This window comes from Nonomuraea sp. NPDC003201 (assembly GCF_053590415.1).
In genome coordinates, this window is the sequence record NZ_JBSFTC010000041.1 from 1 (window position 1) to 56,639 (window position 56,639).

At 70.5% G+C, this 56,639-nt stretch carries 51 protein-coding genes and 1 pseudogene (1 of these 52 running past the window's edge); 24 read left to right on the top strand and 28 right to left on the bottom strand.

All coding sequences use genetic code 11. The features are described from left to right. Window positions 1–285: 285 nt before the first annotated feature. Complete coding sequence (locus tag ACWDX9_RS17770) at window positions 286–3,387, bottom strand: S41 family peptidase (protein ID WP_449954834.1); 3,102 nt, start codon at window positions 3,385–3,387, stop codon at window positions 286–288. A gap of 165 nt (window positions 3,388–3,552) precedes the next feature. Between ACWDX9_RS17770 and ACWDX9_RS17775 the strand changes: the two genes are divergently transcribed. Both ACWDX9_RS17775 and ACWDX9_RS17780 read left to right on the top strand, forming a co-directional pair. Further along, window positions 3,553–3,975, top strand: a complete 423-nt coding sequence (locus ACWDX9_RS17775; RefSeq protein ID WP_397364915.1) for a hypothetical protein — start codon at window positions 3,553–3,555, stop codon at window positions 3,973–3,975. Window positions 3,976–4,004: 29 nt separating this feature from the next. After that, window positions 4,005–4,973 carry a TIGR03557 family F420-dependent LLM class oxidoreductase gene (locus tag ACWDX9_RS17780; RefSeq protein ID WP_449954837.1) on the top strand — a complete coding sequence of 323 codons (969 nt, stop codon included), beginning with the start codon at window positions 4,005–4,007 and terminating at the stop codon, window positions 4,971–4,973. 1 nt (window position 4,974) lies between these two features. Here ACWDX9_RS17780 and leuS read toward each other — a convergent pair whose 3' ends face one another. Together leuS and ACWDX9_RS17790 are read right to left on the bottom strand one after the other, a co-directional pair. After that, window positions 4,975–7,425, bottom strand: a complete 2,451-nt coding sequence (gene leuS / locus ACWDX9_RS17785; protein ID WP_449954840.1) for a leucine--tRNA ligase — start codon at window positions 7,423–7,425, stop codon at window positions 4,975–4,977. 591 nt (window positions 7,426–8,016) lie between these two features. Then, window positions 8,017–8,361 carry a hypothetical protein gene (locus ACWDX9_RS17790; RefSeq protein WP_449954842.1) on the bottom strand — a complete coding sequence of 115 codons (345 nt, stop codon included), beginning with the start codon at window positions 8,359–8,361 and terminating at the stop codon, window positions 8,017–8,019. A gap of 181 nt (window positions 8,362–8,542) precedes the next feature. Here ACWDX9_RS17790 and ACWDX9_RS17795 point away from each other — a divergent pair, with 181 nt between their 5' ends. Beyond that, complete coding sequence (locus tag ACWDX9_RS17795) at window positions 8,543–9,787, top strand: hypothetical protein (RefSeq protein ID WP_449954845.1); 1,245 nt, start codon at window positions 8,543–8,545, stop codon at window positions 9,785–9,787. Here ACWDX9_RS17795 and ACWDX9_RS17800 read toward each other — a convergent pair whose 3' ends face one another. Continuing rightward, entirely contained in the window at window positions 9,788–11,029 is a 1,242-nt protein-coding gene (locus tag ACWDX9_RS17800) for a cytochrome P450 (protein WP_449954848.1), read from the bottom strand. It abuts the gene before it with no gap. A 205-nt stretch (window positions 11,030–11,234) separates the two neighbouring features. Here ACWDX9_RS17800 and ACWDX9_RS17805 point away from each other — a divergent pair, with 205 nt between their 5' ends. Further along, a complete protein-coding gene (locus tag ACWDX9_RS17805; protein WP_449954850.1) occupies window positions 11,235–12,281 on the top strand; it encodes a methyltransferase domain-containing protein in 1,047 nt (348 codons plus the stop codon). Here the strand turns inward: ACWDX9_RS17805 and ACWDX9_RS17810 are convergent. Then, the gene (locus tag ACWDX9_RS17810) at window positions 12,271–13,152 is read right to left on the bottom strand and encodes an alpha/beta fold hydrolase (RefSeq protein WP_449954851.1); all 882 of its coding nucleotides are present in this window, start codon (window positions 13,150–13,152) and stop codon (window positions 12,271–12,273) included. The two genes, ACWDX9_RS17805 and ACWDX9_RS17810, sit on opposite strands and share 11 nt — an antisense overlap. Before the next feature lie 75 nt (window positions 13,153–13,227). On the opposite strand from ACWDX9_RS17810, the gene ACWDX9_RS17815 reads away from it, so the two are divergent. Continuing rightward, entirely contained in the window at window positions 13,228–14,520 is a 1,293-nt protein-coding gene (locus tag ACWDX9_RS17815) for an MFS transporter (protein ID WP_449954854.1), read from the top strand. On the opposite strand, the gene ACWDX9_RS17820 is transcribed toward ACWDX9_RS17815, so the two are convergent. Both ACWDX9_RS17820 and ACWDX9_RS17825 read right to left on the bottom strand, forming a co-directional pair. After that, window positions 14,508–15,761, bottom strand: a complete 1,254-nt coding sequence (locus ACWDX9_RS17820; protein ID WP_449954857.1) for a cytochrome P450 — start codon at window positions 15,759–15,761, stop codon at window positions 14,508–14,510. The two genes, ACWDX9_RS17815 and ACWDX9_RS17820, sit on opposite strands and share 13 nt — an antisense overlap. 44 nt (window positions 15,762–15,805) lie before the next feature. After that, window positions 15,806–17,350, bottom strand: coding sequence for a GMC family oxidoreductase (locus ACWDX9_RS17825; RefSeq protein WP_449954859.1), 1,545 nt, complete (start codon window positions 17,348–17,350; stop codon window positions 15,806–15,808). Window positions 17,351–17,491: 141 nt separating this feature from the next. Between ACWDX9_RS17825 and ACWDX9_RS17830 the strand changes: the two genes are divergently transcribed. Together ACWDX9_RS17830 and ACWDX9_RS17835 are read left to right on the top strand one after the other, a co-directional pair. Further along, entirely contained in the window at window positions 17,492–19,027 is a 1,536-nt protein-coding gene (locus ACWDX9_RS17830) for a long-chain-fatty-acid--CoA ligase (RefSeq protein ID WP_449954862.1), read from the top strand. A gap of 64 nt (window positions 19,028–19,091) precedes the next feature. Then, window positions 19,092–19,640, top strand: coding sequence for an AAA family ATPase (locus tag ACWDX9_RS17835; protein WP_449954865.1), 549 nt, complete (start codon window positions 19,092–19,094; stop codon window positions 19,638–19,640). Here ACWDX9_RS17835 and ACWDX9_RS17840 read toward each other — a convergent pair. Next, complete coding sequence (locus ACWDX9_RS17840) at window positions 19,606–20,034, bottom strand: SgcJ/EcaC family oxidoreductase (protein ID WP_449954868.1); 429 nt, start codon at window positions 20,032–20,034, stop codon at window positions 19,606–19,608. The genes ACWDX9_RS17835 and ACWDX9_RS17840 overlap by 35 nt on opposite strands. An 80-nt stretch (window positions 20,035–20,114) precedes the next feature. Here ACWDX9_RS17840 and ACWDX9_RS17845 point away from each other — a divergent pair, with 80 nt between their 5' ends. From ACWDX9_RS17845 to ACWDX9_RS17875, 7 genes and pseudogenes are all read left to right on the top strand, one after another. After that, window positions 20,115–20,561 carry a MarR family winged helix-turn-helix transcriptional regulator gene (locus ACWDX9_RS17845; RefSeq protein WP_449954872.1) on the top strand — a complete coding sequence of 149 codons (447 nt, stop codon included), beginning with the start codon at window positions 20,115–20,117 and terminating at the stop codon, window positions 20,559–20,561. Beyond that, window positions 20,558–21,205, top strand: coding sequence for an HAD family hydrolase (locus tag ACWDX9_RS17850; RefSeq protein WP_449954875.1), 648 nt, complete (start codon window positions 20,558–20,560; stop codon window positions 21,203–21,205). The genes ACWDX9_RS17845 and ACWDX9_RS17850 overlap by 4 nt, the downstream gene beginning before the upstream one ends. Window positions 21,206–21,231: 26 nt before the next feature. Then, window positions 21,232–22,164, top strand: coding sequence for a phosphotransferase (locus ACWDX9_RS17855; RefSeq protein WP_449954878.1), 933 nt, complete (start codon window positions 21,232–21,234; stop codon window positions 22,162–22,164). 783 nt (window positions 22,165–22,947) lie between these two features. After that, window positions 22,948–23,544: a MarR family transcriptional regulator gene (locus ACWDX9_RS17860; protein ID WP_449954881.1), complete on the top strand. Its 597-nt coding sequence runs from the start codon at window positions 22,948–22,950 to the stop codon at window positions 23,542–23,544. Next, on the top strand, window positions 23,541–24,005 hold the full coding sequence (locus ACWDX9_RS17865) for a hypothetical protein (protein WP_449954884.1): 465 nt from the start codon (window positions 23,541–23,543) through the stop codon (window positions 24,003–24,005). The genes ACWDX9_RS17860 and ACWDX9_RS17865 overlap by 4 nt, the downstream gene beginning before the upstream one ends. 74 nt (window positions 24,006–24,079) lie before the next feature. Further along, window positions 24,080–24,253, top strand: a pseudogene (locus ACWDX9_RS17870) (YceI family protein); the annotation flags it as partial. Between the two features lie 11 nt (window positions 24,254–24,264). Continuing rightward, the gene (locus ACWDX9_RS17875) at window positions 24,265–24,414 is read left to right on the top strand and encodes a hypothetical protein (protein ID WP_449954886.1); all 150 of its coding nucleotides are present in this window, start codon (window positions 24,265–24,267) and stop codon (window positions 24,412–24,414) included. Window positions 24,415–24,470: 56 nt separating this feature from the next. Here the strand turns inward: ACWDX9_RS17875 and ACWDX9_RS17880 are convergent, their stop codons facing one another. The 8 genes from ACWDX9_RS17880 to ACWDX9_RS17915 form a co-directional block, all read right to left on the bottom strand. Next, window positions 24,471–24,848 carry a hypothetical protein gene (locus tag ACWDX9_RS17880; protein WP_449954888.1) on the bottom strand — a complete coding sequence of 126 codons (378 nt, stop codon included), beginning with the start codon at window positions 24,846–24,848 and terminating at the stop codon, window positions 24,471–24,473. Then, window positions 24,845–26,095: a hypothetical protein gene (locus ACWDX9_RS17885; protein ID WP_449954891.1), complete on the bottom strand. Its 1,251-nt coding sequence runs from the start codon at window positions 26,093–26,095 to the stop codon at window positions 24,845–24,847. Before ACWDX9_RS17885 ends, ACWDX9_RS17880 begins: the two co-directional genes overlap by 4 nt. Then, window positions 26,088–26,594: a SigE family RNA polymerase sigma factor gene (locus ACWDX9_RS17890; protein ID WP_364258630.1), complete on the bottom strand. Its 507-nt coding sequence runs from the start codon at window positions 26,592–26,594 to the stop codon at window positions 26,088–26,090. Before ACWDX9_RS17890 ends, ACWDX9_RS17885 begins: the two co-directional genes overlap by 8 nt. Before the next feature lie 125 nt (window positions 26,595–26,719). Beyond that, on the bottom strand, window positions 26,720–27,196 hold the full coding sequence (locus tag ACWDX9_RS17895) for an SRPBCC family protein (protein WP_449954894.1): 477 nt from the start codon (window positions 27,194–27,196) through the stop codon (window positions 26,720–26,722). Window positions 27,197–27,804: 608 nt separating this feature from the next. Then, window positions 27,805–29,064, bottom strand: a complete 1,260-nt coding sequence (locus ACWDX9_RS17900) for a class I SAM-dependent methyltransferase (RefSeq protein WP_449954897.1) — start codon at window positions 29,062–29,064, stop codon at window positions 27,805–27,807. 3 nt (window positions 29,065–29,067) lie between these two features. Continuing rightward, a complete protein-coding gene (locus ACWDX9_RS17905) occupies window positions 29,068–30,417 on the bottom strand; it encodes an FAD-binding oxidoreductase (RefSeq protein ID WP_449954956.1) in 1,350 nt (449 codons plus the stop codon). Between the two features lie 131 nt (window positions 30,418–30,548). After that, window positions 30,549–31,532, bottom strand: a complete 984-nt coding sequence (locus ACWDX9_RS17910) for an NAD(P)-dependent oxidoreductase (protein WP_449954901.1) — start codon at window positions 31,530–31,532, stop codon at window positions 30,549–30,551. Next, the gene (locus ACWDX9_RS17915) at window positions 31,529–33,067 is read right to left on the bottom strand and encodes a serine/threonine-protein kinase (RefSeq protein WP_449954904.1); all 1,539 of its coding nucleotides are present in this window, start codon (window positions 33,065–33,067) and stop codon (window positions 31,529–31,531) included. Before ACWDX9_RS17915 ends, ACWDX9_RS17910 begins: the two co-directional genes overlap by 4 nt. Before the next feature lie 119 nt (window positions 33,068–33,186). Here ACWDX9_RS17915 and ACWDX9_RS17920 point away from each other — a divergent pair, with 119 nt between their 5' ends. Then, window positions 33,187–34,308 carry a CaiB/BaiF CoA transferase family protein gene (locus ACWDX9_RS17920; protein WP_449954907.1) on the top strand — a complete coding sequence of 374 codons (1,122 nt, stop codon included), beginning with the start codon at window positions 33,187–33,189 and terminating at the stop codon, window positions 34,306–34,308. Here the strand turns inward: ACWDX9_RS17920 and ACWDX9_RS17925 are convergent. Then, a complete protein-coding gene (locus ACWDX9_RS17925) occupies window positions 34,263–35,492 on the bottom strand; it encodes an FAD-dependent monooxygenase (RefSeq protein WP_449954910.1) in 1,230 nt (409 codons plus the stop codon). The two genes, ACWDX9_RS17920 and ACWDX9_RS17925, sit on opposite strands and share 46 nt — an antisense overlap. A gap of 78 nt (window positions 35,493–35,570) precedes the next feature. Here ACWDX9_RS17925 and ACWDX9_RS17930 point away from each other — a divergent pair, with 78 nt between their 5' ends. Then, the gene (locus tag ACWDX9_RS17930) at window positions 35,571–36,089 is read left to right on the top strand and encodes a TetR/AcrR family transcriptional regulator (RefSeq protein ID WP_363966351.1); all 519 of its coding nucleotides are present in this window, start codon (window positions 35,571–35,573) and stop codon (window positions 36,087–36,089) included. Here ACWDX9_RS17930 and ACWDX9_RS17935 read toward each other — a convergent pair. Beyond that, a complete protein-coding gene (locus ACWDX9_RS17935; RefSeq protein WP_449954912.1) occupies window positions 36,086–36,538 on the bottom strand; it encodes a GyrI-like domain-containing protein in 453 nt (150 codons plus the stop codon). The two genes, ACWDX9_RS17930 and ACWDX9_RS17935, sit on opposite strands and share 4 nt — an antisense overlap. A 97-nt stretch (window positions 36,539–36,635) precedes the next feature. Between ACWDX9_RS17935 and ACWDX9_RS17940 the strand changes: the two genes are divergently transcribed. Then, window positions 36,636–38,075 carry a GuaB1 family IMP dehydrogenase-related protein gene (locus ACWDX9_RS17940; protein WP_364840586.1) on the top strand — a complete coding sequence of 480 codons (1,440 nt, stop codon included), beginning with the start codon at window positions 36,636–36,638 and terminating at the stop codon, window positions 38,073–38,075. A gap of 159 nt (window positions 38,076–38,234) precedes the next feature. Here ACWDX9_RS17940 and ACWDX9_RS17945 read toward each other — a convergent pair whose 3' ends face one another. Further along, window positions 38,235–38,990, bottom strand: a complete 756-nt coding sequence (locus ACWDX9_RS17945) for an SDR family NAD(P)-dependent oxidoreductase (protein ID WP_355204729.1) — start codon at window positions 38,988–38,990, stop codon at window positions 38,235–38,237. A 72-nt stretch (window positions 38,991–39,062) separates the two neighbouring features. Between ACWDX9_RS17945 and ACWDX9_RS17950 the strand changes: the two genes are divergently transcribed. The 3 genes from ACWDX9_RS17950 (at window position 39,063) to ACWDX9_RS17960 (ending at window position 43,222) form a co-directional block, all read left to right on the top strand. Continuing rightward, window positions 39,063–39,437 (top strand): FKBP-type peptidyl-prolyl cis-trans isomerase, encoded by a 375-nt coding sequence (locus ACWDX9_RS17950; RefSeq protein ID WP_363966356.1) that lies wholly within the window; start codon window positions 39,063–39,065, stop codon window positions 39,435–39,437. Window positions 39,438–40,433: 996 nt separating this feature from the next. Beyond that, window positions 40,434–41,957, top strand: coding sequence for an ATP-dependent DNA ligase (locus ACWDX9_RS17955; protein ID WP_449954918.1), 1,524 nt, complete (start codon window positions 40,434–40,436; stop codon window positions 41,955–41,957). A gap of 542 nt (window positions 41,958–42,499) precedes the next feature. Continuing rightward, a complete protein-coding gene (locus tag ACWDX9_RS17960; RefSeq protein ID WP_449954921.1) occupies window positions 42,500–43,222 on the top strand; it encodes a septal ring lytic transglycosylase RlpA family protein in 723 nt (240 codons plus the stop codon). A gap of 338 nt (window positions 43,223–43,560) precedes the next feature. On the opposite strand, the gene ACWDX9_RS17965 is transcribed toward ACWDX9_RS17960, so the two are convergent. Further along, window positions 43,561–44,109 (bottom strand): DUF4870 domain-containing protein, encoded by a 549-nt coding sequence (locus ACWDX9_RS17965; RefSeq protein WP_449954924.1) that lies wholly within the window; start codon window positions 44,107–44,109, stop codon window positions 43,561–43,563. A 180-nt stretch (window positions 44,110–44,289) separates the two neighbouring features. Between ACWDX9_RS17965 and ACWDX9_RS17970 the strand changes: the two genes are divergently transcribed. Continuing rightward, window positions 44,290–44,637, top strand: coding sequence for a hypothetical protein (locus tag ACWDX9_RS17970; protein WP_350741812.1), 348 nt, complete (start codon window positions 44,290–44,292; stop codon window positions 44,635–44,637). A gap of 861 nt (window positions 44,638–45,498) precedes the next feature. On the opposite strand, the gene ACWDX9_RS17975 is transcribed toward ACWDX9_RS17970, so the two are convergent. The 6 genes from ACWDX9_RS17975 to ACWDX9_RS18000 all read right to left on the bottom strand — a co-directional run bounded on the left by ACWDX9_RS17975 (window position 45,499) and on the right by ACWDX9_RS18000 (window position 52,411). Continuing rightward, window positions 45,499–46,560 (bottom strand): DUF4192 domain-containing protein, encoded by a 1,062-nt coding sequence (locus tag ACWDX9_RS17975; protein WP_449954959.1) that lies wholly within the window; start codon window positions 46,558–46,560, stop codon window positions 45,499–45,501. A gap of 850 nt (window positions 46,561–47,410) precedes the next feature. Further along, entirely contained in the window at window positions 47,411–48,145 is a 735-nt protein-coding gene (locus ACWDX9_RS17980; RefSeq protein WP_449954927.1) for an EI24 domain-containing protein, read from the bottom strand. Between the two features lie 10 nt (window positions 48,146–48,155). Further along, on the bottom strand, window positions 48,156–48,737 hold the full coding sequence (locus ACWDX9_RS17985; protein WP_449954929.1) for a Maf family protein: 582 nt from the start codon (window positions 48,735–48,737) through the stop codon (window positions 48,156–48,158). A 34-nt stretch (window positions 48,738–48,771) separates the two neighbouring features. Beyond that, window positions 48,772–49,587 (bottom strand): DUF937 domain-containing protein, encoded by an 816-nt coding sequence (locus ACWDX9_RS17990; protein ID WP_449954932.1) that lies wholly within the window; start codon window positions 49,585–49,587, stop codon window positions 48,772–48,774. Window positions 49,588–49,654: 67 nt separating this feature from the next. Next, the gene (gene ftsH, locus ACWDX9_RS17995) at window positions 49,655–51,589 is read right to left on the bottom strand and encodes an ATP-dependent zinc metalloprotease FtsH (protein WP_449954935.1); all 1,935 of its coding nucleotides are present in this window, start codon (window positions 51,587–51,589) and stop codon (window positions 49,655–49,657) included. A gap of 36 nt (window positions 51,590–51,625) precedes the next feature. After that, window positions 51,626–52,411, bottom strand: a complete 786-nt coding sequence (locus ACWDX9_RS18000) for a hypothetical protein (RefSeq protein ID WP_449954937.1) — start codon at window positions 52,409–52,411, stop codon at window positions 51,626–51,628. Between the two features lie 162 nt (window positions 52,412–52,573). On the opposite strand from ACWDX9_RS18000, the gene ACWDX9_RS18005 reads away from it, so the two are divergent. Beyond that, window positions 52,574–53,542, top strand: coding sequence for a DUF3616 domain-containing protein (locus ACWDX9_RS18005; protein ID WP_449954940.1), 969 nt, complete (start codon window positions 52,574–52,576; stop codon window positions 53,540–53,542). A 65-nt stretch (window positions 53,543–53,607) separates the two neighbouring features. Here ACWDX9_RS18005 and ACWDX9_RS18010 read toward each other — a convergent pair whose 3' ends face one another. Together ACWDX9_RS18010 and ACWDX9_RS18015 are read right to left on the bottom strand one after the other, a co-directional pair. Beyond that, window positions 53,608–54,267, bottom strand: coding sequence for a peptidyl-tRNA hydrolase (locus tag ACWDX9_RS18010; RefSeq protein ID WP_449954943.1), 660 nt, complete (start codon window positions 54,265–54,267; stop codon window positions 53,608–53,610). Beyond that, complete coding sequence (locus ACWDX9_RS18015) at window positions 54,264–55,529, bottom strand: MFS transporter (RefSeq protein ID WP_449954945.1); 1,266 nt, start codon at window positions 55,527–55,529, stop codon at window positions 54,264–54,266. The genes ACWDX9_RS18010 and ACWDX9_RS18015 overlap by 4 nt, the downstream gene beginning before the upstream one ends. Before the next feature lie 71 nt (window positions 55,530–55,600). On the opposite strand from ACWDX9_RS18015, the gene ACWDX9_RS18020 reads away from it, so the two are divergent. Both ACWDX9_RS18020 and ACWDX9_RS18025 read left to right on the top strand, forming a co-directional pair. Beyond that, window positions 55,601–56,548 carry a GlxA family transcriptional regulator gene (locus ACWDX9_RS18020; RefSeq protein WP_449954948.1) on the top strand — a complete coding sequence of 316 codons (948 nt, stop codon included), beginning with the start codon at window positions 55,601–55,603 and terminating at the stop codon, window positions 56,546–56,548. A 71-nt stretch (window positions 56,549–56,619) separates the two neighbouring features. Next, window positions 56,620–56,639, top strand: partial view of an SAM-dependent methyltransferase gene (locus ACWDX9_RS18025; RefSeq protein ID WP_449954951.1) — the 5' end (the start) only. Its footprint extends 811 nt past the window's final position; the window shows 20 of its 831 coding nt (coding positions 1–20); its start codon is at window positions 56,620–56,622; the stop codon falls past the right edge of the window.

The following is a 56,639-nucleotide window of genomic DNA, read 5'->3' on the forward strand; positions in this document are numbered from 1 at the left end:
GTGCCGGTCGAGGTGGCGAATGGGGGGTGAGTGGGCGGAGGCCCCGACGGCGAGGTGGGTGGCCAAGTGCCGGTCGAGGTGGCGAATGGGGGGTGAGTGGGCGGAGGCCCCGACGGCGAGGTGGGTGGCCAAGTGCCGGTCGAGGTGGCGAATGGGGGGTGTGGGCAGAGGCCCCGACGGCGGGGCTGGCGGCCGGGTGCCGGTCGGGGCGGTGGGTGAGGCGGTGAGTGAGGCGGTGAGTGAGGCGGTGAGTGAGGCGGTGAGTGGGGGGTTACCGCAGCGAGGTTACTGCAGCGGCGGGAGGTCCGGCGGCGTGGCGGGTTGGTGTTCTTCGAGGGCGGCCAGCGCCAGCTCGATCGCCTTCTCGAGCTGCGGGTCCCGCCCCGCCACCCGATCCTGCGGCGTGATCACCACCTCGATGTCCGGCTCCACCCCGTAGTTCTCCACGCCCCAGCCGTGCCCTTCGAGCCAGAACGAGTACCGGGGCTGCGTGACCCGCGTCCCGTCGACCAGCGAGTACCGGGAGTCGATGCCGATCACCCCGCCCCAGGTCCGCGTCCCCACCAGCGGGCCGATGCCGCGGATCTTGATCCCGGCGCTGACGATGTCCCCGTCCGAGCCCGCGAACTCGTCGGTGATCGTCACGATCGGCCCCCGGGGCGAGTCCTCCGGGTAGCGCATCGGCTCGTAGCCGCGTGCCCGCGCCCACCCCGTGACCTTGCGGGACAGCTTCTCCAGCACGAGCTCCGACAGGTGCCCGCCGCCGTTCTCGCGCACGTCCACGACCAGCCCGTCGAAGGCCATCTCGGTACGCAGGTCGCGGTGGAACTGCGCCCACCCCGTCGCCACCATGTCGGGCACGTGCAGGTATCCGAGCCTGCCGCCGGAGGCCTCCCGGACGCGGGCACGGCGGCTCTCCACCCAGTCGTGGTAGCGCAGCCGGGTGTCCTCCGCGATCGGGCTGACCACGACGCGGCGGGTGTCCCCACCGGCGGCCGGCCGTACGGTCAGCTCGGTGGGCTGGCCGGCGGTGCCCGCCAGGAGGGCCAGCGGACCGCGTACCGGATCCACGGGACGACCGCCCACCGCGACGATCGCGTCGCCGGGACGGACGGCCACCCCGGGCGCGAGCAGCGGGGAGCGCGCGTCGTGGTCGGAGGACTCGCCGGGCAGGATGCGTACGACCCGCCACACGCCGTCGTCGTCCCTGGCGAGGTCCGCGCCGAGGAGCCCCTGGCGGCGGCGCGGGTCGACGCCGGCGCCGTTGGCGCTCGCGTACGCGTGCGAGGTGCCCAGCTCGCCCTGCGTCTCCCAGAGCAGGTCGATCAGCTCGGAGTGGGCGCCGATGCGTCCCACCAGGGGCTCGTAGCGGTCGAGCACGCCCTGCCAGTCGACGCCGTTCATGTCCTCGCGCCAGAAGTGGTCGCGCATGAGGCGGCCGGCCTCGCGGAAGCCCTGCCGCCACTCGGCGATCGGGTCGATCTCCACGGCGATCCGGTCAAGGTCGATGGAGATGACCTCGTCGCCCTCGGTGGCGGCGCGGGTCTGCAGGCCGTTCTTGCCGTTGGTGACGAGCCTGCCGCCGTCGCCGCTGACCTCGAACGCACGCACCTCCTTGCCCAGCTCGGCCTTGGCGCGCTTCTTGAGGTCGTAGCGTTCGAGCACGATCTCGGTGTCCGGCTCGGTGCCGTCGCCGAGCTGCCCCGCGAGGGGGTGGCGCAGCCAGAGCAGGGCGTCCTTGGCGGTGCGCAGGTTGCCGTAGCGGCCCGCGGGCACCGGCACCGGCACCACGCGCGAGGGGAGCCCTTCGGGATCGACCTCGGTACGCGGCGCGGAGTCGTCCTTCTTGTCGTCCTTGGCGGGCTTGTCGTCCTCGCCGTTGAACCCGCGTCCCTGCAGGGAGGGGTCGAACGGCGACGGCGTGGTGGCCTGCAGGGGCACGATGTACGGCTTGCACCCGCCATGGAAGGACATGTCGAAGACGTGCGCGTCGTACACCGGGTCGAAGGTCCGCACCGACAGGAACGCCAGGTGCTTCCCGTCCTTGGTGAACATCGGGTCGAAGTCGGAGAACCGCACCGACGTCACGTCGATCACCGACGTCCCATCGACCCGCCCCATCTTGATCTGCGACAGCGGCTCGTGGTGCGGGTGCACCCAGGCCAGCCACCCCGAGTCGGGCGAGAACGTGAGCCCGCTGACGTCTCCCTGCGTGGTCCGGTCGAGCTGCCGGATATTTCCGGACTCGACGTCGACGACCAGCAGCCGCCCGTCATGCGTGGCGACCGCCACGTGCTTGCCGTCGGGCGAGACCGTCAGTTCGAGCACCCGCCCGAGCTCCCCGGTGGCCAGCGTCCTGACCTCGCCGCCCGGCGTGCCGATCTCCAGCCCGTCCTCGCCGCCGGCGTCCGACACCCAGACGGCCCGGCCGTCCGCGTCGAGCACCCGCGGCAGCCGTACGCGGACGCCCGGCTGCGCCCGCAGCACGCCCGCGGGCCCGTCGCGGTGGGTCACCCAGTGGGCGGTGCCGCGGATCTCCACGGCGCTGGCCCGCCCGCTCGCGTCCGGCGAGAACGCGCCGACCCGCAGCGGCGCGGGGCGCTTGGCCCGCCCCGGCCGCGGCCCGCCCAGCGTCACGTCCAGCCGGTACGGCTCCGCGTCCAGGCTCTCCAGCAGCCACAGGTCCCCGGCGTGACTGTAGATGACCCGCTCCCCGTCGCCGACGGCGTGGCGGGCGTAGAACTCCTGGTGATCGCTGTGCCTGCGCAGGTCGGACCCGTCGGGCAGGGCGGAGTAGACGTTGCCGACGCCGTCGACGTCGGACAGGAAGACAAGCCGGTCCCCCACCCAGTTGACCGCCCAGTACTGCGCGGTGCTGTCGGCGAACAGGCGGGCGAACTCCCCGTCGCCCTGCGCGTCGACCCAGATCTTGCCGGCCGTGCCGCCCCGGTACCGCTTCCACTGCGACGGCTCGCGCCACATCGGCGACACGGTGGCCACCCGCGCGCCGCTGACGGCCACGTCGCTGACCCACCCGTACGGCAGGCGCGTGGCGGGGCCGCCGTCGAGCGGCACCGCGTACGCCCAGGTCCGGCCCCGCTCGCTCTGCCCGGCCGCGGTGATCGCCAGCACGTCGCCCTCGCCCGTCCAGCCGCGTACGCCGGTCGTGGCGCCACCCCAGTAGGTCAGCCGCTCGCCCTCGGGGCCGTCGATCCCGGCCGCGAACACCTCCGGCGCGCCCTCCTTGCCGCCCGTCCACGCGATGCGCGTGCCGTCGGGCGAGAATCTCGGGTGCGACACCGGGACGCGGTCGGCGGTGAACCGCCAGGCCCTGCCTCCGGACAGGGGAGCCAGCCAGACATCGTCGTCTGCGACGAAGGTGACCATGTCACCGTGGATATGCGGGTATCTGAGGTATGCGCCGTTTGTCACATGTGCACATTAATGCCAGATGCCAAGGTCAGCCCAAGAATTCTCCCTCGAACGGGCTCACCACGTCCCGCGAACTGTCAAGTAGGGGATGTGCGTGAAATGCCGGGAAGAGGGTGGACTATGAAGTTTTGCGCCCGTCCACACCAGCTCCCGTCCCGCCTGGCGGCCGCGGCCGTCATCCTCAACTCCGGGCTCAGCAAGGTCCACGCCGACGAGCAGACCGCGGCGGGCCTGCACGGCATGGCCGCGAACACGTACCCGTTCCTGCGTGACATGGACCCGGTGGCCTTCACCAGGCTGCTCTCCAGAAGCGAGATCGCGCTCGGGACCGCGCTGCTCGTGCCGATCGTGCCGTCGCTGGTGGCGGGGGCCGCCCTGACCGGGTTCGCGGCGGGGCTGGTCGGCCTGTATCTCAGGACGCCGGGGATGCGGCAGGAGGGCAGCCTGCGCCCGTCCGAGCAGGGCATCGGGCTGGTCAAGGACATCTGGCTGCTCGGCATCGGCATAGGGCTGGTGCTCGAGGAACTCCAGTCCACCGACTAAGACCGACAAACAAGGGTACGCGGCACCATATGGTACAAATCGGCTACACCTTGATGTCCGAGCAGACCCCCGCGCGGGAGCTGGTCGATCACGCCGCGGTGGCCGAGCGGATCGGCTTCGACTACGCGGTCATCTCCGATCACTACTTCCCGTGGATCGAGGAGATGGGGCACTCGCCGTACTGCTGGTCGGTGCTCGGCGCGGCGGCCCAGGTCACCCGGCGCCTGCCGCTCATGACGTACGTGACCTGCCCCATCATGCGCTACCACCCGGCCGTGGTGGCCCAGAAGGCGGCGACCATGGGCGTGCTGAGCGAGGGCAGGTTCACGCTGGGCCTCGGGGCGGGCGAGAACCTGAACGAGCACGTCATCGGCGAGGGCTGGCCGCCCGTGGACACCCGGCACCGGATGTTCGCCGAGGCGATCCGGATCATCAAGCTGCTGTTCGGCGGCGACTACGTCACGTACCAGGGCGAGTTCTACGACGTCGACTCGGCCAAGCTCTACGACCTGCCGGAGCGGCCGGTCCCGCTCGCCATCGCCGCCTCGGGCGGCCAGTCCGCGGAGATCGCCGCCGAGTACGGCGACGTGCTGGTGGTCAACGAACCGCTGCCGGACGTGGTCAGGCAGTTCAACGCCGCGGGCGGGCACGGCAGGCCCGTGTACGGGCAGCTGCCCATCGCGTACGACACCGATCCCGAGGCCGCCAGGGATCGCGCACACCGCCTGTGGCGCTGGGCGGCCGCCGGCGGCTGGAAGGTCATGGCCGAGCTGCCCGCTCCGGTGAACTTCGCCGCCGCGACCGGCACCGTACGCCCCGAGGACGTGGCCCAGAGCGTGCCGTGCGGCAACGACGTGGACGCGGTCGTGCAGGGCGTCAGGCAGTTCGCCGACGCCGGGTACACCCACGTCGCGCTCGTCCAGATCGGGCACGACCAGCAGCAGCCCTTCTTCGACTGGGCGGAGAAGGAGCTGCTGCCGGCCCTGCGCCAGCTATGAGTTACGGGACGATGTTGACCAGCTTGGGCGCCCGGACGATCACCTTGCGGGGCGAGTTCGTCAGGTAGGGGGCGACCTTCTCCGAGGCCAGCGCCAGCTGCCGCAGCTCGTCCTCGGTGATGTCCGGCGAGACCTCCAGCCGGTCGCGCACCTTGCCCGCCACCTGCACCACGCAGGTGACCGACTCCTGCACCAGCAGCGCGGGCTCGGCCACCGGCCACCCGGCGAAGGCGACGGCGCCGGTGCGGCCCAGCCGCTCCCAGCCCTCCTCGGAGGTGTACGGGGCCACCAGCGACAGCATGATCGCCAGCGTCTCCGCGGCCTCGCGCACCGCGGGGTCGCCCGCGCCGGGGCCGGAGTCGATGGCCTTGCGCGTGGCCGAGGTCAGCTCCATCATGCGCGCCACCGCGACGTTGAAGCGGTAGGACTCGACCAGCTTGGTGACCTCGTCGATCGTGCGGTGGGTGACCTTGCGCAGCTCCACGTCGCCGCCCTCGAACGCCACGCCGGGCGCGCTGTCCACCTCGGACATGACGCGCAGCGCGCGGGCCAGGAACTTCAGCGACGCCGCCGGCGAGAGGTCGGCCCAGTCGATGTCGTCCTCGGGCGGCCCGGCGAAGACCATGGTCAGGCGCACGGCGTCGACACCGTAGTCGTCGATCTGCTGCCCCAGATCGACGCCGTTGCCCAGGGACTTCGACATGGCCTTGCCGCCGTTGATCACCTGGCCCTGGTTCAGCATGCGCCGGAACGGCTCGGTGAAGTCGACCATGCCCATGTCGTGCAGGACCTTGGTGAAGAACCGCGAGTAGAGCAGGTGCAGCACCGCGTGCTCGATGCCGCCGACGTACTGGTCGATCGGGCCCCACTTGCGCACCTGCTCGACGTCGAACGGGCCCTCGGTGTAGCCGGGCGAGCAGTAACGCAGGTAGTACCACGACGAGTCGACGAACGTGTCCATCGTGTCGGTGTCGCGCTTGGCCGCGCCGCCGCACTTGGGGCACTCGACGTTGACCCACTCGGTGGCGCTGGCCAGCGGGGAGACGCCCTTGGGGGCCAGTGCCTCACCGCGCATGTCGGGCAGCGTGACCGGCAGCTGCTCGTCGGGGACGGGCACCTCGCCGCAGTCGCCGCAGTGGATGATCGGGATGGGCGTGCCCCAGAACCGCTGGCGGGACAGCAGCCAGTCGCGCAGCCGGTAGTTGACCGCGCCCGTGCCCCTGCCCTCGCGCTCCAGGATCTCGATGATCTTGGAGATGGCCTCGACCTTGGTCAGGCCGTCGAGCGGCCCGGAGTTGACCAGCGTGCCCTCGCCCGGCGTGGCCTCGCCGGTCTCGCCGGGGTCGGCCAGGCCGGTGTGCACGACGACTTTCACCGGCAGCTCGAACTTCACCGCGAAGTCCAGGTCGCGCTGGTCGTGGGCGGGCACGGCCATGATGGCGCCGTGGCCGTAGTCGGACAGCACGTAGTCGGCCGCCCAGACCGGGATGCGCTCGCCGTTGACCGGGTTGACCGCGTAGCGGCCCAGGAAGACGCCGGTCTTCTCCTTGTCGGTGGACAGCCGCTCGATGTCGCTCAGCTTGGCGACCTCGGCGCGGTAGGCCTCGAACTCGGCGCGGTGCTCGTCGGTGACGATCTCGTCGGCCAGCTTGGCGTCCACGGCGACCACGAAGAAGGTGGCGCCGAACAGCGTGTCGGGCCGCGTGGTGTAGACGTGGACCGGCTCCTCGCGGCCCTCGATCTCGAACAGCACGTCGGCGCCCTCGGAGCGGCCGATCCAGTTGCGCTGCATGGTCAGCAGCCGCTCGGACCAGCCCTCCTGCAGCTGGTCCATGTCGTCCAGCAGGCGCTGCGCGTAGTCAGTGATCTTGAAGTACCACTGCGTCAGCTCGCGGCGGACGACGTCGGCGCCGCAGCGCTCGCACTTGCCGGCCACGACCTGCTCGTTGGCCAGCACGGTCTGGTCGTTGGGGCACCAGTTGACCAGGCCGCCCTTGCGGTAGGCCAGGCCGCGCTCGAAGAACCGGTTGAACAGCCACTGGTTCCAGCGGTAGTAGTCGGGGTCGCTGGTGTGCAGACGGCGCGACCAGTCGAAGGACAGCGCGTAGCGCTTGAACGAGGTGACCTGCGTCTCGATGTTGGCGTAGGTCCACTCGGCCGGATGGGCGTTCCGCTTGATCGCGGCGTTCTCCGCCGGCAGGCCGAAGGAGTCCCACCCGATCGGGTGCATGACGTTGTAACCCCGCTGGTACCAGTAACGAGCGACCACGTCGCCCAGCCCGAAGGCCTCGGCGTGCCCCATGTGCAGGTCGCCGGACGGGTAGGGGAACATGTCGAGCATGTAGCGGCGCTCGCGCGGGTCGGCGGGGTCTTCGCTGGCCCGGTAGGGTTCCTGCTCCTCCCATCGCTGCTGCCACTTGGCCTGCAGCGCCTGCGGATCGTACTCACTCACGGCTACTGTCCTTCTGGCTTGATTCGGACCCCATAAGAAAACCCCCCGTGCACACAACGAGGGGTAGCCGCGACGGCGAGAATCTTCAGGGCCGTCGCGGCCCGCTAAGAAGCAGGGTCGCGGAACGCATGTGTCAAGCCTAGCGCACGTCTTCGGCTGAATGCAGATACTCGATCGAGGTCCGCAGGCACAATGGACCCTTCAGGTCCAGCGAGACCTGATGGTGATGTATCCGTTGTGACCTCATTCGTCCCCTATGAATACCCTTGTCACCGTGGTGTACCCAGTTGAGCCCGAGCGACCGGAGGCAGGCCTGCCCATGCAGGACCCGCCGACGGATCCGCACGGCTTCGCTCGTTTCGCTGCGGAACCACCTGTATCTCCTGGAAAATCCCATGAGATCATGCCTGGTACGTCAAATCCGGATATAACGGGCTATCCGGACAGATACTCGGGAGGGCCGGCAGCAATGGCAACGGAGAATTCCGGACCACACCTGCCACCGTCCTGGCCAGACGCACCGCGCCGCGACGCGCCCGGCTCCCCCGCAACGGAGGTCCCCATGTCCTGGCCCGAGGCCCCGAGGTCCGCTCAGCAGGACCCGGCGTGGCCCGAGCCGCCGCGCACGGACGACTCCTGGCCGGAGCCACCCCGCAGGTCCCGCCCCGAGCCCGCCCGTTCCGAGGCCGGGGGCCCGCAGTCGTGGCCGGACCTGCCGCCCCAGGGCGCCACCGGGCCCTCCTGGCCGGCCCCGCCGGCCCGCGACGCCACCGGCCCCTCCTGGCCCGAGCCCTCCCCGCAGGGCGCCTCCGGCCCTTCCTCCTGGCCGGACGTGCCGCCCCCGAGCGCGGCGGGCCCGTCGTCCTGGTCTGACTCCCCGCCGCAGAACGGCCCGTCCTCGTGGCCGGATGCCGCACCGCAGGGCGGGCGGTCCACCCGGCCCGACCTTCCGCCCCCCGGCGGGCCGTCGCCGCTCCCGGGCGGGCCGTCCTCGCTCCCCGGCGGGCCGTCCTCATGGCCGGACGGGCCTCAGCAGGGCAGCGCCGGGCCGGCCTCCTGGTCCGAGGCGCCGGCACGGGGCGGCTCGGAGTTCCCCCCGCGAGGCGGGGAGCGCCCGGTGCCGGACCCGATCCCCGCGTGGGAGCAGCCGCCGGACCCGATCCCGGCGTGGGAGCAGCCGCCGCCCCAGTCCGCCGGCTCCTGGTCGAACCTCTCCTCCCCCGCCCCCTGGCCCCCCGCCGAGCGGGACAACGCCGGCTCCCCGGAGCAGGCGACGGCCATGTACCAGCTCGACGACCTTCCGCAGGGCGCGCACGCGCCGCCCCGGCAGGCACACCCTTCCGAAGAGCGGACGATGACGTACGCCCAGCACACGGAGAACCTGCTCAACGACCGCGCCACCCCCTCCCCCACCATGGACTCATCGAACATCAGCGCCACGCCCCCCGCCGAGGACACCGGCGCCCCGCGCCCCGGCTCGAACCTGAACCGCGACCCCTCGGACCCCGACCGCCCGTTCGTGACCGCAGGCCAGATCAGCGGCTCCCGCACACCGCCGCCGGAGCGCCAGCAGGAGCTCTGGAACACCGTCTTCGGTGACGACTACCAGGCCATGGGCGACGAGGACTCCCTGGAGGAGGAGAGCCAGGGCAGGCCCATCTGGATCTACGCGCTCGGCGGCTCCGTGGCGATCGCGCTGGTCGCGGCGCTGCTGTGGGCGTTCCTCGCCGGCCCGCTGGCCGGTGACGACCCGGCCGCCTCCAACACCGTGGCCGAGAAGCCGACCACCTCGCAGAAGCCGAGCTCCACGAGGACCTCGACCACGCTCGGCGCGCTGCCGAAGTACCCGGGCAAGGCCGCCCCGGTCCTGGGCAGGGTGCCCGACGCCGCCGCCGGGATCTCGCTCCCGCGCCTGGGCGGCACGTGGCGGCTGGACACGCGTACCACCGTCAAGGCCACGTACAACTACGACACCCGCCAGTTCGTCCCGATCACGCAGGACACGAGCGCCCAGCTCATGTCGGGCCCGCTGCCGCAGAAGCTGGCCTCGTACTACGAGAAGGACAACCTGGAGCCGGTCATCAAGCAGGTGGTGCTGGACGCGCGCAAGCGCTTCTTCCCCACCGGCAACAAGGTCCGCAAGATCGCCCAGCAGCCGATCAAGGTGGGTGACAACACGGGACGCCTGATCGCGTACTCGCTGACGTCGGAGACGGAGAAGGCCACGATCGTGACGATGGCCGTCAACACCGGCGGCAACCTCCCGGCCATCGTCTACATGTCGATCCCGGCGGACAGCAAGCAGCTCCTGCCCGACATCCGCACGGTCATGAACCAGCTGAGGATCGGCGCCCAGGGCTGATCAGAAGTCGCACTCCATGTGCTTGATCCCGTTGATGAACATGGAGTGCAGCCGGTCGGGCCGGCCGCCCTCGATGCGCGGCACGCGGCGCAGCAGCTCGCGGAACATCACCGTGATCTCCCGCCTGGCCAGGTGCGCGCCCAGGCAGAAGTGGGGCCCGGGCCCGCCGAAGCCGACGTGCGGGTTGGGCTGCCGGGTGATGTCGAAGCGGTGCGGGTCGGCGAACACGCTCTCGTCCCTGTTCGCCGACCAGTAGAACAGGACCGCCTTCTCACCCTTGCGGTAGAGGTGCCCGTTCATCTCGTGGTCCCTGGTGACCTTGCGGCGCATGAAGTTCACCGGGGAGGCCAGCCGGACGATCTCCTCCACGGCGCCGGGCGCGTGCCCGTCGATGTCCTCCAGCCAGAGCGCGCGCTGGTCGGGGTTGTTGGTGAGCAGGCGCAGCCCGTACGAGATGGCGTTCCTGGTGGTCTCGTTGCCCGCCACCACCAGCAGGATGAAGAACGACCCCAGCTCCTGCATCGTCAGCCGCTCGCCGTCGATGTTGGCGTTGACCAGGGACGACGTCAGGTCGTCCGTGGGGTTCTCGGCGCGGTGGGCGGCGAGGTCCTGGACGAGCTGCTGGAGCTCCATGCCGGCGGTGAGCAGGCGCTCGGCGAGCTGGGTGAGATCGGCGCCGCCGTATTCGGGGTCGAAGCCGCCGAGGATGACGTTCGAGTGCTCGAAGACGAACCGGTAGTCCCGCTCGGGGATGCCCATCATGTCGCAGATGATCTTCAGCGGGAGGCGCGCGGCGACCTCGGTGACGAAGTCGCAGCCCGGTCCCTTCGCCAGCAGGTCGTCCACGATGCCGGCGGCCGCCGCCTCCACGTCCGCCTCGAACTGTTTGATCATCTTGGGCGTGAACGCGCGCGAGACGATCCGGCGCAGCCTGGCGTGGCGCGGGTCGTCCATGTTGATCATCGAGCCGAAGTACTCGGCGAACTCGGCGGGCATGTCGGGGATGTTCGTCGCGCCGCCGTCGCCCGAGCAGAAGACCTCGGGGTTGCGGCTGGCCTCGAGGATGTCGGCGTGCTTGACCAGGGCGTGGTAGCCGGGGCCCCTGGGCGCAAAGTCGATCTCCATCTCCTGGAAGAAGGCGGGGGTCTTCAGCGCGCGCAGCCGCTCGAACGCCTCCTCGCGCTCGCTCATGGGCCTGGCCCAGAAGTCGCGATCCGACAGATCGAAGTCAAGGACGCTCATAAGGCCATCTTTTGTGAAAGCAACCACTTACGTCAATGTGAAAATCAGTGGCTCCCGGTGGCGGGCGGGCTCTAGGGTGGCGCGCATGACGTTCTTCTTCCACCTCCGGTAGCGATCCGCCGGCGGGGCGCGGACGATCCCACCGCCGGCGATGCGGGACGGCTGAGCGAGCGCCGTCCCGGGTCGCGACGTGGGAGAAGGACACGTGCATACCTTTGCCGTGGCCAGGGCGGTGCATGGCATCGAGCCCCTGGTGGCCACGGAGATTCGACGTTCCCGGCTGGGCGTGGTGCACGGGGTGCGCCATCGCGAGGTGTGGTTCGAGGCCGCGCCGGGAGCCGACCTGACGGGCCTGCGGACCGCGGACGACGTGCTGCTGGCCGCCGCCGTGGTGGACGGGATCGGCCACGGCCGCTCCGCGCTGCGCCGGCTGGCCCGCGCGGCCCGCTCCGTGAGCCTGGGAGGGCTGACGGGCAGCGGGGTGGAGGTGTCGGCGTCGTTCGTCGGGCGGCGCAACTACACCCGGTTCGAGATCGAGGACGCGGTCGGGGCCGAGCTGGCGCGGCCGCTGCGGCTGCCGTACCACTCCAGGAGGGACGGGGCGCGGCCGCCGCAGGACGCGATGGCGTGGCGGGTCACGATCGAGGGCGACCGGGCGCTCATCGCGCTGCGGCTGGCGGACCGGCCGCTGCACCGGCGGGCGTACAAGACGGACTCGATCCGGGGCACGCTGCACCCGCCGGTGGCCGCCGCCATGGCGGCGCTGGCCCGCCTCGGGGGCGCGGGGACGGTGCTCGACCCGTGCTGCGGCGCGGGCACGACGCTCATCGAGGCCCACGCGCTGGCCCCCGGGGCGCGTCTCCTGGGCTACGACCACGACCCGGCCGCGCTCCGCGCCGCGACCGCCAACGCACGGGCCGGAGGCGCGGCAAGCGCCGGGGTCGGGGCGGCGTTCGGGTGGGGGGTGGCGGACGGCGGGCGGATCCCGCTGGCCGACGGGAGCGTGGACCGGGTGCTGGTGAACCCGCCCTGGGGGCGTCAGGTGCCGCCCCGCGGGCTGCTCGCGCGGGACCTCGGCCCGCTCTGGCGGGAGGTCCGGCGGGTGCTGGCCTCCGACGGGCTCGCCGTGGCGCTGGTGCACGACGGGATCCCGCGCGGGTTCGCGCTGGAGGAGGCGGTCCGGGTCAGCCTCTCGGGGCAGCATCCGGAGATCGCGGTCCTCAGGAAGGAGGCGGGCCGCGTCAGGAGGTGAACCCCCGCGGGCGGACCTGGGTCATCTCGGCCGCGGACGGCGAGCCGAGCCAGTCCAGGATCAGCCGGTTGACCTCGGCCGGGCGCTCCAGGTGGAGGAAGTGCCCGGCGCCCGCCACCAGCTCGGCCCGCGACCCCGGGGGCAGGTGGCTCATCGCGTTCTTGGCCAGCTCGGCGCTCAGGCCTCCGTCCTGGACGCCGTGCAGGTACAGGACGGGGGCGGTGATCCCGCCCTCCAGGGCCGGGTAGCGGCCGGACGGAGGCGTGGTGCCGAGCATGGCCCGGTAGTAGCCGAGGGCCGCGCTCAGGTTGGCGGGCTCACCGATGCTGCGCCGTACGAACTCCATGTCCTCGCGCGCGTCGTAGCCGGGCGACCAGTCGCGCCAGAGGCCCTCGAGGAAGCCGGGGCTCGCGGCGGCCGCCTCGCCCACGGCCGTCTGGAAGAGGAAGACGTAGAACGACCGCTTGAGCTGCTCGTACTCCAGGAACCCGGCGCCGAGCGCGCCGGGCGGCGGCACCGCGAGCGTGACGGCGCGCCGGAAACGTCCTGCCAGGTGGTACACGGGGAAGGCGCCCCAGTCGTGCCCGATGACGACCGCGTCCTCATCGCCCCCGAGCTCCTCGTGCAGCGCGCGGACGTCGGCGACCAGCGCGGCGTCCTCGTACGCGCCGTCGGCGGGCACCTCGGTGGGCGCGTATCCCCGCATGAACGGCGCGACCGCGCGGTAGCCGCGCTGGGCCAGCGCGGGCATCAGGTGCCGCCAGGTGTGCGCGGAGTCGGGGAAGCCGTGCAGGCACAGCGCCAGCGGCCCCTCACCCAACGACAGATACGCGAACTCCACTCCGTTGGCGTGGATAGTCCTGATCTCCATGACTGCGAAACCTAGCATTCGACCCGCCTCGGAGGTACCACTACTCCAAGGGGCCTGTCTCACAGAGGAGAACTCATGCGGCGGGGATGGGTGCTCGCGCTCGCGTCATTGACCATCGTGCTCGTCGTGGTGGACCTGACCGCCGTGACGATCGCGCTGCCCGACATCCGCTCCGGCCTGAGAGCGAGCCTGCCCGAGGTGCAGTGGGTGGTGGACGCGTACGCGCTCACGCTGGCCGCTGTCCTGTTACCCGCCGGGGTCCTGGCCGACCGCTACGGCAGGCGCCGGCTGCTGACGGTCGGGGTCTCGGTCTTCACCCTGGCCTCGCTGGCCTGCGCCCTGGCGCCGACGGCGCCCCTGCTCGACCTGGCCAGGGGCGTGCAGGGCCTGGGCGCGTCGGCGCTGTACGGGACCACGACGCCGTTGATCGCCTCCGCGTACCCCGAGGGGCCGGAGCGGGGCAAGGCGCTCGGGATCTTCAGCGCGGTCTCCGGCCTGGCCATGACGCTGGGCCCGGTCGTGGGCGGAGCGCTGACGGGGGCGTTCGGCTGGCGGGCGATCTTCCTGATCAACCTGCCGATCGGCGCGTTCGTGCTGGTGGCGCTGCGGCAACGGGTGGCGGAGTCGCGCGGCACGGGCCACCTCGACCCGGCGGGGATCGTGCTGGTCGCGGCGGCGCTGTTCGCGATCATCCCGGCGCTCATCCACGACCTCCCGTGGCTGCTCGTGGCAGGGCTGGTCCTGCTGGCGGCGTTCGTGGTCGTGGAGCGGCGCTCGGCCGAGCCGATGATCGACTTCGGGCTCTTCAGGAACGGGGTGTTCGCGGTCGGCTCGGGGACGACGCTGCTCATGCTGGCGGCGCTGCTGGGCGCGTTCACGTACCTCACCCTGTACGTGCAGGGCGAGCTGCACACCAGCCCCGTCGAGGCGGGCACGCGTTTCCTGGCCTTCAGCGCGGCGGCCGTCATCGGGCCCGTCGCGATCGGCCGGGTGCTGCACCGGTGGCCGATGGGCGTGCTCATCGCCGCCGGCCCGGCGCTGATCGCGGTCGCGCTGCTGGTCATGAGCATCCCCGCGGCCAACCCGTGGACGCCGATCATGTTCGGGCTGTTCCTGGGCGGCCTGGGTCTGGGCGCCGGGAACGTCGTCGCCAACCAGGTCGGCCTGACCGCGCCGATGGACCGGGTGGGCATGGCCACCGGAGTCGTGAACACGGTCAAGCAGGTCGGCACGGCTGTGGGCGTGGCCGTGCTGGCGGCGCCGTACCGAGCGGGGGTCACCTCGATGTTGCTGGTGGCGGCCGGGCTGGCGCTGGCCGGAGCGCTGCTGCCGGTGGCGCTGCTCCGGCGCGCAGGTCAGAAGGTGTAGCTCATGTGCTTGATGCCGTTGATGAAGTTGGACAGCAGGTGGTCGGGCTCGCCCACGGCCTTGATGTGCGGCACCCGGGTGAACAGCTCGCGGAACATCACGGTCATCTCCCTGCGCGCCAGGTGCGCGCCCAGGCAGTAGTGCGGCCCGGGCCCGCCGAAGCCGACGTGCGGGTTGGGGTCGCGGGTGATGTCGAAGGTGTCGGGGTTGGCGAAGACGGCCTCGTCACGGTTGGCGGAGTTGTAGAAGAGCAGCACCTTGTCGCCCTTCCTGTACCGCATGCCGTTCATCTCGTGGTCCCGCGTCAGCGTGCGGCGGAACTGGATCACGGGCGTGGCGTAGCGGATGATCTCGTCGCACGCGGTGACGATGTGGCCGTCGAAGTTGTTCAGCAGGATCGCGCGCTGGTGGGGGTGCTCGGTGAAGAGCCTGAGGCCGTGCGCGATGGCGTTGCGGGTGGTCTCGCTGCCCGCCACCACGAGCAGGATGAAGAACGACCCGAGCTGCTGCGGGCTGAGCCGCTCCTCGCCGTTGACCAGCAGGCTGACCAGGTCGCCCGTGGGGCGCTTGCGCCGCTCGTCACCGAGGCGGGCGGCCAGCCGGTTGAGGGAGTAGCCGGCGCGCAGCAGCTTGCCCAGGCCCTTGGCGACGTTGCGGCGGGTGAGGTCGGTGCCGACGCCGGTGTACTCGGGGTCGGCGTTGCCCAGGATGACGTTGGTCTGCTGCAGCACCATGTCGTGGAACTCGACCGGGATCCCCATCATGTCGCAGATGACCCGTACGGGGAGCTTGGCGGCCACCTGCGCGACGAAGTCGCCCGGCCCCTGCTCGATCGCGTCGTCCACGATCTCGGCGGCGGCCCTGGCGAGGTCCTCCTCCATCTTCGCCAGGATGCGCGGCGTGAAGGCCCTGGAGACGATCCGCCGTAATTGCGCGTGCTTCGGGTCGTCCATGTTGATCATGGAGCCGAAGTACACGCTCAGCCAGCGGGGCATGTCGGGGATGCTGTTGGAGCAGGGCTCGCTGCTGAACACGGCGGCGTTCCTGCTGGCCTCGGTCACGTCGGCGTGGCGCACCAGGGCGTAGAAGCCGGGGCCGCCGCCGATGAACGGCAGGATCTGCTCCCGCATGAAGACCGGGCGGTCCATCTGTCTCAGCCTGCGAAAGGCCTCATTGCGCTCGGACTGCGGCAGGCCCCAGAACGGGATCTGCGACAGGTCCAGGTCGGCGGACAGTGTCATATCACACAAGCCTTCTGCAAGTGCCCACTTACGTCAAGAGGCACTTACCGGTGCTTCCCGATCAGATCGGCTGCCTTTTCGCCGATCATGATAGCCGGGGCATGGGTGTGGCCGCGGTTCAACGTCGGCATCACCGACACGTCGACGACCCTGAGCCCTTCGACCCCGCGCACGCGCAGGGAGGGGTCGACCACGGAGGCGTCGTCCGTCCCCATGCGGCAGGTGCCGACCGGGTGGTAGAGCGTCTCGCCGCGCTCGCGCACCCACCGCGCCAGCTCCTCGTCGCTCTCCGGCGCCCAGTACGGCGCCATCGGCCCGCCCGCCCACGGCTTCATCGCGGCCGTGGCGAAGACCTGCTTGGCCGTCTTCAGCCCCGCGACCAGGCGTTTGACGTCGGCCTCCGCGCTCAGGTAGGCGGGGTCGATGACCACGTCCCGCCCGTTGAGCCCGACCCTGCCGCGGCTCTCCGGCTGCAGCAGCACGACGCCGACGGTGAGCCCGTGGCCGGTCGGCGGGGTGAGGCCGTGGTCGACGAACGGCCCGGGCGCGAAGATCAGCTCGATGTCGGGGGCGGGCTCCTCGGCCGAGGTCCTGATGAACGCGACCGCCTCGCCCACGTTCGTGGTGAGCATGCCGGAGCGCAGCACGATGTAACGCAGCAGGTTGCTGATCGACTCGGCCTTGGTCAGCGTCACCGGCTGCTTGCACTCGACGTACACGCCGCTCGAAAGGTGGTCCTGGAGGTTCTTGCCGACCTCGGGCAGCTCGTGCACGACGGTGACCCCGGCGTCGCGCAGCTCGTCGGGGGCGCCCACGCCGGAGCGCATCAGCAGGTACGGGGACCCGATCGCGCCCGCGGACAGGATGACCTCACCCTTGGCCCTGACCTGGGCCCCGCCGCTGTGCTCGATGCCGATCGCGCGCCTGCCCTCGAACACCACCCGGTCCACGGTGGCCGCGGTGATCACGTGGAGGTTGGGCCGGCCCTTGGCCGGGCGCAGGTAGGCGTCGGCCGAGCTCCATCTGCGGCCCCGGTTCTGGGTGACGGGGGTGGGGCTGTAGCCCTCGTTGGAGGGGCCGTTCAGCTCCTTGAGCCGGGTGAGGCCGAGCTCCTCGCACGCCTTGAGGAAGGCGGCGGTGGTGACGTTGGGGCTGCGGAGCTCGGAGATGTAGAGGGGCCCGGAGGTGCCGTAGACGCCGCCCTCGTTGCTGCCCACGCGGTGCTCGGCCCTGGTGAAGTACGGCAGGACCTCACTGTACGACCAGCCGGGGACGCCCCACTGGTCGTAGTCGCGCTCGCAGCCGCGCACCCACATCTGGGCGTTGAGCGAGGACGAGCCGCCGATCACGCGGCCCCGGGGCCAGTAGAGCTCTCGGCCCGACATCTCGCCCTGTTTGGCCGTGGTGTAGTTCCAGTCGTAGTCGGTCTTGAACAGCTTGGCGAAGCCCGCGGGCATGCGGATCTCCAGCTTGTCGTCCTGGCCGCCCGCCTCGACTAACGCGACCGTCACGCCGGGATCGGCCGAGAGCCTGTTGGCCAGCACACACCCGGCGGATCCCGCCCCGACGATCACGTAGTCGTACTCCATGGCCCCTCCAAGTAACTTGTTACTTGCTTACTCCAGGCCGGGCGGCACGTCCATACGCAGTTGTGACCTCCGTTACCTACCGGTCGGTATGGCCTCCTGCGAGGATGGCGCCCAAGCCCCGGCTTTGAGGAGGAAGGCGTCATGCTCAACCTGTCGACCGTCCTGGAGGACAGCGCCAGGAACACCCCTGACGGCACCGCCATCGTCTTCGGCGACATGCGGCTGCCGTACTCCATGATCGACACCATAGCCAACCAGGTCGCGAACCTCCTGGTCTCCCGCGGTGTCGGCAAGGGGGACAAGGTGGCGCTGGCGTGCCCCAACCTGCCGTATTTCCCGTTCGTCTACTTCGGCATCCTGAAGGCCGGCGCCACGGTGGTGCCGCTCAACGTGCTGCTGCAGTCGCGGGAGATCACCTACCATCTCGGCGACAGCGACGCCAAGGCCTTCTTCTGCTTCGAGGGCACCCCCGAGCTGCCGCTGGGCGAGCGCGGCAAGGCGGGCTTCGAGGCCGCGGAGGGCTGCGAGCACTTCTTCGTGCTGCCCGCGACCCCGCTCGCGACCGAGTCCGAGTACGGCGAGTCGGTCTGGGCGGCGCTGGGCGGCATGGCGGGCGAGTTCGAGACCGTGCAGACGTCGCCGGACGACACCGCGGTGATCCTCTACACCTCGGGCACCACGGGCCAGCCCAAGGGCGCCGAGCTCAGCCACCAGAACATGCTGCTCAACGCCATGGTCAACGACAAGATGTTCCCCCGCTCCGACGAGGGCGACACGTACCTGGCGGTCCTGCCGCTGTTCCACTCCTTCGGCCAGACCGTGGTCATGAACACCGGCTTCCTGCGCGGCGCCACCGTCGTGCTGCTGCCGCGTTTCGACCCGGGCGACGCGCTGGCGCTCATGGCCAAGGAGGGGGTCACGTTCTTCGCCGGGGTGCCGACGATGTACTGGGGCATGCTCACCAAGATCCACGCGGACGGCGTGGAGGTGCCCCGCTCCCTGCGCGTCGCCGTCGCGGGCGGCGCGTCCTCGCCGGTGGAGGTGCTCAAGGACTTCGAGCGCACCTTCGGCATCGGCATCCTGGAGGGATACGGCCTGTCGGAGACGTCGCCGGTGGCCAGCTTCAACCAGCTCGGCCGTCCCACTAAGCCCGGCACCATCGGCACCCCGATCTGGGGCGTGGAGATGAAGCTGGTCGACGGCGACTGGAAGACCGTCGAGGGCGAGGGCCCCGGCGAGATCGCCGTCCGCGGCCACAACATCATGAAGGGCTACTACGGCCGCCCGGAGGCGACGGCCGAGGTGATGAACGACGGCTGGTTCCGCACGGGCGACATCGCGACCCGTGACGCGGACGGCTACTATTCCATCATCGACCGGGCCAAGGACATGATCATCCGTGGCGGCTTCAACGTCTATCCGCGGGAGCTCGAAGAGGTCCTGATGACCCACGAGGCCGTGTCGCTGGCCGCCGTGGTGGGGGTCGCGCACGAGTCCCACGGCGAGGAGATCAAGGCGTACGTCATCCCCGCGCCGGGCTCGGCGATCACCGAGGACGAGCTGATCGCCTGGGCCAAGGACAACATGGCGGCCTACAAGTACCCCCGGATGGTCGAGTTCCGCGACTCCCTGCCGATGACGGCCACGGGCAAGATCCTCAAGCGCGAGCTGCGGTAACCGGTCGACTCCTTTCCCTCAGGCGCGGGCACTCTGCCCGCGCCTTTCTCTTTGCGGAGGTCTCGTGGCGGACGGATACGTCGTCATCACCGGAGGGCCGGGCGCCGGGAAGAGCACCCTGGTCGAGCACCTCGCCTCGCTGGGGTTCCAGGTGCAGCCGGAGGCCGGGCGGGCGATCATCCGGGACCAGGTGGCGATCTCGGGGCCGGCGCTGCCGTGGCTGGACCCGGGGCTGTTCGCCGAGCTGATGCTGGCGTGGGACCTGCGGTCCTACCACGCCGCCTCGGGGACGGGGCCCGTGGTCTTCGATCGGGGGCTGGTCGACACGATCGGATATCTGCGCATGCTGGGACGTACGGTGCCGCGGCACCTGCACAACGCGGCGCGGACGTACCGCTATCACCGGCGCGTGTTCGCCGCGCCGCCGTGGCCGGAGATCTACGAGCACGACAGCGAGCGGAGGCAGAGCTTCGGGGAGGCCGAGCGGACGTACGACGCGGTCGTGCGGGCCTACGCCGACTACGGCTACTCGGTGGTCACGCTGCCCCGGGCGCCGGTCGAGGAGCGGGCCGCGTTCCTCATCCGCGCGGCCGGCTGGCCGGCACGTACCTGAACGACACCGCCTCCATCAGCGGCCGGCGCCGGGTGTTGTGGAAGGACGCGATGCGCCACCTGCCGTCGGCCTCGCGGACCAGCGTGTACGTCTGCACCTTGGACAGCTTGGCGGGGCGCTTCTTGGCCACGTCACCCCTGCCGGTGACCACGGCGGCGCCGGAGCCGTAGAAGCGCACCTCCGTGATCTCGTTGAACATCTTCGTGCCCTTGAGCACCGTGTCGAAGAGGGCCTGGTGACCGGTGGCCAGGTCGTCGCGGCCGTGGTAGACGGTGCCGACGAAGGTCGTGTAGCTGGCGTCCTCCGTGAAGCACGCCCCGTACGCGACGCCGTCGCCGCGGTCCCAGGCGCTCTCCAGCTCGGTGAACAGGTTCTGGATCTCGCTGGTGATCATTTCCGCTCCCTCTGATATTATTTGCACTAGTTAAATCTCTGCTTTCATGCAGATATCAACTTAAGGAAGAGGAGTTGGGCTTGTCAACCGACCCGAGCGCCGTCTTCCGGCGCTACCTGAGCGCGATGGTGCTCAACAGCCTGGCCGCCGCCGAGGCCGCCGGGCTCAACGCCACCGACTACTACGCGCTCAACCTGCTCGACCTCACCGGCCCGCTCACCTCCGGCGAGCTGGCCGCCCAGACGGGGCTGACCACCGGCGCCACGACGCGGCTCATCGACCGGCTGGAGCAGGGCGGGTACGCCCGCCGCGCGCCCGACCCCGCGGACCGGCGCAAGGTGATGGTCGAGTCGGTGGGCCGGCCGGAACGGCTCGACGAGGTGCTGACGGGGACCAGGGCCCGGCTGGCCGAGCTGCTGCAGGGATATCCGGAGGCGGAGCGGGCCACGTTGTTCGACTACTTCGAGCGGGCCGCGACGGCGTACCGGTCGGCCACCGACGAGCTCATCGCGGCGCGGGACGCATGACCCGACGCCTGGCCCTCTTCGACCTGGACAACACGCTGATCGACCGGCTGGCCGCCTTCGAGCTGTGGGCCGCCGAGTTCGCCGCCGAGCGAGGGCTCGGCGAGGGGGCGGCGGCGTGGATGGTGGCGACCGACGCGGACGGGTCCCTGCCCATGGACGCGTTCTTCCGGCTGGTACGCGAGCGGTTCGGGCTGGCCGAGCCGGCCGACGAACTGTGGGCGGCGTACCGGGCCCGGCTGCCGCACCTGGTCCACTGCCCCGGCGAGGTGCTCGACGGGCTCGACCGGCTGCGGGCGGCCGGATGGGCGGTGGGCATCGCGACGAACGGGATGGCCGACAACCAGACCGGCAAGATCGAGCGTACGGGGCTCGCGACCCGCGTGGACGGCTGGGCGATCTCCGGGGCGGAAGGCGTGCGGAAGCCCGACGTACGGCTGTTCGAGATCGCGGCCCGTAGATGCGGCGCGTCGCTGGAGTCGGGCGGCTGGGTCATCGGCGACGACCCCGAGAAGGACGTCGCGGGCGGCCGCCGGGCGGGGCTGCGGACGATCTGGATCGACCGGGGAGTCACCGGCGGGGTCGTGGCCGATCACACGGTGACCGACGCGCTCTCCGCCATCGAGCTGCTAATCCAGCTGAATTGAACCGCCCGGATCGATAGCGTGGCCGGATGCGGGACAGGCCGGATGCGTTCGACGAGGGGTTGCTGCTGCCCGCGCTCGGCGCGTGGGGCATCGGAGCGCGCACGCTGGACTACGCGCCGGTCGGCTTCGGCGACTACCACTGGGTCGCGGACGGGCGTTGGTTCATCACGGTCGCGGACGTACGGCGGCGCGGCTTCGACGGGCTCGGGCAGGCCATGGACACGGCCGCCGCGCTGCGGGCCGAGGCGGGGCTCGACTTCGTGGTGGCGCCGCTGCGCACCGCCGACGGCGCGACGCTCCTGCGGCTCGACCGCCACCGGTGGGCGATGAGCGTCTTCCCCTACGCGAACGGTCTCGCCGGCGAGTTCGGCGAGGAGCAGCCGGCCGGAGACCGTGCCGCGATCATCGACCTGCTCGCCGCCCTCCACGCCACGCCGCCGCCCCTGTCCACTCCCCCGCGCCCCCTGGAACTCTCGGGCCGGGCCGTCCTGGAGCAGGCACTCCAGGACACGCGCCTGCCCTGGCCGGGCGGCCCGTACGCGGAGCCCGCCAGGGAGGTGATCGCCGACCACGCCGGAGTGCTGCGCCGCAGGCTCGCGGAGTTCGACCGGACGGCGGCCGGCACCGGCGAGCCCGTCGTGACGCACGGCGAGCCGCACCCGGGCAACCTGCTGTGGTCCGGCGAGCGGTGGCTGCTGGTCGACTGGGACACGGTGGGGCTGGCAGTGCCCGAACGCGACCTCTGGCTGGTCGCCAGGGACGCCGACGACCTGGCCCGCTACGCCGACGCCACCGGCCGCACGCCCGACCCGGCGGCGCTGGAGCTCTACCGGCTGCGGTGGGCCCTCGACGACGTGGCCGAGTTCGTGGAGTGGTTCCGCTCGCCGCACGGGCGCACGCCGGACGCCGAGGAGAGCTGGGACGCGCTGACGGGCACCCTCAAGACCCTGGCGTCCTAGGGCGCCGGCCGGGCGGTCCACCACGCACGACATCGAGATCCGCGACGACATCGTGATCAAGCGATACCGCTCGTGGGAGCGTGGCGAACACCGCCGCGAGTGGGCCGCGCTCAACGTGCTCGCCTTGCACGCCCCTGGCCTCGCGCCCGCTCCCGTGCGCGCAGACCTCGACGCATCCCCGCCCACGGTGGTGATGAGCCGCCTGCCCGGCACCCCGCTCCGCGGCCGTCGCGCAGGTGCGCGCCCTCGCCGACCGCGCCTTCGAACTCGCCGAGGACGCCGAGCACATCTCCCACGTCGACGGCGACCTGGACAGCGACCTCCTCCTGGCCCACCTCGACCTGGCACCGGCGGAGGCGGCCCGCGTACACGAATTCCGGCGGCTGCTCGCGCTCGGCTGGCTCCTCATGCTCGGCCCGCCACCCGGCGCAACCCTCCCGGCGCCCTCGACCGTCAGGCCGAACGCGTGCTCGCCCTCCTGGATTCGTGAATCTTACTCTTGCTTCAATGCATACTGTAGCCATATGGTCACCCTTAGCAATGACGTTCGCCAAAGGAGATCACGTGGGCAGGCACGCCAAGCCCCATAGTCCCAAGGACGAGCTACCAGAGCCCCAAGAGGACTCCACCGAGGACGAAATCCACACCAGTCGCGGAAAACACGCCAAGGACCGGCAGCCGTCACAGTAGACGCGCACCGCTCCCCGCCAGGGGACGGTGCGCCGCCGCCCCACGCCCTCGACAGCGTTGAACTTGCATAAACTGCAAGCTACCTTGCAGTTTATGAAACAACCGCCGCCCGTCCTGCTCCCGTTGTTGCGCTCCCCCTTCCAGGGCGAGCTGCTGGCCTGGCTGTTTTTGCACCCGGGCGAGGAGTATCCCCAGGTCGAGCTGGCCACGAGGTTCAGGGTCTCGCCCTCGACCGTGACCCGGGAGATCGATCGCCTGGCCGCGGCAGGCTTGGTGGGCACGCGGAAAGCAGGCAACATGCGGATGGTCAGCGCCGACACGAACGTGGTCGTGGCCCGCCCGCTGACCGAGTTGCTCGCCTTGACCTATGGTCCGGTGGCCGTGCTCGGCGAGCAGCTGTCCGGCATCGCCGGCATCGAGGAGGCCTGCATTTACGGTTCCTGGGCCGCCCGCTACTCCGGCGAGCCGGGCAGGGTGCCGAACGACGTGGACGTCCTCGTCGTCGGCACCGCGGACGAGGACGAGCTTTACGACGCCGCCAGGGCCGCGGAGCGGCAGCTCGGCCGCGAGGTGAACATCCGCCGGCTGAGTCGCGAGGACTGGGACTCCCCGGAGGGGGATCCTTTTCTGGAGACGGTCAAGGCCCGGCCGCTCGTACGCCTCACGATCGACAAGGGTGAGGATCAATGAGGTGGGAACAAGGACGTGCCGCGATCGAGGGCATGCTGGCCCGCGGCGAGCTCGAGAAGGTCGCGGCGAGTCGTTCGCAGGCCGAGGAACTGCTCGACCAGGCCGGCAGGCACGTCGCGACGGCCCGTCTGGCGTTGGAGCAGGACTCGATCGGGGCCTACCAGCTGCTGTACGACGCAGCCCGGAAGTCGCTCTGCGCCATCCTGGAGAACCAGGGTCTCAGGGCCAGTAGCCGGGGCGGCCACATCGCGGTGTACGAAGCGGTCGTGGCGCAACTCGATCCGCCACTGGGCAAGAGCCTGCGGCCGTTCGACCGGATGCGCCGACGGCGGAACGAGGCCGAGTACCCGCGGCCGGGCGCTCCGCGATTCACGGCGGACGATGTACGCGCCGACATACCGAAGGTCGAAGCGATCCTTGCGATTGCGGCAACGGTGCTCGACGAAATGCAACCCTTCTGACGGGTGGACGAGACCCTGATCGCCGCGGATCAGCAGCGTGGCCACCTTGACGCCGTGCGGGCGACCCGGCCGCCTCCACCGTTCACGTGGTCCTCGACGTGGCCGGCATCCAGACCGGCAACCAGCACCGTGACGACCACCTGCGTACCGGCGACTTCCTGGACGCCGCCGCGCACCCGTACATCACCTTCGACGCCACCGACGTCAAGCACCTCGCGGCGACAGCTTCGAGGTCACCGGCGAGCTGACCATCCGCGGCGTGAGCCGGCAGGTCACTGTCCCCCTCGACTGCACCGGCACCGCGATCGACGCCCAGGGCCTGACCCGGGTCGGCTTCGAGGGCAGTACGGCGATCAACCGCAAGGCTTCGGCATCACGTACAACGCGATTCTGGAGACGGGCGGCGTGATGATCTCCGAGAGGGTCACGCTCGAGTTCGACCTGTCCGCCGTCAAGGCCGCCTGATCACCGGACGTCGCCACCCCGGCGCCACGCCCGCAGTACCAGCACGAGTCCGGCCGTGTAGGCGAGGGCGTACCAGATGGGCAGTGGGGCTCCGGTCACCGCGGCGGCGAGGCTGACGGCGCTGACCAGGGCCAGCAGTGTCGCGGCCACGGCCTGCTCCGCGACGGCCGTGGCCGCCACCGCGAGCCCGCCGAGCACACCCATGGCGGCGAGCAGGTCGGCGACCAGCCAGATGTCCAGCAGCCCCGCCTCCGTGACCAGACGCAGCAAAGGCATCGGGAGCGACGGCGTCCAGATCGGCGTCGGGCCGCCGCCGGCCAGGTTCGTGACGGTCGGGATCGCGACGAGCACCAGCAGGACGCCAGCCGGAGACCTCAACGAAGGTTGGCCAGACGGTAACCGTCGCCGGACCTCCACAGCAGCCAGTCGCCCGCCGCCAGGACGACGTCCGGGCTCTTGTACCGCCGGCCGGTGACCGGATCGAGCACGAACGAGGTGGCCCCGGTGTTGTAGGTGATGATCCGGTTGCCCGCCGTCATCCAGGGCGAGACACCCTTCTTCGGCGTCGGCACTCCGGGCAGCACCGACACCGCCCCCCAGGTGTCGCGCGGCGTCCACCGCAGCGTGTCGCCGGCCACCCAGGCGAACCACTTCCCGGACGCCGCCGCGTACCACTTCTGGTCCGGATCGCCCATCCTCTGCGCGCGGACGCCGTCGGGCAGCGGATGCTCGGCTGTCACCTTGCCGGTCTCGACGTCGACGATGCGCAGCACCTTGTCGTTCGCCCGCTCGGCGGTGAACAGATCGGGGTAGGAGAACGCCACCGCGACCCCGCTCGCCGGTTCCCCGGACTTGACGACCTTACCCACCTGCGCACATCCCTTGGCCATCCAGGGCTGCCGCATGACGTCGTTGCCGACGACCACGCCGCCGTCCACCCAGACCCTCCCCCGAGGGTCCGTGCCCTGCGGGCTGATCGTGTGCGTGGTCCCGTCCGCCGTACGGCACCGCTGGTCGGCCGCCGAGCCGTTCAACTCCGTCCAGGTACGGAAGTCCGCGGCCGTCCCCAGCCCCGACCGCGCCCGGAAGCCGAGCTCCTCGGGCGTGCCGCCGCCGGCGTCCACCTCCGCCACCTGTCCGTCGGGCGTCGCGCCCAGGACCGTCCCGTCGCTGCCCAGCGCCGCGGGCACGAAAGGCTCGCCTTGCGCCGTGCGGCCCTCGACGTCCACGACGCTCGTCACGTTCATGAACTGACGCAGGGCCTGTTCGAGGCGGACCCCGGCGGGGAGGCGGACGTCAGCCTGATGCGGGGTGGCCGTCACGGTCCTGGTCACGGTCGGCTCGGGCCACTTGGACGCCGTCACGGTCGGCTCGGAGGGTGTGGTGGTGGCGGGGGTCGGGCTCAAGTTCGCCGTGGTCGCGGCGTCGCCGTTCCCGCCGCGTACGGCCAGGGGCACGCCCACCAGCACCGCCGTCGACCCCGCCGCGACGGCCAGCACCAAGGCCCGCCTGTTCCTGCGGCGCGTGGCCACGGCCCGGTGGATCCGATCGGCCAGGCCGGGCGGCGGATCGTCCGGGGAAGGTTCGCTGAGCAGCGCGGCGAGACGGCGTTCCAGGTCATCCATGCTCGATCTCCTCGGTCTTGACGGCCTCACGCAGCCGGGCGAGCCCCCGTGACGCCTGGCTCTTGACGGTCCCGCGGCTGCAGCCGAGCAGCCGGGCGATCTCCTCGTCGCCGCGTTCCTCGACGTAACGCAGCACCAGTACGGCCCGCATGCGCGGAGGCAGCTCGGCGATCTTGGCGCGGAGGCCGTCGTCCAGCAGGCGTTCCAGCCCCGCGTCCTCCGTCGCGGGCTCGGGCGGATCCGGCACGCTCACCTCGCGCTTCGGCCGCCGCCAGCGGTTGGCCATGATGCGGACCATGGCCGTGCGGACGTACCCTTCCGGGTCGTCCTTGCGCCTGATCGCGCTCCACCGCAGGCCGGTACGGGTCAGCGCTTCCTGCACCAGGTCCTCGGCGTCATGCCTGTTCTGGGTCAGGACCATGGCGTAGCGATAGAGCGCCGGCAGCCGCTGCTCCGCGAATCTCTCAAACGTCGGGTCGTCCACTCCCACCTCCGGCATCCAAGGACACTTCAGTCGGCCGGATGGTTGAGTGGCGACGGAAAAATGCCGCGGACAGCACTCGGGCCGGGAGCCTCACCAGGTGTTGCGGACCTTGGCCATGATGAACGGCGACAGTGGGGTCGTCACTGCCTGGCGGTTTCGGCCGTCTCCTTGATGTGCGCGTTCCGCAGCAGGATCAGCTTGGTCATGTAACGCCGCAGGACGAGAGCGTCGGCGAGAGTGCCCAGTGGACCGGCGGGCGCGGCGAAGTCGACGACGTCTTTCATGAGGGTCGCCTCGACGCCGCTGCCGCCGTCGTGTGCCGGTTCGAAGCTGTGCGCGTGACGCCAATACCGGAACGGGCCGCTCACCTGTTCGTCGACAAAGTACGACGGGCGGATGTGGGCACTGATCGTCGAGGTCAGCTGCCAGGTGAAGCCGAAGTGCCGCGCCCGCCACGTGACCTGGTCACCCAGGGAGAGCTGTCCGGAAGTGACCCCGGCGACCGCACGCTCGCGCGAGCCGCGCATGGAGGAGGCGTGCAGCTCGACCGACAAGGACGCATCGAAGACGACCGACGGCGGCGCGAGGACCAGGGTGGCCACCTCGAAACGGGACATGCGCGGATCTTAGCCATCACGTCGAAGGCGCAGGGACGTACCCGGAGAGCTTCCCCTCCGGACGCCTCACGGTGGAGGTTCTTCCTACCCGGGGGAAGGATCCTCCGCTCTGGAGGAGAAATAGCACCCCGTGCCATGCCGATCATTTGAGCCGCGAGGAACCTTCGCCCGTCGACCGCACCACGGAGTTCAGCGTGGAGAGAGCGCCCGTCGCGCTGAATGGATCAGGTTGTGGGCATCGGCACCGGACTCGGCCAGGGCCTTGGATCGTCGCTATCGAGGCCGCGCCACTATGCGCGCCGAACCTCTGGACATTTCCGACGTTCCCAGGGGGTCCAGTCCGGCCCGCGTCCTTGCCGGTGCTGTAGTCGGCGGCGACCCGATCCTCGGGCGCCTTGCGAAACGCACCCAAACCTCCGCAAGCCGGCCTTATGAACGCCCGTCGTGCACTCGGCCCACTAGCCAAGGTAACCGCGAACCCCGCTGGCGCTCCGGCGAGCGCAGCGAGCGGGGGTTTGCGGGGGATCGAAAGGGGCGGCAGCCCCCTTGGGAGGCGCTGCCTGAGCGCTCGCTTGGCGCGTAGCGCCTCCCAAGGTGAAGGCCGTGCCTCAGGGCCAGTCGAGGGCCGGGCGGAGGGGGATGCTGGAGCGGCCGTTCTTGTCGAGCTTCACGCCCAGCACCTGGTGCAGCTGGACCTTGTTGCGCTCGAAGCCCACGATGCAGCCCGCCATGTACAGGGCCCACACCCGGGCCGTGCCCATGCCGACCTCCTCGACCGCGTCCGACCAGTTGGCGTCGAGGTTGTCGCACCAGTGGCGCAGCGTCTTGGCGTAGTGCTCGCGCAGGTTCTCCTCGTGGCGGATCTCGAAGCCGGTGTCCTCCATCTGCCTGACCAGCCAGCCGACCGACTCCAGCTCGCCGTCGGGGAAGACGTACCGGTTGATGAAGCCGCCCTTGTTGAACGTCTTCTCCTTGCCGGTCGGCCGCGTGATGCAGTGGTTGAGGATCCGGCCGCCCGGCTTGAGCTTGCCGTACAGGAACTCGAAGTACGACGGGACGTTGTCCTTGCCGATGTGCTCGGTGAGGCCGATCGAGCTGACCGCGTCGAAGTTCGACTCCTTGACGTCGCGATAGTCCATGAAGCGGACCTCCGCCAGGTCCTGCAGGCCGGCTTCCGCGATGGCCTTCTGGGCCCATTCGGCCTGCTGGCGGCTCAGCGTCACGCCGAGGGCCTTGACGCCGTAGTGCTTGGCGGCGTGCATGACCATCCCGCCCCAGCCGCAGCCGACGTCCAGCAGGCGCATTCCCGGCTTGAGGTCGAGCTTGCGGGCCACCAGGTCGAACTTGGCGTACTGGGCCTCCTCGAGCGTCGACTCCTCCGAGGGGAAGACGGCGCACGTGTACGCCATGGACGGCCCCAGGACCCACTCGTAGAAGCGGTTGGAGACGTCGTAGTGGTGGTGGATGGCCTCGGCGTCACGCTGCTTGGCGTGACGGGAGCCCAGCCTGGCCAGGGCGCTCTGCCGCATCTCCTGTGGTGGTGGTGGCACCCGCATGAGGAGTGGTTTGACGCCCAGGGCGCGGACCGCGGCGATCTTCTCTTGGGTGGTCAGGTCGTTGGTGGTGATGTTCCACATGCGGTCGAGCAGTGCGTACATGTCGCCGTGTACGTCGATGTGGCCGGAGATGTACGCCCTTGCCAGGCCCAGCTCGCCGGGTGCCTGCGCCAGATAGGCGACCGCGATCGGCGACTTGACCTCGATGCTCAGGTCGGACCCGTCCGGACCTGCCTTGCTGCCGTCGTACGCCTGGAACGCGACGTTCGCTTCCGAGCCGACGATTTTCTCAAAGATGGTTGCCAGCGCCACAGCTCACCTTCCCGCTACACATTTTTCGTAGAGGTCAAGCAGGCGACCGTTCGGATCGTATTCCCGCTTGACAGGCCAGTAGGCGTCGCCGTTGTACAGCTGCCAGAACTGCTCGCGCGCGTAGAACGAGGTCGAGTAGAGCGACTTGTGACCGTCGAGCTCGTGCACTTCGCGCTCGATCAGCCGGTTGTAGTAGCCGTCGAACTGCCCCCGCGGCAACGGCACCATGCCCCAGAATCCGAAGTTGACGTAGAGCCTGCCCGGCTCCAGAGGGTAGAGCGGCCAGCGCGAGTTCGAGCGCAGCGGGCACATCCACACCGGTGTCATGCCCACCTTGTCGTGGAAGAACTCCAGGAACTCCGCCCCCCGCTCGACCGGAGCCTCGACGTCCTGGATCACGGACTCCTGCACGGGCTGGTCGCGCCACCTGTCGACGCGGGCGGTGACCCCGTACTTCCTGTCCAGCGCCACCAGGCGGCGGTAGACGTCGGAACGCATCCAGCGGCGCGGCATGAGGGAGCGCACGACGGGCTGCTGCACGCCGAACGCCCGCGAGCACCAGAACCAGTCGGTGTCCCAGCGCCACAGGTAGTCGCGCACGGTCAGCCAGTCGCGGTTGCGCTGCCTGATCGACTGGTAGTAGATGCGCATCCCCGTGTAGTCCGAGGCATAAGGGGCACGCTCGGCGAACCGGCCGACCGTGATGTACATCTCCCCCGGGTTGAAGTAGACGCCGTCGACGAAGTCGACGCTCTCCCCGTCGTGCACCATGCTGTCGCAGATCTCCTGCAGGGCCAGCATGCACTTGGCCGCGTCCGTGAACTTGACGTGCGTGAGATGCACGTACGGCTGGACCTTGCGGAGCTTGATCCGGATGCGCAGCGCGTAGCCCAGCGTGCCGTAGGAGTTGGGGAACGCGCGGAAGAGCTCCCGGTGCTCGTTGTCCTCGCGGGCCACGACGACGCGCCCGTCACCGGTGAGGATCTCGAGCTCCTCCACCGACTCGTGCGGCAGGCCGTCCCGGAAGCTCGTGGACTCGATGCCGAGCCCGGTCACGGCGCCGCCCAGCGTGATCGTCTTGAGCTGCGGCACCACGTACGGCATGAGCCCGTACGGCAAGGTGGCGTCCACCAGGTGCTCGTACGTCGTCATGCCCTGGACCTCGGCCGTCATGGTCTCGGGGTCGACGCTGATGACCTCGTCGAGATCCCTCGCCGAGAGCTTGGCCGTCCTGCCGCCGTCGCGGAACCTGAAGAGGTTGGACGTGGACTTGGCCAGGCGCGGGGCGGCACCGCCCGGGATCTCGGCGTACGACTGCCGGATCTGCTCTACTGCCCGTTGGTGTGTCGACATCTTCGTCGGCACGGCAAGCACCCCCTTGAGCTGGTAGAGATCGTCCGTAAGACGGTATCTCCCGTGAGCGACCTCGAATAGACCGGGGTCGTTAAAGACACGAAAACTGTTCATAGTGACAGGTGAAATGCCTACGTGGTAGGCGATTGCGTAAACTTTCTGAAGATCACGGAGCTTACGCCGTTAAGCACGTTATGCACCTCGCGGCCCTCGACGGCGGCGGTGAGGTTGTCCAGCGTTGCCGTGAGCAGCCGGCCCGTGGCCTCGGGCGTGACGCCCGCGACGTGCGGCGACAGCAGGACGTTCGGGAGGTCCCTCAGCGGGTCGTCCGCCGGCAGCGGCTCCACGTCGAAGACGTCGAGCGCCGCGCCGCCCAGGCGCCCCTCGCGCAGGGCCGTGACGAGCGCCTGCTGGTCCACGACGCCACCCCGCGCGGCGTTGACGAGCAGGGCGCCCTGCTTCATGCGGCCGGGGTCGACGAGGCCGCGGGTCTCGTCGGACAGCGCGATCACCACGACGAGCACGTCACTGGAGGAGATCAGCTCCGGCAGGTCCGCGAAGCCGGGGTCCGCGCGGGGCGTGCGGGTCCAGTAGGAGACGTGGCAGCCGAGAGCGAGGAACATCTCCGCGCAGGTGGCGCCGATCGGGCCGTACCCGACGATGCCGACGCGGCGCCCGCGCAGCTCGTACGGCTGCAGGCCCTGCTGCGGCCACTCACCCGCGCGTACGGCGGCGTCGGCGGCGGCCAGCTTGCGCGACAGCGAGAACGTGGCCGCCAGGCACCACTCCGAGACCGCCACCGCGCTGACGCCCGGCGTGTTGGCCAGCGGCACCCCGGCCGCCGCCAGGGCGTCGAGGTCATGGCCGTCCACACCCACGGACGGCTGCTGCACGAACGCCAGCAGGGGCGCGGCCTTGACCGCCTCGGCGTCCATCGCGAGCGTGCCCGTCCAGTCGCCGAGCACGATCTCCGCCTCCGGCAGCGCGGCCAGGAGCGCGTCCCTGTCGCGGGCGGCCGGCACGCGTACGGTCACCTGGTCGCCCAGCGGGGCGAGCAGGTGGCGCAGGAGCTCTTCGGGGAGCGGGGGCAGAGCGAGCAGGTTCCAGGGGCTCATGCCCCCACAGTAAAGCTGCTGATCACCTGCCGCATCAGTCCTCTGTTACGCGTCCACTGGGCCTCGTCGACCGTCCAGGACAGGACGTACGCCGTGTCGCCGATCGCGACGGCCCGGCGGATCTCGTGGTACCGGGTGCCCGGCGTGGCCCACGGGGCGTCGCCCCCGGTGCCCGCGGTCCAGGAGAACTCCCACTCCACGGCCTTCGTGCCCTGGTGCACGACCACCCTGCGGCCGCGGTTGACGACGTTCTGGGCGTTCTGGGCGACGGTCTCCTGCGCGTCGCGCATGATCTGGTGCGGGTCGACGACGGAGTAGACGGCCTCCACCCCGAGATGCGCGCTCCGGTCCCGGCGCGTCCACTCCGTGTAGGCCTCTTTGAGAGCTCCGCGCCAGCTGGTGGGCCGCATGATGGACCAGCCGTCACGCGACCTCCACATGCGCGTGATCGGGACGGCCCTGGTCACGCTGGGCGTCGGAGTGGGTGTCGTGCTCGGCTCAGGCGTGTCCGTGGCCGCCGGCGTGAGCGGGCGGGTCGCGGCGGCCGGCTGAGCGGTCTGCCGCGGGGCGCCCTCCGCCGGGGACGCGAGCTTGAAGTACGCCACCGAGCCGCCCGCGATCACCAGGACCGCCGCCGCGGCCGCCGCGAGCACGGCACGGCCCCGGCCGCCGCCCGGTTTCCGCTCCGGCACGTCCCGGTCGGCGCTCGCGGGCTTGGCCGTGAGGATGGCCTGGAGCAGCCGCTCGGCCTCCGCGGCGTCGACCCGCTGCTCCGGCTCCTTCTTCAGCAGCCCGCGCAGGACCGGATGCATGATCGGCGGAATCCTGCGGTAGTCGGGCTCCTCGCTGAGCAGCGCGTTGAGCGTCGACATGGGGTCGCCCCGCTCGAACGGCGAGCGGCCCACCATGCACGCGTACAGCGTGGCACCGAGCGACCACAGGTCGGAGGGCGGTCCCGCGTGCTCGGCGCGGACCCGCTCGGGAGCGAGGAAGCTCGGCGAGCCCGTGACCATGCCGGTCTTGGTGAGCGACGCGTCACCCTCGGCGGTGGCGATGCCGAAGTCCATGAGCACGGCCCGGCCGTCCTCGGCCATCAGGATGTTGCTCGGCTTGACGTCGCGGTGCAGGATGCCCACCTCGTGGGCGGTCCGCAGCGCCGACAGCACCTGCCGGCCCAGCTCGGCCGCCTCCCGCACCGGGAGCGCGCCGGAGGTGAGCACGACCTCCTCCACCGTGGGATGGCGCAGCAGCTCCATCACGATCCACGGACGGCCGCCCTCCTCGACGACGTCGTAGATCGCGACGACGGACGGATGGCTCAGCTTGGCCGCGGTGCGGGCCTCACGGGCGGTCCGCAAAAGCTGGCGCTCCTGCTCGCCCGGCGACAGCCCGTCGGGCAGCAGCACCTCCTTTATGGCGACCTGCCGGTTGAGCAGGGTGTCCTGCCCTTCCCAGACCACGCCCATGCCCCCGCGGCCCAGTTCGCGTACTAACTGGTAGCGGGCCGCGATGAGCCGGTTGCTATCCGAAACCATGTCCTACCCCTGTTGACCACCCGAACACAGTGGGCAAGTTTCCCATACCTCCCACCTCTTCGCCGGAAGGTCGCGAAGGCCGCTTGCGATAGATCACCGAATGTTGTTCTACTGGGGGGATGCCTGAAGTTCACAACGGCCCGCTCGCCGGGGTACGCGTACTGGAGCTCGCAGGGCTCGCACCTGGGCCGTTCGCCGGGATGATGCTGGCCGACCACGGCGCCGAGGTGCTGCGCGTGGACCGGGTCAAGGCGGTCTCCGACCGGCCGCGCGGCGATGTCATGGATCGCGGGAAGCGCACGATCGGGCTGGACCTGAAGTCCCCCGAAGGCGTGGCCGCATTCAAGGAGCTGGCGCGGCACGCCGACGTCGTGATCGAGGTGTTCCGCCCGGGAGTGGCCGAGCGGCTCGGCATCGGCCCCGACGACCTCCACGCGGTGAACGAACGGCTGATCTACGGCCGGATGACCGGCTGGGGCCAGGACGGGCCGCTCGCGTCCACGGCCGGCCACGACATCGACTACGTCGCGATCTCCGGCGTCCTGTCGATGCTGGGGCGCGAGGGCGGCCCGCCGACCCCGCCGATCAACATCCTCGGCGACTTCGCCGGCGGCGGGCTGATGCTGGCGTACGGGGTGCTGCTGGCCCTGTTCGAGCGCGAGCGCACGGGCAAGGGGCGGGTGATCGACGCGGCCATGGTGGACGGGGCGGCGATCCTGTTCTCGATGTTCTACCAGGCGGCGCAGAGCGGCTACTGGGGGCCGCGCGGCACGAACCTGCTCGACACCGGCGCCCCGCAGTACGACACGTACGAGACGGCCGACGGCGAGTTCGTCGCTGTGGGCTCGCTGGAGCCGCAGTTCTGGGACGCGATGGTGAGCCTGATGGGGCTGGCCGACCTGCCCGACAGGAACGACAGGACGCAGTGGCCCGCGCTGAAGGCCCGCCTGGCCGAGGAGTTCGGGAAGCGCACGCGGGCCGAGTGGGAGGCGCTCTTCGAGGGCTCGGACGCGTGCGTCTCGCCCGTCCTGTCCATGGCCGAGGCCCCGCACCACCCGCACAACACCGCCCGGGGCTCCTTCGTCGAGGTCGGCGGCGTCACCCAGCCGATGCCCGCGCCCCGCCTGCTCGGCGCGCCCCGGCCGGACCTCTCCCCCGCCACCCGCCTCACCGACCTTTCGGAGTGGGGGCTGTCTCAGGAGGAGGCGGACAAACTTCGCGACCAGGGGGTGCTCGCGTAGTCCTTCAGCACGATCGAGTCGTGCAGCCGCACGCCCCTGCTGCTGATCTTGGCGGCCGCCGTGGTGAGCGCGACCGGCAGGTGGTTGATCAGCCGCACCGTCGCGGCCAGCGCCCAGAGGTCGAACCGGCTGCCGGGGACGATCTTCTTGGCCGCGTTGATGGCGAACGTACGGCTGCGGCGCACGTAGTCGCCTATCTCGGCCTCGTAGGCGGGGAAGGCCCGCGTGTGGTCACCGCCGTAGGTCGCGAGCTCGCCCGCCAGAATGTACGCCCCGACGACCGCCAGGCTCGTGCTCCCGCCGACGGCCGGACCGGGGCAGTACCCGGCGTCGCCCACGAGCGTCACCCGGCCGCGTGACCAGGTGTCCATACGGAGCTGCGTGATCGAGTCGAAGTAGAAGGCCGGCGTGCGGTCCAGCTCCTCCAGCAGCCGCGGCACCTCCCAGCCCATCCCCTCGAAGTGCTCGCGCAGCAGCTCCTTCTGCCGGGGGACGTCGCGGTGGTGGTAGTCGAGCTGCCGCGGCGTCCTGAACAGGAACAACGCCCGCGCGTCGCCCATGTCCACGGTGCCGATCCCGGCCATCCGGCCCGCCCCCGCGATGACCTCCGTCCGGCCGTCGAGCCCGAGGTAGTTGGGCACCGAGACGACGGCCAGATAGGCGCCGATCCACGTGGCGTAGTCCGACTCGGGGCCGAAGACCAGGCGGCGGACGTTCGAGTGCAGGCCGTCGGCGCCGATGACCAGGTCGAACGTGTCCGTCCTGCCGCTGTCGAAGGTGACCTCGCCGTCGTCGGAGATCGAGGCGATCGAGTCGCCGAAGACGTAGTCGACGTCGCCCCTGGTGGCGTCGTAGATGATCTCGCTCAGATCGTCGCGCATGATCTCGACGTGCCGGTCGGAGACGGCGCTCATCACGCGGCGCAGCTCCACCTCGATGGGCCGCGACTCGCCCTCCCGGTGCATCGTGAGCCGCTCGATGCCGGTCTTCTTGGCCATGACCTGCTCCAGCAGGCCCATCTTCTCGACGATGTCCATCGCCGGCCTGAACAGGTCGACGGCGTGGCCGCCGGTCTTCCTGAGCGCCGCGGCCCGTTCCACGACGGTGACGGTGGAGCCGTACCTGGTGAGCCAGTACGCGAGAGCCGGGCCCGCGACGCTCGCTCCCGAGATGAGGATCCGCATGACCGCCTCCTTACTTAACGATAGGTAAGTGCCAGGCTATCAGCTTACTTAACGATAGGTAAGGGGTATCCTTCAGCCATGCCCAGTGACACGAGGACGCGCATCCAGGAGGTGGCCCGCGAGCTGTTCGTCTCCCAGGGCGTTCAGAACACGAGCCTGCGCCAGATCTCAGACCGCCTGGGCATCACCAAGCCCGCGCTCTACTACCACTTCGCCTCGCGCGACGACCTCGTCCGCAGCATCGTGCAGCCGATGGTGGAGGACATCGAGCGGTTCGTCGCGACGCGTCAGCCCGGCGACGCCCGGCAGCTGCTCGACGACTACTTCGAGCTGATCTGGCGGCACCGCGAGGTGACCATGATGATGGTGCGGGAGCTGTCCGTGCTGGGCTTCCTCGACCTGGGCACCCGCATGTTCGACTGGCGGCGGCGGATCATCACGCTGCTGCTGGGCCCGGAGCTCACACAGGCGCAGCACATCCGGGCGACGGTGGCGCTGGGCGGCATGTCCGACTGCTCGGTGGAATACGCGAACCTGCCGGTCGAAGAGGTCAAGCCGGCGGCCGTCGAGGCGGCGGCCGCCGCGCTCGGTCTCTAGATGGCCAGGTAGAGGTCCACGCCGTCCGGGTGGTGGACCTCGAGGTCAGTGGTGAACGCGCGGGACGGCGTACCCCCTGACTCGGTGTGCTTCCACACCTGCTGCCACATGTCGGCGAGGGCCTGCGGCATCGGGCCGCGGACCTCCACCCGCATCGACGGGACCGCCGGCACGCGCACGGCCACCATGCCCTCCGGCAGCCGCGGCACGGTGCGCACGCCGGTGCCCACGATCTGCGTGTACGCGCCGTGATGGTCGCTCTCGTAGTCGGTCAGCACCGCGTACAGGTTCTCGTCCACGCGCCCCGGCACGTGCGCGAACGCCCCCGGAGCGCCGGCCCGCTGCCACAGTACGGGCAGCTTCGCCCGCGACGGATCCATCTCGTCTGCATTCGTGGTGCGTACGGCGAAGCCGACCACGATCAGTTCGCCCCGTTCGGTGACGTCCACAGGGCCCTCCCTCCCCCAAAAGTGTCCCGGCCGATCATAAGCCCCATCCAACGGGGGAAACCCCTCAATGTGCGGTCACCGCATAAGATGAATGAACGTGAAGTTTCTCAACGACCTCGAGCCTCATTACGACCTGACCTATAGCGACGTGTTCATGGTGCCGTCGCGATCCGCGGTCGGTTCGCGGCTCGCAGTCGACCTGTCGACGAACGACGGCACGGGCACCACCATTCCCGTCGTCGTGGCGAACATGACCGCGGTCGCCGGCCGGCGCATGGCCGAGACCGTGGCACGGCGGGGCGGCATCGCCGTGATCCCGCAGGACATTCCGCAGGACGTCGTGACCGACGTCGTCGACTGGGTCAAGAAACGCGACCTCGTACACGACACGCCGCTCACGCTCACCCCCCACGACACCGTCGGCGAGGCGCTGCAGCTGCTGCCCAAGCGGGCGCACGACGCGATCATCGTGGTCGACTGGGACAACCGGCCGGTCGGGGTCGTGACCGACGCCGACTGCCAGGGCGTCGACATGTACACCCAGCTCTCGCAGGTCATGTCGAGCGAGCTGCTGACGCTGCCCGCCGGGCTGGACCCGCGCACGGCCTTCGAACGGCTGCACGGCGGCCGCCACCGGCTGGCCCCCGTCGTCGATCCCGGCGGGCGGCTGGTCGGCATCCTCACCCGCCTGGGCGCGCTGCGCGCCACCCTCTACCAGCCCGCGATCGACGCGCAGGAACGCCTGCGCATCGCGGCCGCGGTCGGCGTGAACGGCGACGTGGCCGCCAAGGCCAAGGAACTGCTCGACGCCGGGATCGACTGCCTGGTCGTGGACACCGCGCACGGCCACCAGGAGAAGATGATCTCGGCCCTGCGCGCCGTCAAGGCCCTCGACCCCGGCGTGCCCGTCGTGGCGGGCAACGTGGTGACGGCCGAGGGCGTGCGCGACCTGGTGAACGCCGGGGCCGACATCCTCAAGGTCGGGGTCGGGCCCGGCGCCATGTGCACCACGCGGATGATGACCGGGGTGGGCCGGCCGCAGTTCTCCGCCGTGCTGGAGTGCTCGGCGGAGGCCCGGCGGCTGGGCCGGCACGTGTGGGCGGACGGCGGGGTACGCCATCCGCGCGACGTGGCGCTGGCGCTGGCCGCGGGGGCGTCCAACGTGATGATCGGCTCATGGTTCGCGGGGACGTACGAGTCGCCCGGCGACACCCACACCGATGCGAACGGGCGCAAGTACAAGGAGAACTTCGGCATGGCCTCCGCGCGGGCCGTGCGGCTGCGGACGGCCGACGACTCGGCGTTCGAGCGGGCCAGGAAGGCGCTGTTCGAGGAGGGCATCTCGACCTCCCGCATGTATCTGGACCCGAAGCGGCCGAGCGTGGAGGACCAGATCGACGGCATCGTGGCGGGGCTGCGGTCGGCGTGCACGTACACGGGGGCGTCGAACCTGGAGGAGTTCCACGCGCAGGCCGTGGTCGGGATCCAGAGCTCGTCCGGGTACGCCGAGGGGATGCCGCTGCACCAGAGCTGGTGACTTGTGCGTTCTTGACTTCGGCTGCTTCGGCTTCGGCTTCAGCTGCTTCGGGCCTCGGCTGCTTCGGGCCTCGGCTGCTTCGGGCCTCGGCTGCTTCGGGCCTCGGCTGCTTCGGGCCTCGGCTGCTTCAGGCTTCGGCTGCTTCAGGCTTCGGCTGCTTCAGGTTCGGCGCCAGCCGCCGGCGGCGTGGATGCCGCCGTCCACGTGCAACGTCGCTCCCGTGACGAACCTGGCCAGGTCGCTGGCCAGGAACACGGCCGCGCCGGCGGCCTCCTCCGGGCCGCCCAGCCGGCCGAGCGGCGGGACGCGTACCGGCTCGTAGGGCAAGGGGCGGGCCAGCATGCGCTCGCGCACCCCCGACTCGCCCTCGGTCCGCAGCGCGTCGGGCGCGATCGCGTTCACCCGGATGCCCCTGGGGGCGAGTTCCAGGGCGAGCGTCTTCGTCAGGCTCTCCAGACCGGCCTTCATCGCCGCGTACACCGCGAACCCCGGAGCCGCCTGGTGGGCCTCGCTCGAGGTCACGTTGATGATCGACGCGCCCGGCGACATCATCGGCAGCAGCCGCCTGATCATGCCGGTGACCTGCGTGAAGTTCTCCTCGACGAGGATCTGCTCGCCGCGCGGCGAGGTGTCGGCGAACGCCGCGTGGAAGGTGCCGCCCGCGTTGTTGACCAGGATGTCCACCCGGCCCCACCGCTCACGGATGGCCTGGGCGAAGATCTCCACCGCCACGTGGTCGCGTACGTCGAGCTTCATCGCCAGCTCGGCCCGCGGCTTGTCGCGGTCGCACACCGCGACATGAGCGCCGAACGCGGCGAACGTCTCCGCGATCGCCAGCCCGATGCCCCTGGCCGCCCCGGTGACCACGGCGACGCGCCCGGTGAGCAGGATCCCATCCGGGGAAAGGGCGGTCATGAACGATGACGATATCCCGACCGCATAGAGTCGTCGGGTCTCATTGTCAGCAATCATCAACAGGAGCACTTCGTGGCACTCGAAAAGCCCGAGATCGACTTTCCCGAGGGCAACCCGCCCGCCGACCTGGAGATCGTCGACCTGACCGTGGGCGACGGCCCGGAGGCCAAGCCCGGCCACACCGTACGCGTCCACTACGTGGGCGTGGCCTTCTCGACCGGTGAGGAGTTCGACGCGTCGTGGAACCGCGGCGACGCGTTCGAGTTCCCGCTCGGCGCGGGCCGCGTCATCGCGGGCTGGGACCAGGGGGTCGCGGGCATGAAGGTCGGCGGGCGGCGCAAGCTCGTCATCCCGCCGCATCTCGGTTACGGCAGCCGGGGGGCCGGCGCGCGCATCAAGCCGAACGAGACGCTCATCTTCGTCGTCGACCTGCTCGGCGTCAGCTAGCACCTCCCCGGGGCGGGTCACTTGACCCAAAACGGCCCGCCCCACCCCTCCCCAACCCGACACCCCACTTGTGTCCAGCCCGACACCCACCCCTTCCAGACCCGACGCTCCTCCTCACACTGACCGCCCGCCCGGACCCGACGCCCCCACACCACCCACCCCACCCCGCCCGCACCCGACGCCCCCACACCACCCACCGCCACCACTTCCGGACCCGACGCCCCCCACCCACCCTCTCGGGACCCGACGCTCCTCCCCACGCCCCCAGCCCGGACCCGGCGTCCCCACACCACTCACCCCGCCCCGTCCGAACCTGACGCCCCCACACCCACCCTCCCGGGACCCGACGCTCCTCCCCACGCCGCCAGCCCGGACCCGGCGTCCCCACACCACTCACCCCGCCCCGTCCGAACCTGACGCCTCCACACTCAGCCACCCCACCCCCTCCGGACCCGCCGCTCCTCCCCACGCTGGCCGCCCGCCCGGACCCGACGCCCCCACACCACCCACCCCCACCCCGCCCGGACCCGCGCCCCCCCGCCTCGCCCCTTCGGATCGACACCCCCGCGCGCCTGCTCCGCCTTTCCGGACCGACGCGCCCACGCGCCCTGCGCCGCCCTTCCGGACCGACGCCCCGCTCCCTCCCGCCCGTCTTTCCCGACCGACGTCCCCCACGCGCTCTGCCCCGCCTTGCCCCGATACGCCGGCCCACCCCGCTACGGCGATCGCCCCTTCAACGCGACAGTCGCCCTGGCGCATGTACCGACGTGACACCGCATCACCCTCGCCCTCCCGAAACGAGAGGCCCCACCCGCGAACCCGTGTGCCCCCGCCCGAGAAGCCCCAAATAAGGGCCCTATACGCGGCACCCATATAAGAAACCCACGCGATGATCCCAAAAGGGAGCAACCGCACGAGGGGCCGTGCCGGGAACAAGGCAGACACTTGGCCGATATCGGGTGGGGAAATGTCGGCACCATAAGGCAACATAGGCGTGTGCTTCTGATCGACGTGGTCCGGGTTTCCGAGGCGGTGGCGCGCACGTCCGCTCGGCTCGGCAAGGTGGGCCATCTGGCGGAGCTGCTGGGCCGGGTCGGCCCGGAGGAGGCGGAGATCGCGATCTCGTACCTCTCGGGCGAGCTGCCCCAGCGGCAGGTGGGCGTGGGCTGGCGCACGTTGGAGGACATCCCCCAGCCCAAGCTGGCCGCCACCGCCACCCTGACCGCGGTCGACGAGCTGCTGAGCAGGATCAAGGCGGTTTCCGGGCCGGGCTCGCAGGCCGCGCGCAAGGCGCTGGTGGCCGAGCTGTTCGCGGGGCTGACGAGCCAGGAGCAGCAGTTCATGCGGCGGCTGCTGTTCGGTGAGCTGCGGCAGGGCGCGCTCGACGGCGTCATGATCGAGGCGGTGGCCAAGGCGTCCGGCGCGCCGTCGGCCGATGTGCGCCGCGCGCTCACGCTGCGCGGCTGGCTTCCCGCCGTCGGCGCGGCCGCGTTGAGCGGCGGGGTAGAGGCGCTGCGCGCGTTCCGGCTGCAGGTGGGACAGGCGGTCTCGCCCATGCTGGCGGGCAGCGCGCCCAACGTCGCCGCCGCGCTGGAGAAGGCCGGCGCCCCCGCGGCGCTGGAGTGGAAGCTCGACGGCATGCGGGTGCAGGCCCACCGTTCGGGCTCTGAGGTCAAGGTTTTCACGCGTACGCTCGACGACATCACGCCGCAGGTTCCCGAGCTGGTCGAGGCCGTGCTCGACATGCCGTACGACGATCTCGTGCTGGACGGCGAGGTGCTCGCGCTGCGTCCTGACGGGCGGCCGCACCCGTTCCAGGTGACGGCGAGCCGCGCGACCAGCAAGACCAACGTCGCCCAGCTGCGCGAGCAGACGCCGCTGAGCGTGTTCTTCTTCGACGCCCTACGGGTGGACGGCGCCGACCTGCTTGACCTGCCCTATTCACAACGCCAGGAGGCCCTCGCCCGCGCGGTCCCCCAGGGGCTGCTGACGCCGCGGCTGGTGACGGGTGACGTGGCCGAGGCGGAGAAGTTCTTCACCGATGTGGTCAAGGCGGGCCACGAAGGCCTGGTGGTCAAGTCCCTGGCCTCCCCTTATGCGGCGGGCCGCCGGGGCGCCGCATGGATCAAGGTCAAGCCGCGTCACACGCTCGACCTGGTGGTCCTGGCCGCCGAATGGGGTCATGGGCGGCGCGAGGGCAAGCTCTCCAACCTCCACCTCGGAGCGCGTGACCCTTCGGGCGGGTTCGTGATGCTCGGCAAGACGTTCAAGGGCCTGACGGACGAACTGCTGGCCTGGCAGACCGAGCGCTTCCTCGAGCTGGCCGAGGGGCCCACCGACAACTGGACGGTCACGCTGCGGCCGGAGCTGGTGGTGGAGATCGCCTTCGACGGGGTCCAGCGCTCCCCCCGCTATCCCGGCGGCATGGCCCTCCGTTTCGCCCGGGTCCTGCGCTACCGCCCGGACAAGCGCGTCGAGGACGCCGACACGGTCGACACCGTGCGCTCTCTGATGCTGTAGCCGGGCCTGCCTGAAATCAGCAAGCCGCAAACCGTCAAGAACAAAAACACCCACGAGTGACGGCTTGATCACCAGGCGCTCGGCCCATCACCCACCCAGCTCGGCCGATCACCACACCCACGTCGGCCCATCACCCACCCACCGCCGCCGATCACCACACCCACCTCGGCCCGTCCCCCACCCAGCTCGGCCTATCACCACACCCACCTCGGCCCATCACTCAACCAGCTCGGCCTATCACCACCCGGCTCCGCCTATCACCCACCCGAGCTGCGCCATTTGCCGATCAAGCCTGCTTTCTCGCGTTTCCCGGAGCCCCAAAGATCCATAGCGCACCTGGGCGTTCTTAGCAATCTTGTGGCTTAAGTGAGATATGTCACTGACTGTCGCATTAAGTTGCCTTTACTCGGGCTTTGTCGCATATGTTCGTCCTCACTGCGCGGGATCCCCCTCCCCGCCTACGGATCGGCCGCCGTGCGCCCTCCACCCCCTCCGGCCCGGCCTTTCCCTGCCCTATCCCCTAGCTAGGACTGTGGTTTACCTTGGGCCAGCATTCCCTCAAGCCGACCCCTCAGTACCGCAAGCTCATCGCAGGCAAGCGCCGCTGGATCACCCTCGCGGCCGGCGCCGCCGTCGTGGCCGCCGCCTCCACCGCTGCCTGGGCCGCCATGGACACCACCGGCTCCCCCAACGACCCCTCGGCAGCTCCCACCCCACTCCAGGCCAAGCCGCTTAACGAAGCCGCTCGCCAGGCGACCCCCCAGTCGCCCTCGCCGCTCCCCAAGCCCGCGGCGGCCCGCCCGAGGCCCACCAAGTCCCCGGCGACCGCCCAGCCGAACACCACCGCCTCCCCGGCAGCGGCCTCCTCGAGCCCGGCCGCCAAGCCCACAGCGACCAAGCGCTCAACCCCCGTGACCACGTCGCCCACGCCCACGAAGGCCACCAAGTCCCCGGCCCACAAGCCGAAGACCCGCGTACTCTCATCCGGAACCTGTGGCGCCTCCTACTACGGCGACCCCCAGATGACAGCCAGCGGCGAGCGCTTCGACCCCTCGGCCATGACCGCCGCCCACAAGACCCTCCCCCTGGGCAGCAAGGTCCGCGTCACCAACCCCGGCACCGGCGAATCGGTCACGGTCCGCATCAACGACCGCGGCCCGTACGTGGGCGGCCGCTGCCTCGACCTCTCCGAAGCCGCCTTCTCCGCCATCGGCAACACCAGCGCCGGCGTCATGCGCGTCAAGTACGAGGTCCTGTCCCGCTAACCCCGCCCCCAAGGCCCTGGACCCGCGTACACCGCCCCACCCCAAGGCCCTGGACCCGCGTACGCCACCCCACCCTGGGGGCCTGCCCCACTGCCATCACCACGCCCAATGGTCCTGCCCCGCTACCGCCGCCCCGCCCCGCAGCCCCCTCACCGCATCTGAACCACGCGGCCATTCAGTGCGACGCCAGCACGGGGCGCCCGGCTCAACGGTGATGTCAGTCTCTCGCCCTGAACCCCGACCCAGCCGCCACTCCGAAAGGGCCTAACTGGATGCGGCCCCCTTGCTGGGCTGGACCAGGCCGGGCTCGTATAGATCTCGGGTGCTGGCGAGTGGAGTCACTTCACCAAGCGCAGCGTCATCGGGTAGCGGAAGTCGCCCTCCGTCAGGGACGTAATGCCACCGACGATGGAGAGGACGACGGCGGCGACCCAGATGAACGGGAGCAGCACGACACCGATGACCGTGAACGGCAGGAGAACCGTGGCTCCCACCACCGTGAGCTGGAAGTTGAGTGCCTCGAGCGCCTGCCTGCGAATGTAGGGCGAAGTCTTGGCGCCGGTGAGCAGCAGGATCAGGGGGCCGGCGATCGGGATGCCGACGACCATCAGCAGGTGGCCGACGGCGGCGGCGAGACGTTCGTTGCTCTCCGGCGCCCGCTCAGGGCGGACCGGAGGCGGGAGCGGGGCGAGCCGGGGTACGGCTTGAGCGCCGTACAGCTCGGTCATGATGGGCATCAGGTCACCGTGCGTGCGCGCCGTCATCGCGCGCTCCAGACGGTCGTCGAACTCGAGCTTGTCGAAGCGGCCCTCCGCGTAGGCGGCCTTGACGTGCTCGACCACGTGCTCTCGGTCCTGGTGGGTGACGCGCAGATGAGCTGGCTGCACCTGTCCCGGCCCAGGGGTTTGCGGTACCCCAGCCATAATCGCCATGCCTCTCCTTTGAGAATCGGGCAGTCACCTCTCATACTGCGTCCCTCGGACCCTCGGTGCTATCGGGAGAATCCCGGATGTGACCCCTAGATCATCCCCGACGCACGGCGGCTCCAGACGGTATAAAAAGGATGCATGAGATGGCGAGACCGCTACGGCATTCGTCGACTGCGCGGCCCCAAGGTCGCGAAGTTCGACCGCGAGGCGACTGACGCCGACATCGAAGCGCTTATCGCTTTTGCCCGCTCGCGCCGCGGCGTCGAGTTTTACGTCGAGCCAGAGACTTTCGCCACCGACACGACCGCCGTGGCGGTCGCCGACGACGGCGAATGGACCAGGCGCAGGGTCGGTTCCCCTGCCGTGATCCACAAGGTTGCTCGCGATCTTGCCCTCCCGGTTTATGACGTACAACTCACCGGCTATCCGCCGCGCATGCGCGCTTACAACGAGCGCCGCCGCCGCGAAGAAGGCACCGGCAGCTGACCCCCGACAACCGTCCGCCAGCGGGTCACCCGTTGGCGGACCACTGACTGACAGGCGATTGGCGCAGTGTCGGCTGACGCTGGCGGCCGCCAACTCACAACCGGTGGCCAGCGACCGACAGCCACCCGACCTGCGGCCAGGCTTGCGGCTCGCAACCAACAGCCGCCGTCCCACGGCCAGCGCGACCGGCGACCAGCAACCGGCGGCTGACGATCGGCGACCAACCCCGCTTGCTTCTGCGACCGTCAAGCGCAAACAGCAGCCGGCGACTGGCGGCCAACCGCTCACGATTGGCAACCGGCGACCGACAACCCTCCGAACTGCGACCCGACCAACAGCCGCCACCTCGCGGCCAGCGACCGGCAGCCAACCGCTCGCGGCCAGCGACCGGCACTCGGCATCCCTCGATCAACAACCCCGCAATCGGCAACCCGCGACCGACACCCCCAGCTCACGCCAGCCGCCCGCAACCGGCAGCCGGCGCATACCAACGGGCGCCCAACCCCGCTTGCGGCTGCAACCGTCAACCGCGAAACAGCAGCCCGCGACTGGCGGCCAATCGCTCACGGACGATAACCGGCAGACGGCAGCCCTCGACCAGCAACGCGCAATCGGCAGCCCGCGACCGACAGTCAGCGGTCGGTGGCCCGAGACCTGCGACCGGCAGTCGGTGGCTTACGACTGGCGGCTGGTGGTTGGTGACGATCCGTTTCCGCGTGGCGGGCAGTTGGCGACGATCCGCTTTCTTGCGGCTGGTGGATGGCGACGGTGGGCGCCTCCCTGTGGATCAGGTCGTCCCCCACTGCGTTGTTGCTCGGTGGTCTCGATTGGTGCTCTTGGCAGGGCGCTGGCGGGTGGGCGTTATTCGGGTGGGGAGTGCGGGTCGTCTTCGTCCAGGAGGTTCACCAAGGGGAGGAGCCAGGAGGCGTGGGGTGAGCCCATGGCGGCGTCGAGTTCGGCCGGGGTGGGGAGGCGGTCTCGCAGGATCGTGGGAGACAGGAGGTTTTGGAGGGCGTGCATGAGGAGGTTGGCCATCGAGTAGCTGGGGTCGATGGTCAGGGCGCGTTCGAGGGCGATGGTGGCCTGGACGTTGTTTCCCGCGCGCCAGGAAGCCATCGCCAGGAGGGATGCGGCCGGTGGGATGAAGCGGGGCTCCAGCCTGCGGGTCAGGTCCTTCCAGAGGAGTACGTGGGAATCTTGCATGAGGGTCCAGGCCTCGTCACGGGCTCGGGTGATCGATAGGGCCAGGCCTAGTTTTGCCGCTTCCGCGTCGTCCAGGCGGCCGCCTTCCTCGTGGGTCTGGAGGGCTGATCGGACTCTGTTCAGGCTTTCGGCGATGAAACGCGTCGCGAAGGTGTCGAGGTTTGTGGTGGCTGTCAGGTCGACTCGGAATTCTGCGATCGCGTCGGCTGTGGCTTGGCGCATGGCCATGCGTACGGGGCCTGCGATGGGGGCGATCGTACGTTCCAGGGATTCGCGATCGGGGAGGGCCACCAGGCCTCGGATGGTCGCCTCGGCGGCGATCTGGCTGGTGGTCAGGTCGTACGGAGTGCCTTCGGCCGGGCAGCACGTCGCGAGATCGCAGATGTAAGACCAATAACGGCCCTCGTGTGCTCGTAGTGCTTCGCCTACATGAAGTTCGGTCTTGGCGGCGAGAAGTCTGGCCTCGTCGGCTGCCGGTGTCACCAGCTCCCCCGGGCCGTAGCCGACGACGACGATCTCTGTCACTCCCTCCCGGTCGAAGACTGGCTCCAAGGAGGCGAGGGTGCCGGGAGGGAACGGGAGGCTCCATCTGGCCACCAACTTGGCCTGGCGACGGTCGAGGCCGATCACGATGAGGCTGGTCTTCGGGTGGAAACCGACGAGGTATGGCACTGCGGCCAGGATGTCGGTGGGGCTGGTGAGGGTGAGACAGGGCTCCAGCGACGTGAAGCTGGATGCGGGAGAGGAGGAAGGGGGCTGAGGGGAGGGAGGAGAGGGAGGGGATGGTGACGTAGGGGAGGTTGAGGGTGACGGCGAGGGAGCGATGGTGGTGGGGTCGGAGTCTTCGGCAGTGGAAGTGGCAGTGGGGTTCGGGGTTGGGGTGGTCGCGGGGGTGGAGTGGTTGGTCGTCATGGGCCCTTAGGGTGCCTGGGCGGCGGCTGTGGGATCGGGCCCGAATGCGATTCTGGGGATGGTGGGGGCGTCCAGGAGCGGGGTTGTGGATAACTGCCCCGCCGGTATTCGGCTGAGGGCTCTTTGGGTGGTGGTGGTTCTTGCTGCCCAAGCGATGGCTGCCCAAGCCAGGGCTAATGCTGGTAGCGGGCGGCGGCCACGGCTGGTGCCCGATGGGTGATGACGGGTGTTTGGGCCCGCGAGGCCCCCGAGCGAAGTGGCCGGAGCCGGAATGGGTGGCCGGAGCTGGAAGGGGCGGGCTGAGGGGTGGGCCGAGCCGAAGGGGGCTGAGCGGTGAAGGCTCTGAGGGTGTAGGTAGGCCCTGGAGTCGAAGCGCTGAGGTCGATGGGCTGGGGTGGAGGCTCCGCTGGGGGGTGGAGGGCTGGGGTGGCGGCGCTGGACGTGAAGGCGCTGAGCGGTGAAGGCGCTGAGGTTGTAGGCCCTGGGGTCGAAGGGCTGGGGGTGGAGGGCTGGGGGTGGAGGGCTGGGGGTGGAGGCGCTGACCGTGAAGGCGCTGACCGTGAAGGCGCTGACCGTGAAGGCGCTGGCCGTGGCGGGATGAAGTGGCAGGTTGTGAGGTGGGGGTTATGGGGCGAGGGGGATTGGGCGGAAGTGGGGGTTATGGGGTGGGGTTCAGGTGGGCGCGGACGAGGAGGGCGGCGCCGGCTACGGCGGCGGGCATGGCGATGACTGCGACGAACGGCACCAGGAACAGCAGGAATCCCACCACCCCGAACCCCAGCGCGCTGGCCTTGTTCGCGCGCAGCAGCGCGAAGCGTTGCTTGCGGGCCATCCCCCGCCGCTCCAGCGCCAGGGTGGTGAGCTCCACCGTCAGGAAGAAGCCCGAGACGAGCGCCCCGAGCACCGGCACCACCGTCTGGCCGATCACCGGGACGAAGCCCAGGAAAAACAGCGGGATCGTGAAAAGGAGCACGTAGAACAGCGTGATCAGGCTGTCCCTGAGCGAGCGCGGCAGGGTGCGCCACCACGGCTGCTCGTCGGCGTCCGGGAGAGGGTCCACTTCGGCCGACAGCCGCTCGTAGAACGGCTCCCCGATCGCCAGGGTGAGCGCGGTGAAGGTGAGTACGGCCAGCGCCAGCCCTCCGAGGAACAGCACGATCCCCACCAGCGTCCGGAACAGGTCACGCCAGCCCCACGACTCCGCGAACGGCGTCAGGAACGCGGCCAGGTCGGTGGCGTACGTGCCCAGAAAGATCAGCGCCGCGACGTACACCGCGAACGCGATCAGCGCCGGGATCAGCCCGAACAGCCACCACCGCCCGTGCCTGGCGACCCACCCCAACCCCTGGAAGAAGAAGCCGACGCCGGACGTGAAGTCGCGCAGTGATCGCATGCCCGGCAGGCTAGCGCCAGAACGACGTCACCGCGTAGCCCAGCTCCGTGAACAGGTCGTGCAGCAGCGGCAGCGAGATGCCGATCACGTTGCCGTGGTCGCCTTCGATGCCCTCGATGAACCACCCGCCGCGCCCGTCGATGCTGAAGGCCCCGGCCACGCTGAGCGGCTCCCCCGTGGCGATGTACGCGGCGATCTCCTCGTCGGACGGCCGGCCGAAGCGGACCACGGTGGTGGCGACCTGCGCCGCCTGCTTGCCCGCGGCCACGTCGATCACGCAGTGGCCCGTCACCAGGCGTCCCGTGCGCCCGCGCATGAGCCGCCAGCGCTCGGCGGCCTCCTCAGGCGTGGCGGGCTTGCCGTACGGGCGGCCGTCCAGCTCCAGGATCGAGTCGCAGCCGATGACCAGGCCCTCGTCGAGCTCGTTCGCGACCGCCTCCGCCTTGGCCTTGGCGAGCACGAGGCTGAGTGCCGCCGGGGTGTGCGCGGAGAACGAGTCCTCGTCGACGCCGCTGACGATCACCTTGGGGTCGAGCCCGGCGCTGCGGAGGAGGGCGAGGCGGGCGGGGGAGGCTGAGGCCAGAACGATCACCGCATAAGCCTACCGTTGACCTGCGCCGCGTCATTCACCAGTCGGGGTTGGAGGTGCCGGGGGCCACCTCGTGCGGGTCCCCCTCCTCATGACCGTCCGGGGCGCCGCGGCGGCCCACGGTGCCAGTGCCAATGCCGGTGTCGCGGCCGGTGCCAGTGCCAGTGCCAGTGCCGGGGCCAGTGCCGGGGCCAGTGCCGGTGCCGGGGCCAGTGCCGGTGTCGGGGCCGGTGCCAGTGTCGGTGCTGGTGCCGGGGCCGCGGCGGCCCACGGTGCCGGTGTCGGGGCCGGTGTCGGAGGGTGGGCGGGACTCGTACGGCCCGCCCTGCGCGGGAACCCCGCCGCCGAAGACGGCGTCCAGCAGCCCCTGGAGCAGCTCACCCAGCTCCCCCGGGCAGCCCGGCTGCTCACGGTCCAGATCGTCGGCCAGAGCGCCCGCGTTCATGCCGCGGCTCTCGGCCCGGTTGGCGAGCAGGGACATGATCATGGGCGCGACGAGGGGCAGCAGCCTCATGATGATCCCCGGGTCGACCCCGGCGAACCGCGCCAGCCCCTCCGCGGCCTCCTCCGTTCCCTGGCCCCCCAGGACGTGGCCGAGGATGTTGTGCCCGTCGCGGGTCAGCGAGGCCACGTCGCCGGTGAACGGATCGGTGTCCACGTGGTCGTCCAGGGCCGCGCGCAGGGCGTCGGCGCCGTCCGGGTGACGGGCGTTGCGGGCCATGCCCCCGACGATGACGCCCGACACGGCCTCGACCACGTCGCGGGCCATGGTCGTGTCCGTGCCGAGCATCCCCGCGATCTGCTCCAGCCCTGAGTCTCCGAGCTCGGTGAGGAGCTCGTCCGTCAGTGTCACGACAGTCCCCCGATCGTTGTTCCGGGAGAGCTGCCCTGATCAGGGCCGGAGCAATGCCCGATTTGCGCTAATTCTCGGAAAAGCCGCCCACGGGAACGGGAGTGGCCGACGAGGTCAGGCCCGCCGCCGTGTAAGCGCCGGCCTCGTCGAGCGTCTCGTGTTCGAGCAGGGCCTTCACGATGGCGTCGAGCTTGTCGCGGTTGTCGGTGAGGATCTGGATCGCGCGCTCGTAGCACTCGTCCACGATCCGCCGCGCCTCCTCGTCGACGGTGGCGAGCGTCGCGGGCGAGGCCTGCGGCTGCTGTCCGTCGTTGGGGAGGATGGTCAGCGGGCCGACCTTCTCCGACATGCCCCAGCGGCCGACCATGCCACGGGCGATCATGGTGACCTGTTCCAGGTCGTTCTCGGCGCCCGTGGTGATGACTCCGTACACGACCTGCTCGGCCGCCATGCCGCCGAGCGCGCCGGTGATGCGCCCGCGCAGGTACTGCTCGTCGTAGGCGTACCGGTCGGTGTCGGGGGTGGACAGCGTGACCCCGAGCGCCCGCCCGCGCGGGATGATCGAGATCTTCCTGACCGGGTCGGCGCCCGGCTGGAGCATGCCGAGCAGCGCGTGACCGGCCTCGTGGAAGGCGGTCCTGGTGCGCTCCTCCTCCGGCATCACGATGCTGCGGGCCGCGCCGAGCTGCAGCTTCTCCAGCGCGTCGGCGAAGTCGGACATCGTGACCTTCTCCTTGCCGCGCTTGGCGGCGAGGAGGGCGGCCTCGTTGACCAGGTTGGCCAGGTCGGCGCCGGTCATGCCGGGGGTGGTCTTGGCGAGCTGGTCGGGGCTGACCTCGCCGTCCAGCGGCACGCCCCGCGTGTGCACCTGCAGGATGGCGGTGCGGCCGGCCGCGTCCGGCAGCCCCACCTGGACGGTACGGTCGAAGCGCCCGGGACGCAGGAGCGCCGGGTCGAGCACCTCGGGACGGTTCGTGGCCCCGATGACGATCACGCCCTCGGCGCCGGAGAAGCCGTCCATCTCGGTGAGGATCTGGTTCAGCGTCTGCTCGCGCTCGTCGTGGCCGCCGAGGCCGCCTGCACCGCCGCGGGCCCGGCCGATGGCGTCGATCTCGTCGATGAACACGATCGACGGCGCCACCTTCCGCGCCTCCTCGAACAGGTCGCGCACCCGCGAGGCGCCCACGCCCACGATCATCTCGATGAACTCGGAGGCGCTGGCCGAGAAGAACGGCACCTTGGCCTCGCCCGCGACCGCCCTGGCCAGCAGCGTCTTACCGGTGCCGGGAGGGCCGGCGAGCAGCACGCCCTTGGGCAGCTTCGCGCCGAGCCTGCGGTATTTCCCGGGGTCCTTGAGGTAGTCGACGATCTCGACGAGCTCGTTCTCGACCTCGTCGATGCCCGCGACGTCGTCGAACGTGACCCGCACCTGCCCGGCCTCGACCGGCTTGGCGGCCTTGGACCTGCCGAGCCCGCCCAGGCCGCCGCCCATCATGCTGGCGCCGCGGCGCATGACCCAGATCCACAACCCGGCCAGCAGCAGCACGGGCAGCAGCGAGAGCAGCAGGTTGGAGAAGAAGCCACGGGTGATCGGCTTGGAGGTGATCTCGACCTGGCCGGTGGACAGCTGCTGGTCGAGCTGGTCGGTGTTGGCGAAGGCCGGGATCTCGGTCGCGAACTTCGTGTAGGACTCGTTGCTCTCGGGGTTCTTCGCCGCCGACCGCAGGTCGCCCTCGACGGACAGGCCCTGGGCGTAGATGTCCTTGACGTTCTTGGAGTTCACCTGCTTGGTGAACTCGGTGTACGAGATCGTCTCGACGGATCCGCTGTCGACGAACGACGACACGACGAAAAAGGCTGCGTAGACCACGAGCAGGGTGACGACGAATCGCCACCAGTTGATCTTGGGCCGGCCTCCGGGTGTGCCGGGCAGGCCCTCCGAACGCCAGGGCGGCTTGCCCTTGCCGTTCTTCGGTGCCTGCGGCTGTCCCGAGCGTTCCACGGCGTCACTCCCCACATCGCCGCATACATGATCCTTTTAGCCTAGAACACGCACCCCGGCGACCACGCGGCTGATGTCACGCCACTGCTTGCGCTGCGAGTCAGGCACTGTGACGAACGCCAGCCCCGGCTTACTCATTCCCCCGTCCATCACGACGACGGCCGCCCGCGACTGATGCTTTCCGTATTTGACGCGATATACGAGCATCCAGCCGCGCTTGACCGGTTGCGAGGCGAGCCAGGTGATCCTGGAGCCTTCGGGGTGGTGGTTGAGCGTCCAGCGGGCCGCGAGCAGCGCCGTGTCGCGCGGGGACTTCTGCCGCATGATCGGGAGCGGACATGTGACGAAAATCCCACGCAGGCCGGCGCGCGTCTTGGGGAGCACCTGCTTGCTGGTGAACGGCGCCGCGCCGTACGACTTCCACGGCTTGGAGAGGTTCGGCACGGCCAGCCCGATGCGCCTGTCCTTGACGACCTTCCTGGACGGGGAGGCCAGGGACATCCGCTTGATCCGGCCCGTCAGCTTGGGGACGCGCGGGTCGGCGTACAGGGCCTGCATGGCCGTGTAACCGGGCGCGAGCGACGGGCCGGGCGAGGGCGTCGCCTCCGCTGTGGGAGTTACAGACGGAGGGGCCGCAGACGGAGGAGCCGCAGTGGAAGGCGCGGTGGAAGGCGCGGGGCCGGACGAGGACGGTGCGGCCGGCGGCGCGGTTACCGGCCCCGCCGCGACCTCGTCCGGCCCTGACGGGAGCACCACGGCCAGCGTCGCGGCCACGGCCACGACCAGGCCGATCGCGGCGAGCCCCCGGTACACCACCCGCATCCGGATATCTCCGATACGGGAGCGTTTGGGCGGAGAAGCAGGGGTTCCGGGCCTCGCCGCGGTCCTCACTTGGGAACCCTTGATCTCTTCTTCCCCATCGAGCACGAGCGGAGCGTACGACATATCCGGCCATTGCGCGGCGGAAGCTACCGAAGTGCAATCATGGACGACGTGGAACAGGTTGAGCTGCGATTCGACCACGCCGCGCGAGCGGCCCAAACGCACACGAACCTCTCAGCGATCCGGCAGGGCTCCGCCGGTCTCTGGGTGGCCGGCGACGAGACCGCCACCTTCGAGCACCTGACCTGGCTGGGCGACCATTTCGGCGACCAGCGCACGTTCCCGCTGGCCGACTACGTCGAGCTGCCCGCGGGCCCCGAGGACGAGGCCGACATCGAAGGGCTGGCCCGCGCGAACGGCTACCTCTGGCTGGTCGGCTCGCACAGCCTCAAGCGCAAGAAGGTCAAGTCGAAGGACCCCGAGAAGGCCGCCGACCGGCTGGCCACGGTGGTCAGGGAGGAGAACCGGTTCATCCTGACCCGGCTGCCGCTCCACGACGAGACTCCGGGCTCTGGAACGATCCTCGCCGGCAGGGACAACCTGACCACGCACATGCGCGACGACCGGCACCTGGCGCCGTTCCTGGAGCTGCCAGGCAAGGACAACGGGCTCGACGTCGAAGGCATCGCCGTCGTGTCCGAGCGGATCTACCTCGGGCTGCGCGGCCCCGTGCTGCGGGGCTGGGCGGTGCTGCTGGAGCTGCGGCTCGAGGAGGCGGGCAGGTCACGATTGCGGCTGCGGGAGCCGTACCGCAAGCACTTCCTGGACCTGGACGGGCTGGGCGTGCGGGACCTCTGCCCGGACGGGGACTCGCTGCTGATCCTCGCCGGCCCGACCATGAACCTCGACGGTCCCGTACGGATCGTGCGCTGGCGGCCCGGCACCAGGCAGGGGGTCGTCCCCGAAGGCGAGCTGGAGACGGTGATCGAGCTCCCCTACGGCGTGAAGTGCGACCACCCCGAAGGGCTGGCGCTGCTCGACGACGGCAGGATCATGGTCGTGTACGACAGCCCGTCGCCCGCGCGGTTCACCCCGGCGGGCGGCGTGCTGGCGGACGTCTTCACGATCTAGCGACGCGTCCGCGCAACCAGGGCGCCTTCACGATCTAGCCACGCGTCCGCGCAACCAGGGCGCCTTCACGGTCTGGCGACGCGTCCGCGCAACCAGGGCGCCTCGGCCACGAACGTGCACGAGCCCGGCTCGATCTCCGTGAACCCGGCATCGCGTACCACGGGCAGCCCCGCGGCGGCCATGGCGTCGAAGTCGCCCTGGGAGGCCGCGGTGCGCACGGACACCGCGAGCCCGCGGGCGCGCCAGGCCTCCCGCTCGGCCGCGTCACTGGCCCACCAGGCGAGCTGGGCGGCGTGCCCGGCCTGCGCCATGGCCTTGCCCGCGGACATGGCCAGGCCCGGATTGGCCCACAGGACCGGCGGCTCCGCGGGCGGCGGCTCGGCGGTGTCGCTCAGCTCGGTGCCGCCCACCTGCAGTCGCGCGAGGTCGCGCGGCCAGTCATCGAGCGGCACGGGCGGATGTACGCGCACCTCGGCCGTACGGTGCTCGACGGTGCGCCCCGGCAGCGCGACCGCCCTGCGCCACTCGGCGCCCCTGGCCCGGCGGACCACCTTGCGGATCTTGCCGGTGGACTGCCAGGAGTGCAGCTCGGCGGCCCACTCGCCGGGGTCGTCCAGCAGGCTCAGCACGGCCATGGCGGCCGCTTCCAGCGCGTCGGTGCGTTCGGGAGGCGCGGCTCTCTCGATCCTGACGACCAGCGGCAGGACATAAAGCTCAGAATTCATCGCCCTCTAGCATGCACGATGGCCATGGACATGCCCGCGGCGAGGAGGCACAAGGCGCCGGCGCCGTACCAGGCGAGGTCGTAATTGCCCAGGTGGTCGCGGGTGAGCCCGGCGGCGACGGCGGCGAACGCGGCCCCCACCTGGTGCGAGCCGAACACCCACCCGAACACCACGGCTCCGTCAGCGCCGTAGATCCGCCGGCACAGCGCCACCGTGGGCGGCACGGTCGCCACCCAGTCCAGCCCGTAGAACACGATGAAGATCAGCATGCTGGGCTCGGTCGTGGCCGCGAACAGGCTCGGCAGCACCATCAGGGAGAGCCCGCGCAGCGCGTAGTAGACGCCGAGCAGCACCTTGGGGTCGACCCGGTCGCTGAGCCAGCCGGACGCGATCGTGCCCGCGATGTCGAAGATCCCGATGACCGCCAGCAGGCCGGCGGCCACGGGCTCGGCCATGCCGTGGTCGTGCGCGGCGGGGATGAAGTGGGTGCCGACCAGGCCGTTCGTGCTGGCGCCGCAGATCGCGAAGCCGCCGGCGAGCAGCCAGAACGGCCGGGTCCTGGCCGCCGAGGCGAGCACGGTGACCGCCCTGACCGCCGCGTTCACCTTGCTCGGCGGCGCGGTGCGAACGGCTTCCGGCTCCGCGCCGAGGGCCGTCGTGCCCACGTCGGCGGGGTGGTCGCGCAGCAACCACCACACGAACGGCGCCACCGCCAGCGCCGCACCGGACACGGTCAGCGAGGCGAAGCGCCACCCCGGCCCCTCGGCGAGCTGGGCCAGCACGGGCAGGAAGATCAGCTGCCCGGTGGCGCCGGCCGCGGTGAGCACGCCCGTGACCAGCCCGCGGTGCCGGACGAACCAGCGGTCCACCACGGTCGCGGCGAACACCAGCGCCATCGAGCCCGTCCCGAGCCCGACGAGCACACCCCAGAACAGCAGGAGCTGCCAGCTCGCCGTCATCAGCACGGTCAGGCCGCTGCCCGCGGCGATCAGCAGCAGCGCGAGGGAGACCACGCGGCGCATGCCGAAGCGGTCCATCAGGGCGGCGGCGAAGGGGGCGGTCAGGCCGTAGAGCACCAGGTTGATGGAGACCGCGAGGGAGATCGTGCCGGCCGACCAGCCGAACTCCTCCTGCAAGGGGGTGATCAGTACGCCGGGGGTGGCGCGGAATCCGGCCGCGCCGAGGATCGCCACGAAGGCGACGGCCGCCACGAACCAGGCCCGGTGCAGGCGGCGCGTGGGGGCGGTGGTGCTCAACGTCATGCGCCAATCCTGCTTTATCCCCTTACAAGGTCACGAGTGGCCGGATGGTCAATATGTGAAAGAATTCGGCCATGACACATCGCGTGGCAGTCGTCGTGCTCAACCACTTCGCCACGATCGACCTCGGCGTGCCCGGCCAGGTGTTCGGGACGGCCGAGACGGCGGACGGCGAGAAGTTGTACGAGGTGGTGACCTGCTCGGAGGGGCGGACGCCGGTCCGCTGTTCGGCGGGCTACAGCGTGCTGCCCGACCACGACCTCGACGTGCTCGACACCGCCGACACGATCGTGGTGCCCGGCATCCACGCGGGCCGGGCGCTGCTCGACGGGACGATCTCGGACACGCTGGCCGCGGCGCTCCGAGGACGGCGCAGAATCCTGTCGATCTGCACGGGGGCGTTCGTGCTGGCGGCGGCGGGCCTGCTCGACGGGCGCCCGGCCACCACCCACTGGCGCGAGGCCGACCGGTTCGCCCGGCTCTTCCCGCAGGTCAAGCTCGACCCCGACGTGCTGTACGTGGACGACGGCGACGTGCTGACCTCCGCGGGCGTGGCGGCCGGGCTCGACCTGTGCTTCCACGTGATCAGGAACGACCACGGCAGCGAGGTGGCCAACCGCGCGGCCCGCCGCTGCGTCATGCCGCCGTGGCGGGACGGCGGCCAGGCCCAGTACATCGACCGGCACCTGCCGGAGGCGGGCGGCGGCACGGCGGCCACCCGCGACTGGATGCTGGCCCACCTGGAGCGCCCGCTCGACCTGACCGCGCTGGCCGAGCACGCCAGGATGAGCGTGCGCACGTTCACCAGGCGCTTCCGCGACGAGACCGGCGTGAGTCCGGCCAGGTGGCTGAACGGCCAGCGGGTCCAGCACGCCAGGCACTTGCTGGAGACGACCGAGCTGGGCGTGGAGGAGGTGGCCAGGAAGGCGGGGTTCGGGACGGCGGTCTCGCTCCGTCAGCATCTGCACGCGGCCGTGGGGGTTTCGCCGCTGGCGTACCGGCACACGTTCCGGCGACTCTGAGTTCCTCCGGCAAAAGCCACATTTCGGCCCTACAATCGGCCCCAGGAAGATCGACTAGAAAGGGTCGTCACATGGCCGAGGCGGACCGCGT

Coding starts and splice junctions, on each gene's coding strand:
- ACWDX9_RS17770 (WP_449954834.1), bottom strand. CDS start 3,387: ATGGTCACCTTCGTCGCAGACGACGATGTCTGGCTGGCTCCCCTGTCC.
- ACWDX9_RS17775 (WP_397364915.1), top strand. CDS start 3,553: ATGAAGTTTTGCGCCCGTCCACACCAGCTCCCGTCCCGCCTGGCGGCC.
- ACWDX9_RS17780 (WP_449954837.1), top strand. CDS start 4,005: ATGGTACAAATCGGCTACACCTTGATGTCCGAGCAGACCCCCGCGCGG.
- ACWDX9_RS17800 (WP_449954848.1), bottom strand. CDS start 11,029: ATGAGCGTCCTTGACTTCGATCTGTCGGATCGCGACTTCTGGGCCAGG.
- ACWDX9_RS17810 (WP_449954851.1), bottom strand. CDS start 13,152: ATGGAGATCAGGACTATCCACGCCAACGGAGTGGAGTTCGCGTATCTG.
- ACWDX9_RS17815 (WP_449954854.1), top strand. CDS start 13,228: ATGCGGCGGGGATGGGTGCTCGCGCTCGCGTCATTGACCATCGTGCTC.
- ACWDX9_RS17820 (WP_449954857.1), bottom strand. CDS start 15,761: ATGACACTGTCCGCCGACCTGGACCTGTCGCAGATCCCGTTCTGGGGC.
- ACWDX9_RS17825 (WP_449954859.1), bottom strand. CDS start 17,350: ATGGAGTACGACTACGTGATCGTCGGGGCGGGATCCGCCGGGTGTGTG.
- ACWDX9_RS17830 (WP_449954862.1), top strand. CDS start 17,492: ATGCTCAACCTGTCGACCGTCCTGGAGGACAGCGCCAGGAACACCCCT.
- ACWDX9_RS17840 (WP_449954868.1), bottom strand. CDS start 20,034: ATGATCACCAGCGAGATCCAGAACCTGTTCACCGAGCTGGAGAGCGCC.
- ACWDX9_RS17850 (WP_449954875.1), top strand. CDS start 20,558: ATGACCCGACGCCTGGCCCTCTTCGACCTGGACAACACGCTGATCGAC.
- ACWDX9_RS17855 (WP_449954878.1), top strand. CDS start 21,232: ATGCGGGACAGGCCGGATGCGTTCGACGAGGGGTTGCTGCTGCCCGCG.
- ACWDX9_RS17860 (WP_449954881.1), top strand. CDS start 22,948: ATGAAACAACCGCCGCCCGTCCTGCTCCCGTTGTTGCGCTCCCCCTTC.
- ACWDX9_RS17865 (WP_449954884.1), top strand. CDS start 23,541: ATGAGGTGGGAACAAGGACGTGCCGCGATCGAGGGCATGCTGGCCCGC.
- ACWDX9_RS17885 (WP_449954891.1), bottom strand. CDS start 26,095: ATGGATGACCTGGAACGCCGTCTCGCCGCGCTGCTCAGCGAACCTTCC.
- ACWDX9_RS17890 (WP_364258630.1), bottom strand. CDS start 26,594: ATGCCGGAGGTGGGAGTGGACGACCCGACGTTTGAGAGATTCGCGGAG.
- ACWDX9_RS17895 (WP_449954894.1), bottom strand. CDS start 27,196: ATGTCCCGTTTCGAGGTGGCCACCCTGGTCCTCGCGCCGCCGTCGGTC.
- ACWDX9_RS17905 (WP_449954956.1), bottom strand. CDS start 30,417: ATGTCGACACACCAACGGGCAGTAGAGCAGATCCGGCAGTCGTACGCC.
- ACWDX9_RS17910 (WP_449954901.1), bottom strand. CDS start 31,532: ATGAGCCCCTGGAACCTGCTCGCTCTGCCCCCGCTCCCCGAAGAGCTC.
- ACWDX9_RS17915 (WP_449954904.1), bottom strand. CDS start 33,067: ATGGTTTCGGATAGCAACCGGCTCATCGCGGCCCGCTACCAGTTAGTA.
- ACWDX9_RS17920 (WP_449954907.1), top strand. CDS start 33,187: ATGCCTGAAGTTCACAACGGCCCGCTCGCCGGGGTACGCGTACTGGAG.
- ACWDX9_RS17925 (WP_449954910.1), bottom strand. CDS start 35,492: ATGCGGATCCTCATCTCGGGAGCGAGCGTCGCGGGCCCGGCTCTCGCG.
- ACWDX9_RS17930 (WP_363966351.1), top strand. CDS start 35,571: ATGCCCAGTGACACGAGGACGCGCATCCAGGAGGTGGCCCGCGAGCTG.
- ACWDX9_RS17945 (WP_355204729.1), bottom strand. CDS start 38,990: ATGACCGCCCTTTCCCCGGATGGGATCCTGCTCACCGGGCGCGTCGCC.
- ACWDX9_RS17970 (WP_350741812.1), top strand. CDS start 44,290: ATGAGATGGCGAGACCGCTACGGCATTCGTCGACTGCGCGGCCCCAAG.
- ACWDX9_RS17980 (WP_449954927.1), bottom strand. CDS start 48,145: ATGCGATCACTGCGCGACTTCACGTCCGGCGTCGGCTTCTTCTTCCAG.
- ACWDX9_RS18000 (WP_449954937.1), bottom strand. CDS start 52,411: ATGCGGGTGGTGTACCGGGGGCTCGCCGCGATCGGCCTGGTCGTGGCC.
- ACWDX9_RS18005 (WP_449954940.1), top strand. CDS start 52,574: ATGGACGACGTGGAACAGGTTGAGCTGCGATTCGACCACGCCGCGCGA.
- ACWDX9_RS18010 (WP_449954943.1), bottom strand. CDS start 54,267: ATGAATTCTGAGCTTTATGTCCTGCCGCTGGTCGTCAGGATCGAGAGA.
- ACWDX9_RS18015 (WP_449954945.1), bottom strand. CDS start 55,529: ATGACGTTGAGCACCACCGCCCCCACGCGCCGCCTGCACCGGGCCTGG.
- ACWDX9_RS18020 (WP_449954948.1), top strand. CDS start 55,601: ATGACACATCGCGTGGCAGTCGTCGTGCTCAACCACTTCGCCACGATC.